This window comes from Catenulispora sp. MAP12-49, assembly GCF_041262705.1.
Classification (GTDB): Bacteria; Actinomycetota; Actinomycetes; order Streptomycetales; family Catenulisporaceae; genus Catenulispora.
Genome location: NZ_JBGCCP010000044.1, coordinates 1 through 57,094, shown reverse-complemented (window position 1 = coordinate 57,094; position 57,094 = coordinate 1). Strand labels below are relative to the sequence as shown.

The 57,094-nt window shown below is 70.3% G+C and carries 51 protein-coding genes, 1 tRNA gene and 5 pseudogenes (1 of these 57 cut by a window edge); 16 read left to right on the top strand and 41 right to left on the bottom strand.

What is annotated here, in order from left to right:
• Positions 1–1,204, top strand: partial view of an MDR family MFS transporter gene (locus ABIA35_RS43440; RefSeq protein WP_370361904.1) — the 3' portion only. Its footprint begins 494 nt before the window's first position; 1,204 of the gene's 1,698 nt are visible here — the last part of the coding sequence; its start codon lies off the left edge, out of view; it ends in the stop codon at positions 1,202–1,204.
• Between the two features lie 68 nt (positions 1,205–1,272).
• On the opposite strand, the gene ABIA35_RS43435 is transcribed toward ABIA35_RS43440, so the two are convergent.
• The 9 genes and pseudogenes from ABIA35_RS43435 to ABIA35_RS43395 form a co-directional block, all read right to left on the bottom strand.
• Positions 1,273–1,539 carry a DUF6059 family protein gene (locus ABIA35_RS43435; protein WP_370361903.1) on the bottom strand — a complete coding sequence of 89 codons (267 nt, stop codon included), beginning with the start codon at positions 1,537–1,539 and terminating at the stop codon, positions 1,273–1,275.
• Positions 1,536–1,727 carry a hypothetical protein gene (locus ABIA35_RS43430; RefSeq protein ID WP_370361902.1) on the bottom strand — a complete coding sequence of 64 codons (192 nt, stop codon included), beginning with the start codon at positions 1,725–1,727 and terminating at the stop codon, positions 1,536–1,538. Before ABIA35_RS43430 ends, ABIA35_RS43435 begins: the two co-directional genes overlap by 4 nt.
• Before the next feature lie 159 nt (positions 1,728–1,886).
• Positions 1,887–2,612, bottom strand: a complete 726-nt coding sequence (locus tag ABIA35_RS43425; RefSeq protein WP_370361901.1) for an FmdE family protein — start codon at positions 2,610–2,612, stop codon at positions 1,887–1,889.
• Positions 2,613–2,619: 7 nt separating this feature from the next.
• Positions 2,620–3,210: a hypothetical protein gene (locus tag ABIA35_RS43420; RefSeq protein WP_370343357.1), complete on the bottom strand. Its 591-nt coding sequence runs from the start codon at positions 3,208–3,210 to the stop codon at positions 2,620–2,622.
• A 143-nt stretch (positions 3,211–3,353) separates the two neighbouring features.
• Positions 3,354–4,733: pseudogene (locus ABIA35_RS43415) on the bottom strand (adenylosuccinate lyase family protein); the annotation flags it as partial.
• Positions 4,734–4,919: 186 nt separating this feature from the next.
• Positions 4,920–6,002, bottom strand: a pseudogene (locus tag ABIA35_RS43410) (Glu/Leu/Phe/Val dehydrogenase dimerization domain-containing protein); the annotation flags it as partial.
• A 135-nt stretch (positions 6,003–6,137) separates the two neighbouring features.
• Entirely contained in the window at positions 6,138–6,884 is a 747-nt protein-coding gene (locus ABIA35_RS43405) for an SDR family NAD(P)-dependent oxidoreductase (RefSeq protein WP_370343355.1), read from the bottom strand.
• A 35-nt stretch (positions 6,885–6,919) separates the two neighbouring features.
• A complete protein-coding gene (locus ABIA35_RS43400; RefSeq protein WP_370361900.1) occupies positions 6,920–8,311 on the bottom strand; it encodes an aldehyde dehydrogenase family protein in 1,392 nt (463 codons plus the stop codon).
• Positions 8,311–9,393, bottom strand: coding sequence for a phenazine biosynthesis protein (locus tag ABIA35_RS43395; protein ID WP_370361899.1), 1,083 nt, complete (start codon positions 9,391–9,393; stop codon positions 8,311–8,313). The genes ABIA35_RS43400 and ABIA35_RS43395 overlap by 1 nt, the downstream gene beginning before the upstream one ends.
• Positions 9,394–9,495: 102 nt before the next feature.
• Here ABIA35_RS43395 and ABIA35_RS43390 point away from each other — a divergent pair, with 102 nt between their 5' ends.
• Complete coding sequence (locus tag ABIA35_RS43390; RefSeq protein WP_370343351.1) at positions 9,496–9,957, top strand: MarR family winged helix-turn-helix transcriptional regulator; 462 nt, start codon at positions 9,496–9,498, stop codon at positions 9,955–9,957.
• Between the two features lie 60 nt (positions 9,958–10,017).
• Here the strand turns inward: ABIA35_RS43390 and tsaA are convergent, their stop codons facing one another.
• Complete coding sequence (gene tsaA / locus ABIA35_RS43385; RefSeq protein ID WP_370343350.1) at positions 10,018–10,500, bottom strand: tRNA (N6-threonylcarbamoyladenosine(37)-N6)-methyltransferase TrmO; 483 nt, start codon at positions 10,498–10,500, stop codon at positions 10,018–10,020.
• Positions 10,501–10,578: 78 nt separating this feature from the next.
• On the opposite strand from tsaA, the gene ABIA35_RS43380 reads away from it, so the two are divergent.
• The 4 genes from ABIA35_RS43380 to ABIA35_RS43365 are packed head-to-tail and all read left to right on the top strand — an operon-like array spanning position 10,579 to position 13,745.
• Complete coding sequence (locus ABIA35_RS43380; RefSeq protein WP_370361898.1) at positions 10,579–11,619, top strand: ketoacyl-ACP synthase III family protein; 1,041 nt, start codon at positions 10,579–10,581, stop codon at positions 11,617–11,619.
• A gap of 40 nt (positions 11,620–11,659) precedes the next feature.
• A complete protein-coding gene (locus ABIA35_RS43375) occupies positions 11,660–12,646 on the top strand; it encodes an FAD-dependent oxidoreductase (RefSeq protein WP_370343348.1) in 987 nt (328 codons plus the stop codon).
• Complete coding sequence (locus tag ABIA35_RS43370) at positions 12,643–13,494, top strand: hypothetical protein (protein ID WP_370343347.1); 852 nt, start codon at positions 12,643–12,645, stop codon at positions 13,492–13,494. Before ABIA35_RS43375 ends, ABIA35_RS43370 begins: the two co-directional genes overlap by 4 nt.
• Entirely contained in the window at positions 13,494–13,745 is a 252-nt protein-coding gene (locus ABIA35_RS43365; protein WP_370343346.1) for an acyl carrier protein, read from the top strand. The genes ABIA35_RS43370 and ABIA35_RS43365 overlap by 1 nt, the downstream gene beginning before the upstream one ends.
• On the opposite strand, the gene ABIA35_RS43360 is transcribed toward ABIA35_RS43365, so the two are convergent.
• From ABIA35_RS43360 to ABIA35_RS43345, 4 genes are read right to left on the bottom strand one after another with little or no spacing between them, the layout of a single operon-like run.
• Entirely contained in the window at positions 13,723–14,019 is a 297-nt protein-coding gene (locus tag ABIA35_RS43360; RefSeq protein ID WP_370343345.1) for a muconolactone Delta-isomerase family protein, read from the bottom strand. The two genes, ABIA35_RS43365 and ABIA35_RS43360, sit on opposite strands and share 23 nt — an antisense overlap.
• A gap of 37 nt (positions 14,020–14,056) precedes the next feature.
• Positions 14,057–15,250: an MFS transporter gene (locus ABIA35_RS43355; protein ID WP_370361897.1), complete on the bottom strand. Its 1,194-nt coding sequence runs from the start codon at positions 15,248–15,250 to the stop codon at positions 14,057–14,059.
• The gene (locus ABIA35_RS43350; RefSeq protein ID WP_370343342.1) at positions 15,250–16,299 is read right to left on the bottom strand and encodes a 3-oxoacyl-[acyl-carrier-protein] synthase III C-terminal domain-containing protein; all 1,050 of its coding nucleotides are present in this window, start codon (positions 16,297–16,299) and stop codon (positions 15,250–15,252) included. The genes ABIA35_RS43355 and ABIA35_RS43350 overlap by 1 nt, the downstream gene beginning before the upstream one ends.
• 27 nt (positions 16,300–16,326) lie before the next feature.
• A complete protein-coding gene (locus ABIA35_RS43345; protein WP_370343340.1) occupies positions 16,327–17,508 on the bottom strand; it encodes a HoxN/HupN/NixA family nickel/cobalt transporter in 1,182 nt (393 codons plus the stop codon).
• A gap of 322 nt (positions 17,509–17,830) precedes the next feature.
• Between ABIA35_RS43345 and ABIA35_RS43340 the strand changes: the two genes are divergently transcribed.
• From ABIA35_RS43340 to ABIA35_RS43330, 3 genes are all read left to right on the top strand, one after another.
• Positions 17,831–19,018: a sensor histidine kinase gene (locus ABIA35_RS43340; RefSeq protein ID WP_370361896.1), complete on the top strand. Its 1,188-nt coding sequence runs from the start codon at positions 17,831–17,833 to the stop codon at positions 19,016–19,018.
• Positions 19,019–19,047: 29 nt separating this feature from the next.
• Positions 19,048–19,692, top strand: a complete 645-nt coding sequence (locus ABIA35_RS43335; RefSeq protein WP_370343433.1) for a response regulator — start codon at positions 19,048–19,050, stop codon at positions 19,690–19,692.
• 126 nt (positions 19,693–19,818) lie between these two features.
• The gene (locus ABIA35_RS43330; protein WP_370361895.1) at positions 19,819–20,598 is read left to right on the top strand and encodes a hypothetical protein; all 780 of its coding nucleotides are present in this window, start codon (positions 19,819–19,821) and stop codon (positions 20,596–20,598) included.
• Positions 20,599–20,607: 9 nt separating this feature from the next.
• Here the strand turns inward: ABIA35_RS43330 and ABIA35_RS43325 are convergent, their stop codons facing one another.
• The 9 genes from ABIA35_RS43325 to ABIA35_RS43285 all read right to left on the bottom strand — a co-directional run bounded on the left by ABIA35_RS43325 (position 20,608) and on the right by ABIA35_RS43285 (position 34,350).
• Positions 20,608–21,873 (bottom strand): sensor histidine kinase, encoded by a 1,266-nt coding sequence (locus ABIA35_RS43325; protein ID WP_370361894.1) that lies wholly within the window; start codon positions 21,871–21,873, stop codon positions 20,608–20,610.
• Positions 21,873–22,520, bottom strand: a complete 648-nt coding sequence (locus ABIA35_RS43320; protein WP_370343431.1) for a response regulator transcription factor — start codon at positions 22,518–22,520, stop codon at positions 21,873–21,875. Before ABIA35_RS43320 ends, ABIA35_RS43325 begins: the two co-directional genes overlap by 1 nt.
• A gap of 127 nt (positions 22,521–22,647) precedes the next feature.
• Positions 22,648–23,925 carry a cation:proton antiporter gene (locus ABIA35_RS43315; RefSeq protein ID WP_370361893.1) on the bottom strand — a complete coding sequence of 426 codons (1,278 nt, stop codon included), beginning with the start codon at positions 23,923–23,925 and terminating at the stop codon, positions 22,648–22,650.
• A complete protein-coding gene (locus ABIA35_RS43310; RefSeq protein WP_370361892.1) occupies positions 23,922–25,424 on the bottom strand; it encodes a cytochrome P450 in 1,503 nt (500 codons plus the stop codon). The genes ABIA35_RS43315 and ABIA35_RS43310 overlap by 4 nt, the downstream gene beginning before the upstream one ends.
• Positions 25,421–26,527 (bottom strand): alpha-hydroxy acid oxidase, encoded by a 1,107-nt coding sequence (locus ABIA35_RS43305; RefSeq protein WP_370361920.1) that lies wholly within the window; start codon positions 26,525–26,527, stop codon positions 25,421–25,423. The genes ABIA35_RS43310 and ABIA35_RS43305 overlap by 4 nt, the downstream gene beginning before the upstream one ends.
• A 47-nt stretch (positions 26,528–26,574) precedes the next feature.
• Positions 26,575–28,161 (bottom strand): NAD(P)-binding domain-containing protein, encoded by a 1,587-nt coding sequence (locus ABIA35_RS43300; RefSeq protein WP_370343334.1) that lies wholly within the window; start codon positions 28,159–28,161, stop codon positions 26,575–26,577.
• 158 nt (positions 28,162–28,319) lie between these two features.
• Entirely contained in the window at positions 28,320–29,879 is a 1,560-nt protein-coding gene (locus tag ABIA35_RS43295; protein WP_370361891.1) for a hypothetical protein, read from the bottom strand.
• Positions 29,876–30,391: a SigE family RNA polymerase sigma factor gene (locus ABIA35_RS43290; RefSeq protein WP_370361890.1), complete on the bottom strand. Its 516-nt coding sequence runs from the start codon at positions 30,389–30,391 to the stop codon at positions 29,876–29,878. Before ABIA35_RS43290 ends, ABIA35_RS43295 begins: the two co-directional genes overlap by 4 nt.
• A 749-nt stretch (positions 30,392–31,140) precedes the next feature.
• The gene (locus tag ABIA35_RS43285) at positions 31,141–34,350 is read right to left on the bottom strand and encodes a glycoside hydrolase family 3 C-terminal domain-containing protein (RefSeq protein ID WP_370361889.1); all 3,210 of its coding nucleotides are present in this window, start codon (positions 34,348–34,350) and stop codon (positions 31,141–31,143) included.
• Positions 34,351–34,484: 134 nt separating this feature from the next.
• Between ABIA35_RS43285 and ABIA35_RS43280 the strand changes: the two genes are divergently transcribed.
• The 3 genes from ABIA35_RS43280 to ABIA35_RS43270 all read left to right on the top strand — a co-directional run bounded on the left by ABIA35_RS43280 (position 34,485) and on the right by ABIA35_RS43270 (position 35,989).
• Complete coding sequence (locus ABIA35_RS43280) at positions 34,485–34,955, top strand: GNAT family N-acetyltransferase (protein WP_370361888.1); 471 nt, start codon at positions 34,485–34,487, stop codon at positions 34,953–34,955.
• A gap of 114 nt (positions 34,956–35,069) precedes the next feature.
• Complete coding sequence (locus ABIA35_RS43275) at positions 35,070–35,291, top strand: sigma factor-like helix-turn-helix DNA-binding protein (protein ID WP_370343327.1); 222 nt, start codon at positions 35,070–35,072, stop codon at positions 35,289–35,291.
• Between the two features lie 8 nt (positions 35,292–35,299).
• The gene (locus ABIA35_RS43270) at positions 35,300–35,989 is read left to right on the top strand and encodes a Clp protease N-terminal domain-containing protein (RefSeq protein ID WP_370343326.1); all 690 of its coding nucleotides are present in this window, start codon (positions 35,300–35,302) and stop codon (positions 35,987–35,989) included.
• An 11-nt stretch (positions 35,990–36,000) separates the two neighbouring features.
• Here ABIA35_RS43270 and ABIA35_RS43265 read toward each other — a convergent pair whose 3' ends face one another.
• Complete coding sequence (locus tag ABIA35_RS43265; RefSeq protein ID WP_370361887.1) at positions 36,001–38,988, bottom strand: SpoIIE family protein phosphatase; 2,988 nt, start codon at positions 38,986–38,988, stop codon at positions 36,001–36,003.
• 562 nt (positions 38,989–39,550) lie between these two features.
• On the opposite strand from ABIA35_RS43265, the gene ABIA35_RS43260 reads away from it, so the two are divergent.
• Positions 39,551–39,634, top strand: a tRNA-Leu gene (locus ABIA35_RS43260).
• A 7-nt stretch (positions 39,635–39,641) separates the two neighbouring features.
• On the opposite strand, the gene ABIA35_RS43255 is transcribed toward ABIA35_RS43260, so the two are convergent.
• From ABIA35_RS43255 to ABIA35_RS43220, 8 genes and pseudogenes are all read right to left on the bottom strand, one after another.
• On the bottom strand, positions 39,642–41,102 hold the full coding sequence (locus ABIA35_RS43255; protein ID WP_370361886.1) for a recombinase family protein: 1,461 nt from the start codon (positions 41,100–41,102) through the stop codon (positions 39,642–39,644).
• Positions 41,103–41,240: 138 nt separating this feature from the next.
• Complete coding sequence (locus tag ABIA35_RS43250; protein ID WP_370343323.1) at positions 41,241–41,441, bottom strand: transposase; 201 nt, start codon at positions 41,439–41,441, stop codon at positions 41,241–41,243.
• Between the two features lie 162 nt (positions 41,442–41,603).
• Complete coding sequence (locus ABIA35_RS43245; RefSeq protein ID WP_370361885.1) at positions 41,604–44,135, bottom strand: ABC transporter permease; 2,532 nt, start codon at positions 44,133–44,135, stop codon at positions 41,604–41,606.
• 13 nt (positions 44,136–44,148) lie between these two features.
• Complete coding sequence (locus ABIA35_RS43240; protein ID WP_370361884.1) at positions 44,149–44,919, bottom strand: ABC transporter ATP-binding protein; 771 nt, start codon at positions 44,917–44,919, stop codon at positions 44,149–44,151.
• A gap of 41 nt (positions 44,920–44,960) precedes the next feature.
• Positions 44,961–45,212: pseudogene (locus tag ABIA35_RS43235) on the bottom strand (transposase); the annotation flags it as partial.
• A 70-nt stretch (positions 45,213–45,282) separates the two neighbouring features.
• Positions 45,283–45,894 (bottom strand): class I SAM-dependent methyltransferase, encoded by a 612-nt coding sequence (locus ABIA35_RS43230; RefSeq protein WP_370361883.1) that lies wholly within the window; start codon positions 45,892–45,894, stop codon positions 45,283–45,285.
• Between the two features lie 41 nt (positions 45,895–45,935).
• Positions 45,936–46,445, bottom strand: a complete 510-nt coding sequence (locus ABIA35_RS43225) for a hypothetical protein (RefSeq protein ID WP_370343318.1) — start codon at positions 46,443–46,445, stop codon at positions 45,936–45,938.
• Positions 46,446–46,526: 81 nt separating this feature from the next.
• Positions 46,527–46,742, bottom strand: a pseudogene (locus ABIA35_RS43220) (ATP-binding cassette domain-containing protein); the annotation flags it as partial.
• A 141-nt stretch (positions 46,743–46,883) separates the two neighbouring features.
• Between ABIA35_RS43220 and ABIA35_RS43215 the strand changes: the two are divergent.
• On the top strand, positions 46,884–48,092 hold the full coding sequence (locus ABIA35_RS43215; protein ID WP_370361882.1) for a sensor histidine kinase: 1,209 nt from the start codon (positions 46,884–46,886) through the stop codon (positions 48,090–48,092).
• Positions 48,089–48,781: a response regulator gene (locus ABIA35_RS43210; protein WP_370361881.1), complete on the top strand. Its 693-nt coding sequence runs from the start codon at positions 48,089–48,091 to the stop codon at positions 48,779–48,781. Before ABIA35_RS43215 ends, ABIA35_RS43210 begins: the two co-directional genes overlap by 4 nt.
• A gap of 692 nt (positions 48,782–49,473) precedes the next feature.
• Here ABIA35_RS43210 and ABIA35_RS43205 read toward each other — a convergent pair.
• The 3 genes from ABIA35_RS43205 to ABIA35_RS43195 form a co-directional block, all read right to left on the bottom strand.
• Positions 49,474–50,838 (bottom strand): recombinase family protein, encoded by a 1,365-nt coding sequence (locus ABIA35_RS43205; RefSeq protein WP_370361880.1) that lies wholly within the window; start codon positions 50,836–50,838, stop codon positions 49,474–49,476.
• Between the two features lie 399 nt (positions 50,839–51,237).
• Entirely contained in the window at positions 51,238–52,248 is a 1,011-nt protein-coding gene (locus tag ABIA35_RS43200; protein ID WP_370361879.1) for a hypothetical protein, read from the bottom strand.
• A 36-nt stretch (positions 52,249–52,284) separates the two neighbouring features.
• Positions 52,285–52,989, bottom strand: coding sequence for a hypothetical protein (locus tag ABIA35_RS43195; RefSeq protein ID WP_370361878.1), 705 nt, complete (start codon positions 52,987–52,989; stop codon positions 52,285–52,287).
• 70 nt (positions 52,990–53,059) lie between these two features.
• Between ABIA35_RS43195 and ABIA35_RS43190 the strand changes: the two genes are divergently transcribed.
• Positions 53,060–54,712: a hypothetical protein gene (locus ABIA35_RS43190; protein WP_370361877.1), complete on the top strand. Its 1,653-nt coding sequence runs from the start codon at positions 53,060–53,062 to the stop codon at positions 54,710–54,712.
• Positions 54,713–54,753: 41 nt separating this feature from the next.
• Here the strand turns inward: ABIA35_RS43190 and ABIA35_RS43185 are convergent, their stop codons facing one another.
• The 6 genes and pseudogenes from ABIA35_RS43185 to ABIA35_RS43160 form a co-directional block, all read right to left on the bottom strand.
• On the bottom strand, positions 54,754–55,296 hold the full coding sequence (locus ABIA35_RS43185) for a hypothetical protein (protein WP_370361876.1): 543 nt from the start codon (positions 55,294–55,296) through the stop codon (positions 54,754–54,756).
• Positions 55,289–55,456, bottom strand: coding sequence for a hypothetical protein (locus ABIA35_RS43180; RefSeq protein WP_370343308.1), 168 nt, complete (start codon positions 55,454–55,456; stop codon positions 55,289–55,291). Before ABIA35_RS43180 ends, ABIA35_RS43185 begins: the two co-directional genes overlap by 8 nt.
• Positions 55,449–55,913 carry a DUF6228 family protein gene (locus ABIA35_RS43175; protein WP_370343307.1) on the bottom strand — a complete coding sequence of 155 codons (465 nt, stop codon included), beginning with the start codon at positions 55,911–55,913 and terminating at the stop codon, positions 55,449–55,451. The genes ABIA35_RS43180 and ABIA35_RS43175 overlap by 8 nt, the downstream gene beginning before the upstream one ends.
• Before the next feature lie 101 nt (positions 55,914–56,014).
• Positions 56,015–56,317, bottom strand: a complete 303-nt coding sequence (locus ABIA35_RS43170; protein WP_370343305.1) for a hypothetical protein — start codon at positions 56,315–56,317, stop codon at positions 56,015–56,017.
• A gap of 339 nt (positions 56,318–56,656) precedes the next feature.
• Positions 56,657–56,785 carry a hypothetical protein gene (locus ABIA35_RS43165; RefSeq protein WP_370343304.1) on the bottom strand — a complete coding sequence of 43 codons (129 nt, stop codon included), beginning with the start codon at positions 56,783–56,785 and terminating at the stop codon, positions 56,657–56,659.
• Positions 56,786–56,845: 60 nt separating this feature from the next.
• Positions 56,846–57,094 (bottom strand): annotated as a pseudogene (locus tag ABIA35_RS43160) (hypothetical protein); the annotation flags it as partial.

Sequence of the window (57,094 nt, the reverse complement as noted above, 5' to 3'; positions counted from 1 at the left end):
CGGGTTCTTCGCCGGGGCGCACCACATTCTGGGCGTGTCCGGCTGGCGCTGGATCTTCTATGTGAACGTCCCGATCGCCGCCGCGGCCTTCATCCTGGTCGCCAAGAACCTGCACCTGCCGGCGCACCACACGCGCCGCCGCATCGACTGGCCGGGAGCCGCCGCCCTGGCCGCCGGCATGGTGCCGCTGCTGATCGTCGCCACCAACGGCCGCACCTGGGGCTGGGGCTCCGGGAGCGCGCTGGCGTGCTACGTCATCGGCGGGCTGGGCCTGGCGGCGTTCCTGTATTCCGAGAAGCGGTACGGCGACGACGCGCTCATCCCGCTGCGCCTGTTCGGCACGCGCACGTACTCGATCGCCACGACCAGCACGTTCGTCCTGGGCATGGCGATGTACGGCGGGCTGCTCGTGGTGCCGCTGTACCTGCAGATCGTGAAAGGCGGCTCCCCCACCAAGGCCGGCTTGGAGATGCTGCCGCTGGTGGCCGGCCTGATGGTCAGCTCAGTGGTCTGCGGCCAGGCCATCATGCGCACCGGCCGCTACCGCATCTTCCCGGTCACCGGCACGGCCCTGATCCTGGCGGCGCTGCTGCTGTTCGCCACGATCGGCGCGGACACCCCGGTCTGGCAGACCATGCTGGTGATGCTGCTGATGGGCCTGGGCGTGGGCGGCAGCATGCAGCCGCTGATCGTCGCGGTCCAGAACTCGGCCCGCCCTGCGGAGATCGGCGTGGCGACGTCCTCGATGACCTTCTTCCAGTCGATGGGCGGCACCCTCGGCGCGGCGGTGTTCCTGTCGATCCTGTTCAGCACCCTCGGCGACCACATCAACAGTGCCCTGAACACGGCATCGCAGACCCCTGGCTTCGCCGCCGCGGCCGCCACCCACCAGCAGCAACTGGCCGGCGGCGCGGTACGCGTGCTGAACGACACGGCGTTCGTGGGAACGCTGCCGCCGGTGCTGGCGCACCCGTACAAGACCGGCTTCTCCGGCGCGATGAGCGTGGTGTTCCTGTCGGTCGCGGCGATCATGGCGGTCAGCATGATCGTGATCTGCTTCCTGCCGGAGCTGCCGCTGCGAACGATGTCGGGTGCACAGGCTCGGGTCGAGGCGGATGCGGCGGGTGCTGATACATCAGACAGTGCTGCAGAGGACTCGAACCTGTCCCCGGCCACCCCGCCGCGGACTGCGCCATCGAGCTAGCCAACCCAAGAGTCACCACGAGAGCGGCGCGAAGGGTGACCTTCGCGCCGCTCTGGTCGTAGCCGCCGTCAGCCGTCCCGGCCGGTGCGCTCCAACTGCCTGAACAAAGCCCGCTCGACCCGGCTGAGGCGCGTCCGACGCGGCATCCGCTCGGGATGTCCGGGCGGCGGTCCGGCCGACGGTTCGGCCACCGGCTCAGGCCGCTTCTCAGGGGTCTGCTGCGGCTCGCGACGCCGCGTCCGGGTGGCCGGCGACCAGTACCACGCGTACGCCGTCAGCCCGGCCAGCATCGCCTTCCCGACGGCCTCCAGGCGGCGCCGCACCACGGGCCTCATCGGCGCGTCACGCCCTCGTGGCTCGTCCGCTGACGCGGGATCGGCGCCACGCGCGGCTCCGGCCGCCGGCGTGTCATCCGCAGGCAGACCGCCAGGCCGGCGAGCGCTGCCAGGAGCGCGGCCGCGCCGAAGATTGGCATGAACGCCGCGCTCAGGTAGTTCAGGGCGGCGTCCCAGGGGTAAGCCACGGTTCCGACTCCTTTTGTCTGAAAGGACCGGTTGTACCTGCTCGTGCCGCCGCCATCGTGGCAGCGTGGCCGCGGGGCGTCGACGTGCTCGAATAGCGCGAGGCGCGGCCGTCGGCACCGTGGGTTCGGTGCCGGCGGCCGCGCCGTGGGGAAGCTGTATCAGTGCTGGTGCTCGTGCTGATGCCCGTGGCCGTGGCTGTGCCCGTGGCCGTGCCCCTGTCCCTGCCCCTGTCCCGCCTGGCTCAGCGGGTGGTGCCCGTGGTCGCCGTGCCCGTCCGGCAGCACGCCGCCGTGCGCTGCCAGGTGGCACGCCGGGCACACCATGCGCCCGCGGTGGTCGTGCAGCGTCTCCACGCTGGTCGGCTCGCCGCAGTCCACGCACGGCTCCACCGGGGCCACCAGCTTGCGGGTCGGGATCGGGCCCTTCACCTCGTCCACCGCGAGGATGTCCTCCTCCGGCATCTCCAGGATCCGGGCGGTCCGGTCGGCCTGGATCGCGGCGAAGCGCGCCGCTTCCTCTGCGGTGGCCTGGCCCTGCTCGATGTGTTCGGCCAGTTCCTGGACCTCGGCGTCGCGGAAGGCGATGCTGCCGGCCTTGGCGCGGATGCGCAGGCCCAGGTCGCGGCCGGGGGCCCAGAACGTGAAGACGCGGCGGCCGGTGTCCTGGAGCACGAGGTTGCGCTTGCCGACCGTGCAGCCGGTCAGCACCTGCAGCGCGTCCACGGCGCAGGTGTCGGTCTCGGCGACGACCAGCAGGGCCGGGTCGCCGGCGGCGACGCCGACGCGGGCCAGCGCGGCCTCGGCGACGCGCAGGCCGAGCGCGGCGCCCGGGCATTCGTGGCGGTGGAACGCGACCACCTGGCGGTAGGACTCCGTGCGATCCATGGGCGGGTCATCCTCTCGATGCGTTGTCGTGGGGCACGAGCCGGATGGGCGCCTCGTGGGCGTTGTCGCCCTCGAAGAACGCGCGCAGCCGGGGACGGTGCAGGTCGACGGCGGAATAGACGAAGGTCCACTGGCCGGACTCGGCGGCCAGCGCGCGGTCCAGGCCGGTGCAGGTGTCGCGCAGCGGATCGTGGTCCCAGGCCACGCGGTGGGTGTGGTAGTTCCCGAACACCACCCAGCCGGTGTCGTCGCAGGCCTGCTCCACCGCCATCAGCTCGCGCGGGTCGGCGATCCAGCCGCGCTGCTCGTTCGGGGTCTGCGAGGGGATGGCGAAGGCGTCGACCACCTCGTCCATCTCCTGACGGCGCGCCCGGTCGTGCCGCATGTTCGCGAGCAGCGGGAACACCGCGCGCACCGCGAGGGCGCCGCCGGCCGGCGCCCCGGCGAGCATCCCGAACGCCTTCGTCTCGGGCGTCTCGCCGTCGATGTAGTGGCCGGTGAGCTTGCGCACGACGTGGGAGGCCACACAGGCGAACAGCGAGCGGGGCAGCACGATCTCCTCGACCTGGGACAGGTCCCCGGCGGCCAGGACGGTCACGATGGACCGCCAAGAACAACGGGATCAGTCGAACCAGCAGCACCGCCCGGCTCGACGGGGCCTGCCGGACCCCGCGAACCGTCCGCCGCCGGTGCCGCCGAAGCCACCGATGACACCGAAGCCGCCGGCACCGCCAGCACCGCCCGCGCCCGCGCCACCACCCGCCCGGTCAGCGCCGCCGACTGCCCGAGATACCCGGCCGGGTCGAAGATCCGGTCCAGCTCGTCCTCGGCCAGCTCGGTCCTGCTGCGCAGCGACTCGCGCAGCGACCCGCCCTCCTGCCGCGCCGTCTGGGCGAGTTCGTACACGAAGTGGTGCGCGCTCTGCTTGCCCATCGTCTGGCCGAGCACCAGCATCAGCCGCTCGGTGGCGACCTGTTCGGCGACGTCCCCGACGTTCTCCCGCAGCCGCTCGGCCCGCACCGCCAGGCCGTCCAGCACCCGGGTCACCAGCTCGCAGGCCGACAGCGTGAAGTGCGAGACGTCCGGGACGCAGGCCCATTCGATGCGCAGCGTCCGCGAGTCCCGCTCGTTGTCCCCGCCCAGGCACGCCATGGCGTTGGCCACCTGCGAGGCGGCCAGCCGGGCCATCACCACCGCGTGCTCGCAGGCCTCGGGGTTGCGCTTGTGCGGCATCGTGCTGCTGCCGACCTGGCCGTAGCGCCAACCCAGCTCCACCTCGCCGAACTCCGGGCGGGACAGGAGCCTGATCTCGTCGGCGATGCGGCCCAGGGTCCCGGCGACCATCGCCAGCCCGGTCACGTACTCGGCGACCCGGTCCCGGGACACGTGCCAGCCGATGGCCGGCGCGGCCAGCCCCAGGCGCAGCGCGAAGGCCTCCAGCAGCGGCAGCGCCTGCTCGCCGAACCCGGCCATGGTCCCCACGCCGCCGAACAGCTGGGCCACCAGGACCCGCGGCCGCATCTGCTCGATCCGCTCCAGGTGCCGCAGCAGCTCGTCGATCCAGCCGCTGATCTTCAGCCCGAAGCCCATCGGCAGCGCGGGCTGCGCGTGGGTGCGGCCCAGGCAGACGCTCTCGGCGTTCTCCTCGGCCAGCTCGGCCAGCCGGCCGAGCATATGCCGCACCAGGACGGTCAGCTCGTCCAGGACGTCGCGCATCTCCAGGGACTGCGCGGTGTCCTGGATGTCCTGGGTGGTCGCGCCGTAGTGCACGAACTCGCCGGCCCCGTCCTCGCACACCGCCTGGAACGCCCGCAGGAACGCCACCAGCGAGTGCGAGGTGCGCCGGATCTCGGCCCGGACCCCGTCCAGGTCCAGCAGCTCCGCCCGGGCCGCGCGGGCGATCGCCTCGGCCGCGGGCTTGGGGATGATGCCGAGGTCGGCCTCGCTCAGCGCCAGCGCCGCCTCGACGTCCAGCCAGCGCTGGAAGCGGCAGCGGTCGCAGAAGACGCGCCGGCTCGACTCGGTCCCGTAGTTGTGGCCGTAGAAACGCGAGTCGGTGATGTGGCCGCGGGTGTGGCCGCAGTCGCCGGACAGGTCGGACGCGCCGGACGGGCCGGGCAGGTCCGGGCCGGCCGAGGAGTCACGGCCGGCGGCGGTGCTGGTGGTCGTCATGGTGCTCACGCTCCCTGGGTGTGCGCTGGTGGTCCGGCCGCGCCGGCCGCTGGGGGCCGGCACGGTGACGCGGTACGGGCAGGACCCGTAGGGCCGCTCGTCGGGGTCGACCATCGAGGCCTGCGCCATGTCGAGGGCGACCTGGCGGGTCGGCAGCCGGCGCTCGCGCGCGCCGGCCAGCACGTCGCCGACCAGCTCGCGCATGATGCCGGCGACGCCGTCGAGCACCTCGCGCGGCTCGGGCGTGGCGCGCGGGCCGAACAGCGCCTCCATCGACGCCGATCCGCCGACGCCGCCGATGAAGTCCGGGACGACGGTCACGCCGCGCCGGGTCAGCGCCGTCTCGGCCTGCTCGCTCAGCCCGCAGTTGGCGCCGACCGCGACCACCGCGGCCGACAGCTCGCCGGCGCGCGCCGCGGGCACGGCGTCGGCGCAGCCGGCCAGGATCAGCACGTCGGCGGGCAGGTCCAGCACGGCCTCGCGCGGCAGCACCCGGCCGCCGCCGGGCAGCTCGGGCACCGGACAGGAGATGTCCCGCGCGAGCATGGCGGCCACGTCGAGCCCGGCCCCGGCGACCCGGCAGCCGTGCTCGTCGGCGATGGCGGTGATCCGCACCCCGGCCTCGGCCAGGGCGAGCGCGGCGGGCCGGCCGAGGTTGCCGAAGCCCTGGATGGAGACGGTCATGCGGTCCCGGCGCAGCCCTTCGAGGTCCGCGGCGGTCAACGCGGCGAAGGCCAGGGCGTGCCCGGCCCGGCGGTCGCCCACGCTCAGCGGCCCGACCGGGGCCGCCAGGACCGCCATCCGGGCCCGGAAGTCCTCTTCGGTCAGGTGCTGCGCGGTCCGCACGGCCGACTTGGCCGAGCCCGCGCCGACCGCGGCGGCCAGCCGGTCGAGGGTCTCGAAGCGGGTGCCCATGTCGGCGCCCATGCTGAACCGGGTGCGCAGCTCCTCGGCCAGGAAGGTCAGGAACCTGCGAAGCACGGCGTCGCGCCGCGGCCCGGCGGGATCGTAGGCGAGCCCGCACTTGGCCCCGTCGACGTTGAGGCCGAGCACCCGCTGTTTGAGCGTCATGCGCGCGGCGAGCTCGCGCAGCGTGTCCACGGACAGGCCCGGGCTGAGCCGGCAGCCGCCGGCGGCCAACCGGCAGTCGGTCCGGTCATAGACCAGAAAGCCCGGGCAGTTCTCGACCGGATCTCGGTACTCCAGGATTCGGACCATCGTCGCGGCGCCCCCTGACGAAGTCATCGAGCAGTGGTCCTGATTATCAGGACCCGGCTCTATTCGGTTCACGACGCATCCGGTTGTACGCCCCCGCCCCGGGCCGCGGACAATGGGGCAAATGAGCCCGGTACGTCAGCGGCTGTGGACGACTCCGCCGTCCACGCGCAGCACCTGGCAGGTGATGTGCCGCGCGGCCGGGGAGGCCAGGAAGCGCACGGCCTCTGCGATGTCGGCCGGCTTGCCGGCGCGCTGGATGAGCGTCTCGGTGACCCGCTCGGCGTGGAACTCGGGGGTCTTCCTGCCGTGGAAGAACTCTGTCTCGTCGATGTATCCGGGTGCCACGACGTTGCAGGTGATGCCGCGCGCGCCGAGCTGCTTGGCCAGGAAGATGTTCCAGGTGTTCATCCCGGCCTTGGCCGCGCCGTAGGAGCCGGCGCCGCGGTCGGCCGCGAAGGAGCCGATGTTGACCACGGCCGAGCCGGGACCCAGCCGGTCGTCGACGACGGCGGTGGTCAGGACGGCGGCAAGCAGGTTCGCCTCCAGGTTGGCCCGCCAGCGCGCGGCCAGCTCGTGCAGTCCGGCCGGGGGCGGGCCCTCCATGTCGCGGTTGCCGCCGGCGTTGTTGACCAGGACGTCCAGGGCGGGCGGGAGCTGCGCGGCCAGCGCGATCAGCTGGTCGGGGTCGGTGTGGTCGCAGACGATCGCGGTGACGTCGCCGGGGATCTCCTCGGCCGCCGCCTCCAGCAGGTCTTTGCGCCGGCCGGTGATGAAGACGTGGTCGCCGTCGGCGGCGAACAGCGTCGCGACCGCTTTGCCGATGCCGCTGCCGCCGCCGGTCACCAGGATGGTCCGGGGCTGTATCGGTGTAGCCGCCTTCATGGGGACTCCTTTGCTTCGCTCGTGTTGCAGGTATCTCAGGAGGTTCCGTACGCACGCGCTTCCATCAGCTCGTGGCTGAGGAATCCGTCGTGCGGGCTGGTGTCGCCGGCGGCCCAGGTCGGGACCGGCCCGGCCAGGACCTTGCGGATCGCCGGGCGCCGCAGCGCCTCGCGGGCCAGTGCGGGGTCGTCGGCCAGGACGGTCAGGGCCAACGTCTCCCCCAGCGGCGCCAACCCGTCCGAGCGCCGCCACGGCAGGACCCACAGGCACGGGAACGGCATCTCGATCCGCGAGCCGGGGTGATCCACGCGGTCGCACAGCAGGACCGCGGGCCGCAGCGCGGCCGACCCGTCGCCGAGCTCTGCGACCGGTCCGTCGGGATACCGCGCGGCGGCGACGTCTTCGGCCCCTGCCAGGCGGGCGGCCAGCGATCCGCGCATGGCGTGCGCCTCGGCCGTCGGGAGCACCGGCAGCTGAGCCCGGTCGGACTGCGGGGGCGCGGCAGTGAGCGGCGCCATCCGGTCGGCGAGCGCCTCGGCCAGCTCGCGCGGGTCGGAGTCGGTGAACACGGCGGTGGCGCAGGTGCACCGCAGTCCGGCGTCGTGGGTCGCCGAGGCGACGACGGTGTCGAGCACCGCCTCGGTGAGTTCCCCGCTGTGCAGGAGCTTGGAGCGGCCGGGCCCGCGCAGGATGACCCGGCGGTCGTGGGCGTAGCGGCGCGCGGCCTGGTCGCCGCCGAAGACCATGCTCAGGTCGGCGGCCTCGACGAGCGCGTCGCCGAGCTCGTGGCCGCCGGGCAGCAGCGACAGGGCCGAGGGCTCGATCCCGGCTTCCAGCAGGGCGGCGACCATGCGGGCCGGGGTCAGCGGGTCGCGGCTGCCGGGACGGATCACCAGACGGTAGCCGCAGGCCAGCGCGACCAGCCACTGGGTGTGGGTGCCGGGGTTGTTGCTGGGCGCCACGACCGCGAGCACGTCGCCGCGCCGCGTCCACAGCGGCAGGACCTCGCCGGGGCCGCAGGCCTCAGCTCCCGGAGCGGCGCCGGCCGGCCGTTCGGCGGCGGCGCGCGGGGCGGCGTTGGCGAAGTTGTGGACCATGTCGTCCAGGGAGTGCCGGGCCACGGTGATCGGGACGCCGGCCGCGCGGGACTGAAGGTCGCAATACTCTTTCGGGCCCAGCCCGTTCAGCTCGGCGGTGGCGAACAGCTCACCCGCGCGGCGGAAGATCGCGGGATCGAGAAGGGTATCGGCACTCTCGGCGGCGTCGCGGGCTCCGGCGACGGTGAGCCGGCCGAGCAGCGGGGGCGCCTGGTGGACCGTGGCCAGCGGCGTGCCGTCGACCCCGGCCAGCACCGACGTCGACGCCGACCGCGCGGGCCGGCCCGCGCGGATGACCGGTATCTGCGCCAGAGAGTCGTTCGGGCTCATCAGTACACGCCCTCGATGACCTTCGTCCCGGCCGGCTCGTAAGGACGCACCTGGGACAGTTCCAGCCCTGCCCAGCCGGGCGCCGATGCCCGCCGGATCGCCAGGTCACGCTCCAGCGTCGGCGGCGCGAAGAAGTCGCGGGACAGCACCGTGACCCGCACGCGTCCCTCCTCGTCGACGTCCACGGCACGGTCCGGGTTCTCCGGATCGACGAGCTCGACGATGCTGTAGGGGTGGAAGGGCCGGAAGACGCACCCGGCCTTGTCGTCGGGCAGCGGGCTGCGCTGCGGCGCGATCCCCATCATGGTGTTGCCGTAGACGCCGCGCACCGTGGCCTCGGGGAACACCTCCTCCTGCAGCAGCCGCAGGGTCTCGCCGTCGGCGCTGGTGCCGCCCCAGATGACGCCGCGCACCGTCTGGCGCAGCAGCGGCAGCACGTCGGTGCGGGCGGTGAGCAGCTCCAGCATGCGCGGCGTGCTGGAGATCGCCCGGACCGGCTGGCTGGCGACCACGTCGCGGACCTGGTCGAAGATGTGGTCGACGTAGCGCTGGAAGTCCTCGCGGCGGCCCTCGGCCAGGCAGCGGCGGACCCAGCGCGGGTCGAGGTCGACGTAGTTGCACAGGAAGCCGCGCCGGTGGGCCAGGTTCCTGACGTTCTTGGCCATGATGTGCGGCCCGGTCGGGCCGATGTGCAGCCAGCTGCCCTCGCCGGCCGGGAAGCCCTGCTCGTCGAGCATCCGGCTCTGCCAGCGCACGGCGCCGGCCCGCGAGGTCGCGTCCACGATGCGCTTGGGGGCGCCGGTCGCGCCGCCGGATTCGTAGACCCCGAACTCGTCGCCGCGCTCCAGACAGCCGCGCGGGATCAGCTGCCCGGCCGGCACCGCGCTGAAGTCGACGCCGACCTTCGCGAACAGCCGCAGGTCGCCGACGGTGGCCACGTCCGCGCGCGGATCGAAGTCGAACTCCTTGGCCCGCCCGACCCAGTACGGACTGCCGGTCTCCGGCGAGAAATGCCATTCCATCGCGGCCCGCAGGAGCTCGTGGGCCTGCGGCACGCCCTCGGCGGGCGGATCGAGAAGCATGGAAGGTGTCCCTTCGCCAGTTCAACAGTAAACTGATCGTCAGCCACACTGACAGATCAGAATATGTAGGATGCCCCAGAAGAGCGTCAAGGGGAGGCCGAAGTGCGGGAACCAGCGTCGGACGACGACGATCCGCTGTTCTTCGTGTCCCTCCCGGCCTCGGTCCGGGAGTCGTACGTGTTCCTGGCGCGCAAAGCGGCCCAGCGCGTCACGGCCCTGGCGCACGAGGCCCTGGGCCCGTTCGGCCTGACCCTGCGCCATTTCGGGGTGCTGAACCTGGTGGAGCTCGAACCGGGCCAGAACCAGCGGGTCGTGGGCGCGCGCCTGGGAATAGACCGCACCACGGTGGTCGCGGTCACCGACGATCTGGAGCGCGCCGGCTTGCTGGAACGGCGCCGAGGCAAGGACCGCCGCTCGTTCGCGCTGTACCTGACGCCGGTCGGCGTCGCGCAGCTGAAGCAACTGCGGAAGCTGGTGGATCTGGCGCAGGAGGACTTCCTGGCGCCGCTCGCCGCCGACGAGCGGGACACGTTGCGGGAGTTGTTGGGCCGACTGGTGGCTTAGCGGGCCCGCCGGCGTGGCCGCCGCAGTGTTCTGCGACCCGGCCCTGGGCTCGTCCGGCGCCTAACGCCCCAGCTCCTGCGGCGGCGTGTCCGACTCCGTCGAGTAGGGCTTGATGTCCAGCACCGGCGTCCCGTGCACCAGGTCCACGCCCTCGAACAGCAGCGCCCCCTCGTCGATCCCGCCGAGCCGCACCAGGCTCATGCCGATCCGGTTGTGCCGGTTCGGCGTGCGCGTGGCGTACACCCCGGTCGTCCGCCCGCTCTCCGACCAGCCGCGCGGCACGCAGCGCAGCGGCGCGGCCTCTTCATCCGTCTGGTCGTGCAGCCAGGTCAGGAGCCAGACGTACTGTCCGGCGCGCAGACCGTCCAAGCCCGCCACGAACTCCTCGAACACCACGATCCGCCCGCGCTCCTCGTAGGCCATCGTGGCCTGCGGCGGCGCGTCCTGAACGCGCAGGTAGCGGGTCTGCACGTAGCCGATCGGCGTCATGGCGATCTCGGTGTCCGGCCCCGGCGCAGGCTCTGCGTTCGCTTCGCGGCTCATGCGATCCCCTTGATAGACAATGCCCTGACGATCAATGATACTGACGATGTTGATTCCCCGTGGCACCTGGAGGCGTCTGTGAGGCTTTCCCCACCGCTGGCCGAGCCGCCGGGGATCGCCGCGGCCGTCCTGTGGCTTCCGCCGGGGCGCTCCACCGCCGCCGACGCCGTCGCGGCCGGGCGCATCGACGAGCCGACCCGCGACCGCCTGGGCTACACCGCCCTGGCCGAGAGCACCGAGCACGCCGCCCCGCAGATGGCCGTGCTGGCCGGCCGCAAAGCGCTGGCCGAGGCCGGCTGGAGCGGCGCCGAGGTCGGGATGGTCGCGCACGCCTGGATCCACCACCAGGGCCACGACTTCTGGTCCCCGCCGCACTTCGTCGCCGACGGCATCGGCGCGGACAAGGCCACTCCGGTGGGCCTCCAGCAGACCTCGAACGGCGGCGTCGCCGCGCTGGAGGCCTGCGTGGCCCGGATGGCGCTGGACCCGACGCTGGAGCGCGCCGCCGTCACCACCGCCGACCGCTTCGCCGAGCCCGGCTTCGACCGCTGGTTCGGCGATATCGACGTGGCCTACGGCGACTGCGGCACCGCACTGCTGCTGGACCGCTCCGGCGGCCCCTACCGCGTGCTGTCCATCGCCTCGGAGAGCGCCTCGGAGTACGAGATCCTCTATCGCGGCGAGGACGCGTGGACGCCGGCGCCGCGCATGCTCAACCCGACCATCAGCGCGCGCCGCACCAAGATGTACTTCCGCGAGAGCGGCGGCTGGCCGCGCTTCGTCGGCGTCCTGCGGCACTGCGTGCAGCGCGCCGTGCTGGGCGCGATCGACGACGCCGGCCTGGCCCCGGACGACCCGTGCCTGCGGCAGCTGGTCATGCCGCGCCTGAGCGCCGGCGCGCTGAACCAGTTCTACATCCCGGTGGTCACCGAGCTCGCGCTCCCCCACACCGAGATCGTCGACCTGGGCCGAGACACCGGCCACCTGGGCGCCGGCGACCTCGCCGCGAACCTCGCCGACCTGCACGGACAGGGCGGCCCGACGCCCGGGTCCGTGACCTTGTTCCTCAGCGCCGGCAACGGCTACACGTGGTCGTGTGTGGCGATCCGCAGGGAATGACCCCGCGACGCCGATCGATGAGTCAACTAGGGAGCAAGGGATGCCACAGAACACAGACGCACTCGTGATCGGGGCCGGCGTGTCCGGCCTGACCACGGCGGTGTGCCTGGCCGAACAGGGTTTGTCGGTCCGGGTGCTCGCCGAGCGGCCGCCGACGCTGACCACGTCCGCGGTGGCCGGCGCCATCCTCGGCGGCCCGGCGATCGCCGACGCCGCCGAGGCGGCGGCGAAGTTCTCGCCGCTGGAGCGCACCACGCCCTGGCACGAGGCCTCGCTCGCGGAGTTCGGCGCTCTGGCCGACCAGGACGGGACCGGCGTACACACCCAGCGCGGCCGGCTGGTGAACCGCCAGGGCGACGGCGGCCAGAGCTGGGCCGAGCGGCTGCCCGGTTACCAGGCGTGCGGCCCGGGGGAAAGCGCCGGCTACCCGGTGGCGTTCTGGACCACCCTGCCGATCGTCGACATGCCGGTGTACCTGGACTACCTCGTCGGCCGCCTGGCCGCCGCGGGCGGGGTCCTGGAGACCGGGAACTGCGCCTCGCCGGCCGAGGCGGCGAGCGAGGCCGGGGTCGTGGTGAACTGCACCGGCGTCGGCGCCGCGGACTTCGCCGGGGACGAAGGGGTCTTCCCGGTGCGGGGCCAGCACGTGGTCGTCGAGAACCCGGGTATCGAAGGGTTCTTCTTCGAGCAGAACCCCGGGCCGGTCTCCACCGGCTTCTTCGTCCACGGCGAAAGGGTGCTGCTGGGCAGCACGGCCGAGCGCGGGAACTGGAGCCTGGAGCCGGACGCGCGGCAGGCCGAGGAGATCATCGCCCGCTGCGTGGCCGTCGAGCCCCGGCTGGAGGGGGCCCGGGTCATGCGGATCGACGTCGGGCTGCGCGCCGCCCGGCGCGAGCCGCGGGTGGAGCTGGAGAAGACCGGTGATGCGCTGATCGTGCACAACTACGGGCACGGCGGCGTCGCGGTCGGGCTGTCCTGGGGCTGTGCCCAGGAGGCGGCGGGCCTGGCCGTCGGAGTGCTGGCGTGACCGAGCCGGCCGCCGACCCGCACGGCCTGGTGGCCCTGCCGCCGCAGGCCGCCGCGCTGCTGCACGTCCTGGACTCGGTCTTCGAACGCTGGGGCGTCCAGGACGGCGCGAACCCGATGATCATGCCGCCGCTGCTGCCGGTCGCGGCGCTGGCCCGGCTCGACGTCTACGAGAACTTCCCGCACCAGGCTCTGGTGGCCGGCGCCCTGGACCTGGAGCGGCACCGGCCCGGCGGCCGGCCCGAGACGTTCGCGCCCACGGAGGTCGAGCCGCTGGCCCTGGCGCTGCCCTCGGCGGCCTGTTTCGCCGTGTACCTGCACCACCAGGGCGCCGTGCTCGGCGGCGACACCATGGTGACGGTGATGAGCCGCTGCTTCCGTCGCGAGGAGCGCTGGGAAGGGCTGCGCCGGATGCTCGGCTTCCACATGCGGGAGGTCGTGGCCCTGGGTTCGGCGGAGTTCGCCGCCGAGCACCTGCGGCGGTTCGAGGAACGGATCGTGCCCTTCGCCGCCGCACTGGGCCTGGACGTGCGCAAGATACCGGCGGCCGACCCCTTCTACGACCGCGGCGGCCAGCGCGCGCTGCTGGCCCGGCTGGCCCCGGTCAAGCACGAGTTCGTGGTCGGCGACCTGGCGATCGCCTCGGTGAACGTGCACCGGAACTTCTTCGGCGAGCGCTGCGCCATCACCTACGGCCCGACCGGCCACGCGGCCTTCAGCAGCTGCGCGGCGTTCGGCTTGGAGCGCTGGCTGGCGGTGCTGCACGAGCGGCACGGCGGCTGGGAGGCCGCGGCCGCTGCGGTCGATGCCGCTGCCGCTGCCGCGGTGGTCGCGGCCGGGTGCGCCTGATGCCCGGCACGCCGGCCCGCCCCGAGCTCGTCGCCTGGCTGCGCGAGCGCCATCCCGAAGCCCCGGACTTCGGGCCCGAGGACGACCTGATCGAGATGCGCCTGGTGGACTCCCTGGGCTTCCTGGAGTTCCTGCAGCTCATCGAACGGCTCAGCGGCCGGGCTGTCGACGTCGAGACGCTGGACGTGGACACCTTCCGGACGCTGAGCCGGATCGAGCAGGTCTACTTCACTCCTGTCCGGACGCCGTAGGGTCGTAGGACGGCGGCTCTATCAGGGGCCAGACCTGGTAGTCCAAGTGGAGCCCCGCCGGGCTGTTGTAGAGCAGCTGCATCAGCTGCTCGTGGGAGTCCACTTCCCAGATGTTCAGCCCGGCGGAGGCCCCGACCAGGATCCAGCGGTGCTTGATGATCCCCTTGTCCTCCAGCTCCTGGGTGTAGGCGAAGCCCTCGGCCAGCTTGGCCTGGAACTCCTCGATACCGATGCCGATCGGCGCACGCTTGGCGATCACGGCGAACAGAGCCATCGTTCCTCCTGACGGTGTTGAGGGGATGGAGCGCGGATCAGGACTTCGACTGCTCCCGGGCGAACCGGGCGCGCATGAGCGTGCCGACCACCGACACCGGCACCGTGACCCCGGCGGCCAGCGCGAACAGCACCCCGAACCGGTCGGCGCCGACCAGGCCGCTCACCGCGGCCGTGCTGACCGCCGCGCCGGTGAACACCGCGCACGCCACGAGCGCCACCGCGCTGCCGCGGATCCGCGGCGCGGCCGCCTGCAGCACCCAGGCTTGCAGGGCGGACTGCCCGATGGCCAGGGCCAGACCCGCGCACGCGCTGGCGACCAGGATCGCCGGGATCGCCTGGCTGAACGCCGCGACCACGTACCCGGCGAACAACGCCGCCGTGCCGAACCCGAACATCGCCGCGCCGCCGGCCCGCGCGCCCAGGCGGCCGACGGCCAGCCGGCCGGCGATGGCCGCGACGCCGTAGGCGCTGGTGACCGCCCCGGAGATCAGGACGCTGTGTCCCTGCTTCTGCAACGCGGCGTTGAAGAAGTTGAACAACCCGACCATCGCCATCCCCTCCACGAACGTGAAGGGGATGAAGAAGCGGAACCAGGGGTCTGCCAGGACCACGGCGAAGCGTTCCCGGGCCGAGCGGCCGTCCGGGGCCGGGCGTCCGGGCTCGGGCAGCCGCGAGTACAGCCCGAACAGCACCGCCGCGATCAGCGCGGGCATCACCAGCGGGGCCCGCCAGTTCACCAGGTCGGTCAGGACGCCGACCACCAGCGTCGCCGAGGCCGCGCCGACCGCGCTGGCCGACAGCAGCGTGGCCATCGTGCGCTGGAACCGTTCGGGCGGCACGCGGTCGCCGACGTAGGCGACGGTCACCGGGATGATCGCGGCCGCCGAGGCGCCGGCGAGGGCGCGCGCCGCGATGAACACCCAGATGTCGGGCGCCAAGGCCGCGGCGAGGTCGGCCACGGCCAGGCCGGCCATCGCGGCGCGCAGGACCCGCACCCGGCCGACGGAGTCCGAGACGGTCCCGTGCACCAGCTGCATGGCGCCGAAGGTCAGCAGGTAGCCGGTCAGGGCGAACGTGGCCACGCCCAGGCTGGACCCGAAGTCCTTGGAGATGGGGACCAGCAGCGGGTTGACCACCACGAGGTCGACGTCCAGGAGGAAGAAGCCGATGGCCAGGACGGCGACGATGTGCCCGTCGGAGACGTCCCGGCCTTCTGGGGACTTCGCCACTACGCGTTCACTCCCAGCGCTCGCACCGCGATACAGGACCAGCTGAACCCGCCGCCCAAGGTGAGCAGCAGGGCGATGTCGCCGTCGGACAGCTGTTTGCGCTCGTGCAGATCGGCCAGGTTGGCCGCGGAGTCGCCGGCGCCGAGGTGGCCGGTGCCGGTCCCCAGGTAGGCGATCTCGGCGTGGCTGAGCCCGAGGCGGTCGACCGCGGGCTGGAAGAACTTTTCCAGGGTGCCGGCGCCCAGGCGCGGCAGAGCCAGGACCCTGACTCGCGGGTCGTCCGGCGCGGCCTGCGCTTCGGCCAGCGCGGTCCCGACCACCTCGACCACGGCGGCGATCAGCGTCTCGGCGAAGCCGTCCTCGGCGCCGCTGGCCAGGAACGCGCGCTTGGTGCGGCGGACGTCGACCCGCGGGCGCAGGTGCGGGGCCAGGCCGAAGGCGTCCTCGTCGCGGTGCATGTTCTCGTAGCGGGAGTAGGCCGTGGTGGCCACGGAGAGCAGTTCGTAGGGGCCCTCGTCGCGGTCCAGCAGCAGCGCGGTGCCCGAGTCGCCGTACGCGACCTCGTAGTCGCCGATCCAGCGGTCGAAGCCCGGCGGCACGAACCGGTCGGCGGTGGTGACCACGCAGCGCCGCACCGCCGGATCGGCGGCCATCCGGGTCGCGGCGATCTCCAGCGCCGCCGCGCCGCCGTTGCACATCTGCTGCACGCCGACCGCCGGGGCGCGCAGCGCGCCGATGCGGCGGGCGACGTAGTTGGCCGGCGACCAGAAATCGTGGCCCTGGTAGTAGGTCCAGGCGTGGGCGACCAGATCGACGTCCTCGGCCTCCCAGCCGGCCGCCTCCATCGCCTCGGCCGCGGCCAGCGCGGCCATCTCAGGGGCCGAATGCTCCCGGCTCTCGGTGACCTCGCGGTAGCCCAGACGCTCCGCGGTCTCCTCGTCGACCCGGCCGGCCGCCAGGGCGCCTTCCCGGGTGTCGCGGTGCGGGGGCAGCCACAGGGCCGCGGCCGCGATGCGCGGGGGCGCCGCCAGGGGTGGGGAGAGTCGCACAGGGCTCTCCTCTCCTGATAGTCAGGATCACGGATTGTCAGTGTTCAGTCTGTCTTCGCCCCACCGCTCGGTCAAGGCGGCCGGGCGCTCGGACTTCATCCCGGCCGTCCACTTCTCCTCGATGCGGCCGAATTTCCACACCGTCACGGCCCCGAGCCACACCAGCACGAACATCCCGACGATCGCGAAGCCGATGGAGTTCAGGTCGACGCCGGCGATCCAGTTCCAGAACCCGCCGTGCAGACTCAGCTTGTCCTGCAGGATGCTGAGCAGCTCGATGGTGCCGATGATCAGCGCCACGGCCACCGACAGGCCGGTCACGGCGATGTTGTAGAAGACCTTGCGCACCGGCTTGGAGAACGCCCAGCCGTAGGCGAAGTTCATGAAGGACCCGTCGATGGTGTCCAGCAGCGACATGCCGGCGGCGAACAGGATCGGCAGGCACATCACGGCGTACCACGGCAGACCCGCCGCGACCGACGTCCCGGCCAGGACCAGCAGCCCGATCTCGGTGACGGTGTCGAAGCCCAGGCCGAACAGCACGCCGACCGGGTAGATCTGCCAGGCCTTGGTGATCGTCCTCATCAGCCGGCCCAGGAACCGGTTCATCAGGCCCCGGTTGTTCAGGTGGTCCTCCAGGGTCGCCTCGTCGAACTCCCCGCGGCGCATCTGCCGGAACACCTTCAGGATCCCGACCAGCACCACCAGGTTGATGATCGCGATCAGGTAGAGGAAGGATCCTGACACCGCGGTGCCCACGAGGCCGCCGAACTTGTGCAGCCCCGACTTGTCATCGCTGAGCTGCACCCCCAGCCCTTTGAGACCCAGTCCGAGCCCCAGTGTCAACACGACCACGATCGTCGAGTGCCCGAGGGAGAACCAGAAGCCGACCGACAGCGGGCGCTTGCCCTCGGCCATCAGCTTGCGGGTGGTGTTGTCGATGGCCGCGATGTGGTCGGCGTCGAAGGCGTGCCGCATGCCCAGCGTGTAGGCGGTGACGCCGGTCCCCAGCCCGAACACGCCGGTGTCGACCTTGTAGTGCGACGGCACGATCAACAGGACCAACAGGCCCCAGCCCACGACGTGCAGGAGCAGGATGAAGGCGAACATGCTGCCGAAGCGGAACCACTCCCGGGGCGTCATCGACGCCTTGATCCTGGCGATCCGCCCCGCCGGCGACCGCTCGCCGACCTCTGCGGTGACTGTCATTGGCCCACAGCTCCTCGAAAGCGTCGAATGCCGGTCCGGGTGCTCGGGCCGATCCGGTGCCCGTGCCGGTCCGGGTGCGGCTCGATACGGGGCGATGTTATTGCGAGTCCTTCGCAACAACTAGTGGGTGGCAATTGTGCGCGCGGCGCCGGCGTGGCGGAGGGCGAAACGAGCCCGGGGTGCGGGTGACATGGCTTTTGGCATGGCCCTTGACATGGGGTTGCTATCCAGCCTTTGCTAAGTCCTATTTGATTACTTCACTGCTCACGGCTATCACTCGGACACAGCTGAGCAGTCCCGCCCGGCTCATTACCCTGGACCCATGACCATCCCGTCGCCTTCCGCGATCCCCGGGCGTTCGTGGCCGGGCGTCGGCGGCGTCGCGCGCGTCGTCCGGCGGACCGTGGTGGATTCCCTGTATCTGCTGGTGGCCCCGGTCGCGGCGCTGTTCGGGCTGCTCACGACCATTGCCGGGCTGTGCGTGGAAGCGCTGGGCCAGCGTTTGGAGGCGAGACCATGGCGGGGCGCGGCGGCCGCGGTGGCGCTGGTGCCGGTCGCCGTGGTCACTTCGGTGGCGACGTTCACGTGGTGGTTCGTCGCTCTGGGCGCCTCCACCTCCACACTCCGTGGCGGCTTCTCCTCCGGCGGGCCGCTGCCGCCGATCACGCTGAGCGCCGGCGGGAGCTCGCAGTCCCACATCGACCTGAGCCTCGGACTGACGTCGCCGACCGAGCGGCTCACCATCGGGACCATCGTCGGCCTGATGTTCCTGATCACGCTGCCACTGATGACCCGGGCGTGCGTCTCGGTGCACGCCGGCCTGTGGAAGGCGCTGCCGTCCGGCACGTTCGCACTGCGCCGGCGGATCAGGGGCCTGGAACAGGAACGGGACGCCGCGCAGGCCCGCACGGTCGCGGCGGTGTCGGCCGAGGCCACCGCACTGCGCCGCCTGGAGCGGGACATCCACGACGGCCCCCAGCAGCGCCTGGTCCGCCTGGCGCTGGAACTCGGCCGCGCAGAGCGCCACTTCGACGACCGGCCGGAAACCGTGCGCGAGGCACTGGCCGACGCGATCGTCCAGGCCCGGGAGGCGCTGGAGGAACTGCGGACCCTGTCCCGCGGCATCGCACCGCCGATCCTCGTCGACCGGGGCCTGCCCGCGGCGGTCACCGCCCTGGCCGCGCGCTCGACGATCCCGGTCAGCCTCGATCTCGGCAGCCTCGAACGTCGACCGGACGCGGCCGTGGAGACCGCCGCCTACTTCACCGTCGCCGAGGCCCTGACCAACGCGGCCAAGCACAGCGGCGCGCGCCGGTGTGAGATCGGGCTGCGACGGGAGGACAGGACGCTGCGGGTCTGGGTGACCGACGACGGCGCGGGAGGCGCGGCTCTGGACAAGGGCCACGGCCTGCGCGGGCTCGACGAGCGGGTCCGGGCAGCCGGCGGGCGGCTGCTCGTGAGCAGTCCCGTGGGCGGCCCGACGACAGTCAGCGCGGAGCTGCCGTGGTGACGCCGGCCGATCGTACCGATCGGCGCGCGTTGCGCATCGTCGTGGCCGACGACGCCGTCCTCCTGCGCGAGGGCCTGATCCGGCTGCTGGCCGAGGAGGGCCACAAGGTGGTGGCGTCCGTCGGCGACGCACCGGCCCTGGTCGAGGCCGTCTTGAAGCACCGGCCCGATGTCTCGGTGGTCGACGTGCGCATGCCGCCGACGCACACCGACGAGGGCCTGCGCGCGGCGATCACCATCCGGTCGCTGCTTCCCGGGGCGCCGGTGCTCGTCCTGAGCCAGTACGTGGAGGCCTCCTACGCCTCCGAACTGCTCGCCGACGGCCACGGCGCGGTGGGCTACCTGCTGAAGGACCGGGTCTCCAAGGTCGCCGAGTTCCTGGACGCGCTGGACCGCGTGGCCGAGGGCGGAACCGTGTTCGATCCGCAGGTCGTCGCGCAACTGCTGACCGGGCGGCGCCGCGGCGACCCGCTGGCCGAGCTGACCTCGCGCGAGCGCGAACTGCTGGCCCTGATGGCCGAGGGCCACTCCAACACGGCCATCGCCCGGCGCCTCGTGGTGTCCGCGAGCACGGTCGAGAAGCACATCGGCAACGTCTTCACCAAGCTCGGCCTGCCGCCGGACGACTCGGTGCACCGGCGGGTCCGCGCCGTACTGGCGTTCCTCAACGCATAGGACGCCAAGGAGCGAAGGACCGCAGCTCACGGCAGCCGCCCGGCGGGAAGGGTAGGGCCTGCCACACCACCAAGTGTCCGGCGTACCCCGCTGACCCGGCCGCGCCGCTGCGGAAGCGTGGTCGGCATGACAACCGCGCCCAACACACCCGTCCGGACCTCGGCACTCCTCGGCGCAGCCGCCGTCGCCCTCATCGCCGCCTTCGTCCTGGCACCGTCCCCGCTGGCGGCGATAGGCGGCCCGCACGGCGGCTTCTCCAGCGAGCAGGCGCTGCGCGACGCATTCAGCAAAGCGTTCATCGACTACTGGAAGTCCGGCGACCGGACCTTCCCAGCCGGCATGCAGGACATCGTCGACTACTGGTTCCGCTTCCACGTGGCCAAGGCCGCGATAGCCGCGGCCCTGCTCGCCGTTTTCATCGCACTCGCCATCCGCCTGTGGCGCATCACCGCCGGCCTCGGCGTCCTCATGGCGATCCTCGCCCTGTTCTCCGCAGCGATGCTGGCGGCCAACATCCAAGGCGCGGCAGCCCCGTTCTCCTCGCTCCTGTCGATGCTGCCCACCGGCAACTCCCACGGAGACCTCGGCACCACCATCACCCAGATCGACCAGCACCTGGCCCACTACCCCCACCAGACCACCGCCGCCACCCCCGCGGTGAAGGTCATGGTGGACGACTTCGGCCTCTACCACGCCGTCCTTGCCGTCGTCGGCGCCATCACGGCGCTCGTCCTCATCACGCTCAGCGTCATGGCCTGGAGGCGCCGGGCGAATCGCAGCATGCTGTGGTGCGCGATCCTGACGGCCCTGACCGCCCTCGCCGTCCTGGTCGTCACCGCGGCGAACATCGGCACCGCGGCGGACCCGGCCCCTGCGCTGCTGGGGTTCTTCCAGGGCGGTTGGTGAGCGCTCACCTCAACCGGCCACCGGCAGCCGCACCGTGAAAGCAGCCCCCTCCCCCACCCGTCCCGCAGCGCGGATCGTCCCTCCGTGGTCCGTGGCGATCTCGCGGGCCAGCGCCAGTCCCAGGCCGAAGTGGTGCGGTCCGGGGCTGCCGCTCTGGGCGAAGCGCTCGAAGATGCGGTCGCGGTCGACGGGGTCGAAGCCGTCGCCGTCGTCGGCGACTTCGAGTTCGGCGATGCCCCGGTCAGCGCGGCGCACGGCGATCTCGATGCGGCCGGTCGGAGCGGTGTGGCTGACGGCGTTGTCGAGCAGGGTGAAGATCATGCGGCGGACGGAGGAGCGCGCGCCTTTGACGATCAGGTCGTCGCCGACCGTGGTCAGGACGAGGGCCCGACCGGCCAGGCGCGGGCGTTCGGCGTCGATCACCTCGGCGGCCAGGGTCGCCAGGTCGAAGTACTCGCCGCGGTGCGGGGCGGCGCGCAGGCCGGCCGACATCAGCAGGTCCTCGACCACCTCGTTCAGTTCGCCCGCGGACTGGACCATCGCGCGCAGCTCGGTGGCGAGCCGTTCGGACTGCTCGGCGGCGAGCCGTTCGGACTGTTCGGCGGACAGGCCGTCGGCCGACGGCTGGTCCTGCTGCCAGCGCACCAGCATCTGCGCGCGGGTGTGCAGACGGGTCAGCGGCGTGCGCAGCTCGTGGCTGGCGTCGGCCACGAACCGCCGCTGCCGCTCCAGCGCGTCGCTCAGCGGCGCGATCGAGCGGCGGCCCAGCACGGCGCCCACGACCGTGGCCAGCACCACGCCGAGCAGCCCGGCCAACAGCAGCGCGCGGACCAGGTGGTCCAGGTCAGCCTGCTGATACCAGGTGTCGAACACGGCCTGCCGGACCACCGGGCCGCGCCGTACGGTCAGCACCTCGAAGTCGGTCTTGCCGATCGTGACGTGGGTCTGCGACGGCGCCGCACCAGCCTGCGCGCTCGCGACCGCCGACTGGAGCGGGAACCCGGGCGGCACCTGCGGCGCGTGGCGCACACTCGCGCCATCGACCTCGAACAGCCACAGGCACGGGATCGCCTGGTCCGGATTGTCGAGGTCCAGCGCCATGGCCAGCTCCTGCCGGGCCTGCGTGCGCTGCTCGTCCAGCACCACCCGGTACGCGCAGAAGCCGAGCAGTGCCAAGGCCACCAGGAATCCCGAGGCGATGCGGCAGGCGAGCACCGCGGCGGCCCGCGCGAGCATGCGCCGCTCGGGCGCGGGCGGTGCGGACCGTCGCAGCATCACAGCATGCCTATCCGGTAGCCGAGGCCGTAGACGGTCCGCACGATCTGCCGGCCGAGCTTACGGCGCAGGTAGTACACATAGGTGTCGACGACCGACTCGGCGGCCGTGTCCGGGAACACCTGGGAGCGCAACTGGGAGCGGGAATGGATGGCGCGGGGCCGCGCGGCCAGGGTGTTCAACAGGTCGAACTCGCGCGGCGAGAGCGGGACGCGGGTGCCGTCCGGCAGGGCGACCTCGCGCGCCTGCCGGTCCAGGAAGCCCTCGCCCAGGCGCAGCAGGTCCGACTCGTCGGCGAACCGGCGGTCCAGCGCGCGGACCCGGGCCAGCAGCTCCTCGACGTCGAAGGGCTTGGTCAGGTAGTCGTCGGCACCGCCGTCGAGCCCGCGCACCCGCTCGGCGTAGGCGCCGAGCGCGGTGAGGATCAGCACCCGGGCGGTGACCGCGCGGCGGCGCAGCCCCGCCACCAGCTCCAGGCCGTCCATCCCGGGCAGCCGCCGGTCGATCACCATGACCCGGTAGTCGTTGGCCAGGCCCAGGTGCAGGCCGCGCTGCGCGTCGTGGGCGGTGTCCACGTGGTAGCCCTCGCCTTCGATCAGGCTGGTGAGCAGCGCGGCGAGATCGGTGTCGTCCTCGACGACCAGCAGTCTGCTCTTGGGCGGGCCCTCTTGCGAGTCCCGGTTCGAGCTCGCCTGCGGGCTCTCCCGCCCCTCCTGCGGCGCCTGGGGTGCCATAGCGCCGCATTATGTCAGACATTGATCTCAGGCCCCTGTTTCATCCGGCGGCCGCCGCGAGCTCGGCCTCGGGCTCGGGGCTCCCCGCGTCCTCCCGGACCGGCATCTTGCGGTCCAAGATGGTGAGCACCGGCGAGGCCATCAGGGTCGTGACAAGGGCGACCAACACCAGCGCGGTGAACAGCTCGCTGTTGATGATGCCGGCCTGAAGCCCCACGTTCAGCGCGATGAGCTGCATCAGCCCTCTGGCGTTCATCAGGGCGCCGAGCCGGACGGCGGTGGCCTGGTCCTGGCCGCTGGCCCGGGCGGCCAGCCAGCAGGCACCGAACTTGCCGACCACGGCCACGACGATCGCCAGCAGCGAGAACAGCAGCAGCGGCCGGTTGCCCAGGAGCGCGAACCGGGTGTTCAGGCCGGAGTAGATGAAGAACATCGGCAGGAAGATGATCCGGTTGCTGGTGCTGATGGTCCCGACCGCGCGCTCCGCGGCGCCGCTGCTGGGCATCGCCATGCCCACACAGAACGCGCCGAAGACCGAGTAGAGACCGATCTCGTCGGTGAACCACGCCGCCGCGAACAGCACCGCGGCCACGACCAGCACCTGGCCGTCGCTCACCGAGCCGCCGTTCTTCAGGGTCCTGGCCAGCAGCGGACGGACACCGTAGAGGATCGCCAGGGCGAACACCACGATCCCGCCCAGGGCGACCAGGATCGGCTTGGGCCGCCCCGAGGCCGCGGCCAGCACCCCGGCCAGCAGGCACCAGGCCACCACGTCGTCGATCGCGCCGCTGGCCAGGGCCAGCGATCCGTAGCGGGTGCCGGACAGGCCCCGTTCGGTGATGATGCGCGCCAGCATCGGGAACGCGGTGATGGCCAGCGCGACGCCTACGAAGGACTCCGTCACCGTCGGCGAGACCCCGGATACGAAGATCCCGACGCGTCCGTGCGCCGCGATCGCCAGCAGCCCGCCGAGCACCAGCGGCGCGGCGATGCCCGCACTCGACACGGCCAGGGCCGCCCGCGCGATGTGCCGGTCCAGATGCGACCGGAACTCGTGACCGGCCTGGAACATGAAGGCCACCAGGCCGATCTGGCCGGCGACGTAGAGCACCGGTTTGAGCGCGGCCGGGAACAGCTCGTGCTCGACCCGCGGGGCCACGGCGCCGAGCAGCGACGGGCCCAGCAGCACGCCGGCGACCATCTCGCCGACCACCGGGGGCTGCCCGGCGCGGCCGATCGACCAGGACACCAGGCGGCAGAACAACAGGATCACGACGACGGCGATGAAGAAGCGGGGCGAAAGGGCGGTGACGCTCATTGCTCGGCCTCCTGGGCGGCGAAGTAGTTCCGGCACAAGCGAAGGCGGCGCGCGTCCCAGACCATGTACGTGCCGAGCACGAGCTGGACCAGGCTGCGCCACACGTCTTCCCAGCGGTCGCGCACGCGCAACAGGGCCAGCCGCACGGCCGGCGGGCGCGGCTCGGCCGGCCCGTCGGCCGCAAGCGGCGTCAGCAGACACGGACCGCGGTTCGGCAGCGAGCGCGTGTGGCCCGCCGAGGTGGACAGGGCATAGCGCCGCAGCATTTCGGCCGCCGCGACCCGCATGGTCAGCGACGCGATGCCGCGCGCCGGGCACGGACGGTTCGCGCTGATCCCGAACGGGATGTTGTTCACCCGCTCCACGTGCTCGCGCAGCCAGCGGTCCGGATCGAACTCGGCCGCGTCGGCGGCGCCGGCGTGGTGGTACTCGGCGTAGTTGAACAGCAGCACCGATCCGGCCGGGATCGCCGTCTCGCCGAGCGCGATCTGCGCCGAGGTGATCCGGTGCGCCACACCGAACAGGGGATAGACGCGCAGGGTCTCGTCGATCACCCGGTCCAGGAACTCAGGATCCTGTTTCTCCCGCAGCTGACGCTGCAACTCCGGACGCGCCGCGATCGCCAGCAGCAGATGCGCCATCCCCTCGGACATCTGCACCACGGCGGTGTTGAAGTACGTGCCCTGAAGGTAGTACGCCTGCTCCTGTTCGCTGAGGGTGGTCGGCAGGCCGTGGGGCACGGCGCCGTCGGCGATCCTGCCGCGCAGGTAGCGCGTGAGCCGCTCGCGGCGCCGCATGTGCCGCAGCCGGGTGCATTTCAGGGCGCTGACGACGTCGTTCGCGTTGGCCACGATCAGATCGCGGGCCTGCGGCGGACACGGCTCGTCGAACACGACCTCGTAGTAGACCGAGGCCCACAGCGGCATCATCGCGTCGCGCAGGCGGACGACGCGGGCCCGGCGGGCGGTGCGGGCTCTGGCGCCGGTTCCAGCTCCAGCTCCGGCCCCGACTCCAGCTGCGGCTGCGGCTCCGGCTGCGGCTCCGGCTGCGGCTGCGGCTGCGGCTCCGCCCTCGCCACCGCCGACGCCGTCCAACCGGTCGAACTCGCGCACCGCACACCGGGCGACCAGTTCCTCCCAGTCGTCCTTGCGCAGCCGCGCGATCGTGCGCCGCGTGGTGCGCGCGACGTCGTCATACCGGGGCCCGGGCTCCAGATGTTCCTGATGCACCTCCGGCCCCGGCGCCAGCCAGTACCAGAACAGGTCCGACAGCGCGGCTCCCCGGCTGCGTCCGTCGGCGGCCGGATCGGCGTACACGCGCTTGAAATCGTCGGTACCGACCAGCTTGCCCGGCACCGGGATGCCCTCGGTGCCGTTGACGAGGGCGAATATCCGGACCCGAAGATTCACCACGATGCCCGGCAGCCAGTAGGGCAGGCTCGCCACGACCGCCACGGCCAGCGCGGCGGCCACCCACCAGCTCCAGGCCGTCTGGCTCACCGGCGGCTCCCGGCAGCCGGCCGGACCAGGTCGGGCGTGAGGTCGGCCAGGCCGCGCGCTCCGCACAGCGCGACCGTGTGGTCAACCTCCTCGTGCAGCAGTTCCAGCACTCGCGTGGCGCCCTGCTCCCCCGCGGCGGCCAGGCCCCAGACGATCGGGCGGCCGACACCGACCGCCGCGGCCCCCAGCGCCAGCGCCTTGACCACGTCGGTGCCACGCCGCACGCCGCCGTCCAGCAACACCGGAACGCTCCCGTCCACCGCCGCGACGAACTCCGGCAGCAGGTCGATCGTGGCCGGCACGGTGTCGAGCTGGCGGCCGCCGTGGTTGGACAGCAGCAGGCCGTCGACGCCGTGATCGACCGCGATCCGCGCGTCCAGGGGATGCAGGACCCCCTTGAGCAGAATCGGCAGCGCGGTGTGCTCGCGCAGCCAGTCGATGTGCTCCCACGACAGTTCCGGCGACATCGCGATCTGCCGCACGTTCCCCGGCTCGTCGCCGCGCAGGTTGCGCAGGTTCTCGCAGGCCATGCCGGGCGGCAGGTCGTGGAAGCGGTTGCGCTGGTTGCGCTCGTTCGCCCCGAGCACCGGCGAGTCGACGGTGACCACGAGCGCCCGGCATCCGGCGGCGGTGGCGCGGGCGATCAGCGCGATGGTGTCGTCCAGATCAGGCTGCAGATACAGCTGGAACCACAGCGCCGGGTCGCCGTCGGAATCACCGTCGGATTCACCGTCGAGGGCGGCGGCGCGCGCGGCGGCGGCCACCTCCCCGACCGCGACGGTGCTCGCCATGCTCGCGATCATGATGGTGCCCGCGCGGGCGGCGGCGCGGGCCGTGGCGATCTCGCCCTCGGCGCAGACCAGGCGGTGGAACGCGGTCGGCGACATCAGCACGGGCATCGAGGCACGCGCGCCGAACAAGGTGACGGACAAGTCGCGCTGTGCGCTGCCGCGCAGAACGCGCGGCAGAAGGCTGAGGCGCGCGAAGCCGTCCTCGTTGGCCCGCACGGTGACCTCGTCGCGCGCGCCGCCGGCCACGTAGTCGTAGTGGACGGGGTCCATGTGCAGGGCGGCCACGGCCTCGAACTCGCGGACGGTGAGCAGGTCGTCGAGCTCGACGGCGGGAGCGGGGGCTTGCGTGGCGGTGACGCTCACAGCGTCGCCACCTTTTCGAAGAAGGCCACCAGCGGCGTGCGGTGCGAGGCCTCGCCGTCCCAGTGGTTCTCCAGGTTCTCGGCGAGGTGGTGCTCGGCCAGGACCTTGCCGTCGCGATGGACGCGGATGACAGGGTGCAGATAAGCGGCGTCGTGTGCCGCTTCCGCGTCGTCCTGCGCGACCCGCTTCACGCTCGCGTCGAAGCGGTCGACCTTGTCGTGGTCGGGCCCGTACTCCAGGGTCGCCGCGATCAGCAGGCCGTCGTTGGCGAGCCCGCCGTCGAGCGCGTAGCCGACCGGCACCTCCTCGAAATACTGCGCCTGCCCGCCGGCCGGGAGCAGGATGACGTCGGCCATGACGCTGAACTGCTGCCACAGCGCCGAGCTCCGGTTGACGCGCTCGATGGTCGCCTCGGCCAGCGCCTCGGGCGTCGCCGCGATCTCCCGGTGCGGCCAGGCCTTCCGGTCCGCGCCGCGCTGGTCGAGGATCCGACTCAGGGCCTTGACGGTGTAGCGGAAGCCGTGGATGAAGCCGCTGGTCGCCTTCTTGAAATCGCGTTGCTGCATCAGGGTTCCGGCGAAGTACAGGCCCGGGACGTCGACCGACTCGAAGGCCGAGGTGAGCTCGGCGAAACGGTCCTTGTACATCAGGGCCGGCGAGCACTCGGGGGCGAAGGGCTCGGTGTCCAGCCGGAAGCCGGTGCAGCACAGGATCCGGTCGTAGTACAGCTCCTTGACGACCTCGTCGGCCCGGACGAAGGAGAAGCGCACGATGTACCCGCCGCCGGGCTGCGGGGCGATGTCCAGCACCTCGCCGTCCAGGATCGCGTTCTGGGACTTGAGCTGGTAGGTGTCGAGGAAGTTGTTGTTCACCGCGCGCAGGTGGCCGACGTAGTGCGTCTTCCACGCCAGCCGCACCCCGTCGGGGCCCGCGACGTGGATCACGGCGGCCTTCTCGATCAGGTTGTCGGCGGTCTCGAAGGCCGAGTTCCCCTTGCCCAGGATGAGCACCCGCTGGTCGGTGAAGTCCGCGGGGTCGACGGTCATCGTCGCGTACTGCTCGGCGTGCTCGATGCCGGGGATCGGCGGGATGTAGGGCTTCGAGACGCCGGTGGCCACGACCACCACCGCCGCGCGCCGAACGCTGCCGTCCTGCGCGGTGACGGTGAAGGGACCGCCGGCCTCGGGCCGCTCGACGCGCACGACGCGGGCGTCGTAGTGGATGTCCAGGCCGGACGCGGCCGCGAAGTCGGCGAGGTACTGGACGAACACGTCGGCCGGCGGGAAGTAGCGCTCGGTGTAGCGGGTGAACAGCAGCTTCGGATCGTCGGACAGGATCGAGTTCCAGTCCATCCGGAGGTTCAGCTCAGGGTCGTCGGTTCCGGTATGCGGCTTGTTCGACGAGATCAGAGTCCGGTGCCGCGGGAAGGTGGTGAAGAACGTCCCGGGGGCCTCCCCCGCTTCCAGCACCGTATAGCGGCTCCCGGACTCGTGCAGATGCCGGGCCAGTTGCAGACCGGCGGGCCCGGCCCCGATGACGAGGTGGTCGTAGAGTTCGGCGTCGATCGTCGTGGACTCAGTCACGCTGCTGTCCTTCCGAATGCTCCGTGTGGCGCGGTTGCACCCTCGTACGGGGTGGAGCATGCCGACGGAAATTCAGAGGATTTTCAGAGCTTCTTGCGCTGTGAGATCCCGCGGACGGCGGAGCGCGGAGCGCGGTGGTCGTCAGTCCTTCGCGGTCGTCAGTCCTTCGCGGTCCAGTGCGCGGCCGCTGCCCGGACGGCGTTCTGGAGCCACGCTTGATCGGCCGGTGATGACAGGTCGGGTATGGCGGTCTGGCCAGTGGTGACATCGATCCTCAGGATCGTGTCCCCGAAACGCATCCAGACGGTGATTGCGTTGGTCCCGACACCGTTCTCGATGAAGGCCTCGTCGGCGATGCCCGCTGGGAGGTCGGTGAGGCTGTCCTTGGAGTACAGCTGGCCGCCGTTGTCGCAGCCGCCCTTGGCCTGGCTGCGCGCCGTGGCCATGGTGGCCGGTCCGGTGCCGTGCGGCAGCGGATATTCGAGCTCTGCGATCTTCAGCTTCTTCCCGCCGGGCGCGGTCGCGGTGTAGAGGGCCATCCGGCCGGACTTGGCCAGCGGGTTGACGTCCTTGTAGTCGCATCCGTTGTCCATCGGCAGGTCTCCGGTGCTGCCGCTGGATGAGGTCTCGTCGTAGGTCGCGTCGGCGCCGAGGTCGCTGAGGTCGCTGAGGTCGCCGGTCTTCAGGAACTGTTTCGGACCCTTGCCGGCCGGCTGGGGCTTGCCGGTCGGGCCGTACCGCGGGGCCGCCAGGATCGCGGCCAATTGCTGCTCGGTGTACGGGTTCGACTTCAGCACCGCCGATGGATTTGGCGCCTGGTCGGTCGGGGCCGGGTCGGTGGCCGTGGTGCGCCCGGCGGCGTAGTCGGTCCAGACCGCGGCCATCCCGCCGCCGTTGTTCGGGTACTCCCGGATCGCGGCCGTGACCGTGACCGTGCCCTGGCTGTCCGGCGTCGTGGTGCTGTCGACCTTCGAGCCGTCGGGCAGCGGTGTGGAGACACACGTCGACCAGTGCGCGTCGTACTGAGGCAGCGGTATGGCGTGGAAGGCGTTCGCGAGCTTGTAGCCACATGGGAGGTTCTCGATGCTGACGTCCGGCTTGGTGTACACCGACCCTCCCAGCAGAGCGGTGTTCGCGACGAGGTTGATCACCAGGCTGCCATTCGGTCCGTTCCCGCCACGGGCCGGGATCGTGCCGTCGGCCGTGTAGACGGAGACGGCGGTGATAGAGGCGATGCCCTTGGCCGCCGAACTGCCGTCGCCGACGGTGCGGTACGCGGGCACCCCCACGCCGGTGCCCTCCACGTTCCGCAGGTGGGCGTGCGCGGGGTCCAGCGCGTCGATCAGTCCCGACATCTTGTCCACCGCCGACACTTGCACGACGTTCGACGTCTTGGCATCGGAGCGGTCCACCGTCAGGGACGCGTAGTCGAAGACACTCGTCGAGCGCGGACCCGCCGGCGCCGGCGCGGACGAGACGCCGAAACCGATGCCCCCGAGCCCGATCACCACGGCGGCCGTCACGGCCAGCGCCCCGAGCGCGCCCCCGCCGACCGAGACGGCCCGCAGGCGTCGCCGACGCCGTCCGCCGACCGCGATCGCCGCGGTGTTCGGCGTCCACCCGGGCTCGGCCTCGCGGCGCGAGCGGGCGAACATGTCCTGCATCCAGTTCTGGTCGTTCGAGTCGTTCAAGTCGTTCGAGTCGTTCAGGTCGTTCACGCGAGTTCCTCCGTCCGGGCGAGATGGGTCGGGTCGACAATGGTGCGCAGGGTGGTCAGGCCCTTGGACGTCTGGCTCTTCACGGTCCCGGTCGAGCAGCCCAGGGCTCGAGCGGTCTCCTCCACACTCAGGTCCTCGAAGTAGCGCAGCACCAGCGTCGCCCGCTGTCTGGGCGGCAGCTGCCGCAATCCGGCGACCAGCACATCGCGCACCCCGTCCGGCTCCGGCGCCGGATCGGCCACCTCCGGCAGCACGTCCGTGGGCGCCTCCCGCCGCCAGCGCGCGCGGCGCTTCTCGTCGATGCAGGAGCGCAGCAGCGTCTTGCGCAGGTAGGCGTCGAACGCCTCGTGGCGCTGGATGCGGTGCCAGGAGGCGTGCAGCTTCATGAAGGTGACCTGCACCAGGTCCTCCGCCTGGTGCCAGTCGCCGCACATCAGATAGGCGGTCCGCCGCAACGCGTGCGCCCGCCCGGCGACGAGTTCGTCGAACTCCGCCTCGTCCGGTCCCCGCATCCACCCCTGCCCTTCATGGAATCCCGTTCGGCGTCTTGCATGCCGTCGTATCGACGAGGGTGGGATTCCGCTGGGTTGCCTGGAGGATAGATCGTCTCCGCGGCGGCCGTGCGATGGGGCCTGATATCTCGAGGGTCGATGGCAGCTCGGTTCTGGTTCTCGTCTTGGTTCTTGGTTCTTGTTGCCGACTCATACAAAAGGCACGTCTGTTTGTGCCTTTAAGGCTATTTCTACGGCTTCGCGCACGATTTGCGGGATCCGCTGGTGGCGCAGTTCGGCTGAGCCGCTCGTTTCGCGTTGGCGGCTGGCGGCCGGCGGTTCGCGTGTTCACGACCGCGCGCCGGTCCGAGTCACTGCGCATGCGTCATGCGGGCGGGTGTCTGCCGCGTTTGGTGGGTGCCTAAGATCAAAGGCAGGTGCCTCCGGCGGGCGCTCTACAGCGGGGGGCGCCCCCTGCGGACCTCCTGAATGCGACGGCCCGCGACTGTTCGGCTTTGTCTTCGTGCGTGGGCGCGTTGCGTTGTTCGGTGGCGGTGCTGCTTGTGGTCGCCGTGTTCCGGGTCCCCCGAACAAAGAGCCCTCTATGGGATGCGGGATCCACGTGTCACACCGTGGTCAGTCCTCGATCGTCGACCTCTGTCGCCGCGTTGGCGCCAACCGCTTTGCAACCGCCGCAACAAGCCCGCGCCGGGGACCGATGTTCGGTCCCCGGCGCGGGCTGGCAGTGCTCAGCGAACTCCCCTACCGCGTTACGGCAGTGTCCACTTCTGGTTCGCGGCGCCCGAGCAGTCCCAGATCTGCAACTGGGTGCCCGATCCGCCGGAGCCGGTGTCGTCCAGGCAGCGGCCGGAGTGTGGGTTCACCAGGGTGCCGTTGGTCTGGGGCTGCCAGACCTGGGCGACGGTTCCGTTGCAGGTGTACAGCTGGACCAGGGTTCCGTTTGCGGTGCCGGCGGCGTTCACGTCCAGGCACTTGCCCAGGGCCTGCAGGGTGTTGTTCGATTCCACGGTCCACTGCTGGGCGTTGGTGCCGTTGCAGGTGTAGACCTGGACCGGGGTGCCGTCCGCGTTGTTCGCGCTGCGTACGTCCACGCACAGGCCCTGGTAGCCGGTGATCTGGCCGGTGCCGGTGGTCGAGGAGGAGCCTGCGGGCGACTTCCAGATCTGGTTCGCTGCGGCGGAGCAGTCGTAGATCTCCGCCTTCGTGCCGGAGCCGCCGGAGCCGGTGTCGTCCAGGCAGCGGCCGGAGGCCGGGTTGCGCAGGGTTCCGTCGGACTGGGGCTGCCACTGCTGTGCGCCGGTTCCGTTGCAGGTGTACAGGTCCACCGCTGTGCCGTTCGCGGTGCCGGCGGCGGTGATGTCCAGGCACTTGCCCAGCGAGTGGACCGTGCCGTCCGCCTCCTCGGTCCACTGCTGGGAGTTGGTGCCGTTGCAGGTGTAGACCTGGACGGCGGTGCCGTCGGCGTTGTTCGCCGAGGCCACGTCCAAGCACAGGCCCTGATAGCCCACCAGCGGCGTCGTCGGGACTCCGGCCGAGGTGGCGGCGACGGTCCAGACGAAGCTGGTCGTGGCTTGTGCACCGTTGGCGTCGGTTGCGGTCACGTCGGCGGTGGTCGTGCCGGCGGTCGTCGGTGTGCCGGTGATCTGGCCGGAGGACGAGATCGACACGCCGGCCGGCAGGCCGGTCGCGCTGAACGTCGGCGTCTGGCCTGAGGTGGTGTCGGCTGCCGTGACCTGCACCGAGACGGCGGTGCCGGCCACGCCCTCCTGCGGGCCCGGGGTGGTGACGCTCACCGGCTGGCCGAGCTGGTTCGCCGCGACCGACAGGGTGCCGGACAGCGTCAGGGCACTGGTGGAGTCGGCGTCGCCGACCGCGATGCCGTAGGTGCCGGTGCTGGTGGCCCAGTTGTCAGTGCTCGTATTCCAGTAGCGCAGGTTCTGCTCGGTCAGGGGGAAGGAGACGGTCTGGCTCTGGCCGGGCTGCAGGTTCACCTTCGCGAAGCCCTCCAGCTGCCGCGGCGGCTGGCCGGAGGCGGCCGGGTCGCTCACGTACAGCTGCGCGACGTCCGCGCCGGCCCGGGAGCCGGTGTTGGTCACCGTCGCGGTCACGGTGGCGGTGCCGCCCTGTGGCAGGGCGCTGATGTGCAGGTTCGAGTAGGAGAAGCTGGTGTAGGACAGGCCGTAGCCGAACGGGAACAGCGGCGTCAGGTTGTGGCTGTCGTACCAGCGGTAGCCGACGTCCACGCCCTCGGAGTACTGCACCTGGCCGTTGACGCCCGGCCACTGCGCGCTGGTGCTCGCCGGGACCTGGGACAGCGAGGTCGGGAACGTCACCGGCAGGTGGCCGGAGGGGTTGGTCGTCCCGTACAGGATGTTCGCGATCGCGGTGCCGTCGCTCTGGCCCGGGTACCAGGCCTCGAGGACGCCCTTGACCGAGGAGAGCCACGGCATGGTGACCGCCGAGCCGGTGTTCAGCACCACGATGGTGTTGGGGTTGGCGGCCGCCACCGCGGAGATCAGCGAGTTGTCGGCGCTGGACAGGTCGATGCTCGACAGGTCGCTGCCCTCGGATTCCGAGGTGCTGACGAAGACCACTGCGACGCTGGACTTCGCCGCGAGCGCCGCCGCCGAGCTGGACGAGGACCCGCTGTCGTAGGCCACTGTGGTCCCGGACGGGGCCGCGCTGGTGATGCCCTGCAAGGGCGTGACCGTGCCGCTGGAGTTCACCGAGGCGCTGCCGCCGCCGGCGGACTGCACGCTGGTCGAGGCGTCGGCGCCGATGACGGCGATGGAGGTGTCGCCGGATCCGAACGGCAGCACGTTGCCGGAGTTCTTCAGGAGCACGGTGCCCTGCTCCGCCAGGTGTTCGCCGGCCGCCTGGTTGGCGGTGCCGGTCGCGGTGGCGGCCGGGGAGCCCGTCGGGGGCTTGTCGAACAGGCCGAAGGCGAAGTCCTGGGTGAGGATCCGGGTGACCGAGGTGTTGATCGCCGCCTGGGACACCTGGCCGGAGTTGACCGCCGATATCAGGGCGCTGCCGAAGTAGGTGCTGTCCCCCGGCATGTCCTGGTCCAGGCCCGCGTTGACCGAGGCCGCGCCGGCGTGGGTGGCGCCCCAGTCGGAGGTGACGAAGCCGTTGAAGCCGAACTCCTGGCGCAGCACGGTGTTCAGGATCGTCGGGTTCTGACAGGCGTAGGTGCCGTTGATGGTGCTGTAGGAGCACATCACCGACGACGCGGCGCCCTTCTGCACCGAGGTCTGGAACGCGGGCTCGTAGATCTCCTGCAGCGTCTGGTCGCTGGCGATCACGTTGTCCGACGGCGTGTTCCGGTTGGTCTCCTGGTTGTACGCGGCCAGGTGCTTGACCTGCGCCATCGTCCCGGTCGACTGCACGCCCCGGATGTCGGCGGCGCCCATCTGGCCGTTGAGGTACGGGTCCTCGCCGACCGACTCGAAGGCCCGGCCCCAGCGCGGGTCGCGCACGATGTTGATGGTCGGCCCCAGGTCCACCGTGGTGCCCTTGGCCGCCTCCTCGCCGCCGATCACCTGGCCGAAGCTCTGCTCGGCGGAGGTGTCGAAGGTCGCCGCGACGTCGACCGGCGCGGGCAGCTGGGTGACGTCGTTCATGCCGTCGGCGACGCCGGCCGGGCCGTCCTCCAGGTTCATCGCCGGGATGCACAGCGCACCGATGGACGGTGTGAACCCGACGTAACTCGAACCGTTGGATCCGGTCATCAGCTGGACCTTCTGCGCCAGCGTCATGTGCGACAGCAACTGGCTCACGCGCTGCGGGATCGGCGCACTGGAGCCCACCCACGGACACGCGGTGGACGCCGCCGAGGCGGCCGGGGCGGCCTGCGCCCCCTGCGTGGCCGAATAGGTCGCGATCACGGACGCGGACAACGCGGCCAGCGAAATCGCCACACGGACCCGGCCGAGCCGGGGTTTCGCCGTACTGGACATCGTGCCTCCCAGGGCATGCGAGAGCGGGGCAGCTGTGCAGGAGGTTTTGTTATCGGCATCAACAAAACAGGGCGGTAACCCGGATGAAACACCCGTGACGAGACGCTGTCAATGCATCGCTACGCTTCCGATCCATGACGGACATCGCGATCCACCGCGTCGATCTCGCCGACGCCGGTGAGCTCCTGACCTTGCAACGGGCCTGCTACGTCAGCGAAGCGCAGCTGTACAAGGACTGCTTCCTGCCGCCACTGACGCAGACCTTTGATGAACTTCGGGCCGAGCTGAATCAGAGCTTTGCGTTGAAGGCCGTCGGCGGCGGTCGGATCATCGGCAGCGCCCGCGCCGGCCGCGACGGAACGGTATGGCGCATCGGGCGTGTGGCGGTCGCACCTGACGCGCAGGGGCGTGGGATCGGTACGCAACTGCTCGCGGAGCTGGAACGGCAGGCGCCGGCCGGTATCGAGCGCTTCGCGTTGTTCACCGGGCATCTGAGCGTCGCGAACATCCGGCTGTACGAGCGGTTGGGCTATCGCGAGAGTCGGCGGGAGCCGTTGGCGGACGGTGTCGAGCTGGTGCATCTGGAGAAGGCCGCCGGGGTCTGAGGCTGCCGGGGTCTGAGGCGATCGGGGTCTGAGACGATCGGGGTCTGAGGCGGTCGCGGCCTTCGCCGTCAGCATATGTTGACGCTCTCGCGCGCGTCAGCCTATGCTGACGCCATGCCCGATGCCGTCACAGACCTCGAACAAGCCACCCGGGGCGACGATCTCGACGCCGCCCTGCGCGCCGTGGCCCGCCTGCGCCGCCTGGCCGAGCAGGTGGAGGCCGACCGGGTCGCCGCCGCCAGGGAGGCCGGGTGGTCGTGGCAGGACATCGCCGAGCGGCTCGGGGTGACCAAGCAGACCGTCCACCGCAAATACCACCGGTCTTTGAAGGGTTAGGTGCCCCCGTGTTCCGTGGAGATGATCCGTCCGTACGCGCCGTCTTTGCCGATGCGTTCCGGGAGGCGCGCAGCCTCGGCCATCCGCGCGTCGGCAGTGAGCATCTGCTGTTGGCGCTGGCGAAGACCGACGGCGCCATCGCGTCCGTCCTGGCCCGCCACGGCGCCACCGCGGAGGCGGCACGCGAGGCCGTGCGCACCGCCGCACCGCACGGCGCCGGCATGGCAGCCGACCGGGAGGCGCTGGCACCGCTGGGCATCGAGCTGGCGCCGACTCTGGCGCCGAGCGAGCAGCCGGTCGGGCGTCCGCCGTTGTTCCCGCTCGGTGCGGCACGCGCCCAGCGGCGCATGACGTGGCCGGACCCGCCGCTCGGCGCAGACGCGCAGGCGGCCTATGAGAGTTCGTTGCGATTGGCGCTGGCACGGCGAGAACGCTCGCACCGCGCTGAGCACTTGGCGCTGGCGCTGGTCTGCCTCGACCCGGGTGTCGCTTGGACGCTGGCCGCTGTCGGCGCGGATCGGGCGGCGGCGCTGGCCGGACTGGCCGAAGCGTTCCCCGGCCCGGGGCGCCGGCTTGTTCTCGAGACTCGTATCCGGCGACAGCAACGACAGCTTGTGCGGCGCTACCAGCAGCGGACGGGACGGGCCGTCGTGGACCGCGCGGCGCTGGCGGACCTGATCAGCTGGCCACCGTTCTAGCGATCGCCGTTCTAGTAATCACCGTTCGCCGGCAGCGGCTGCTCGGACCAGATCACCTTGCCGCGTGCGGTGTACCGCGTCCCCCACTTCTGGGAGAGCTGCGCCACCAGGAACAGGCCCCGGCCGCCCTCGTCGAGGGTCTGCGCGCGGCGCAGGCGCGGGGAGACGCTGCTGCCGTCGGCGACCTCGCAGATCAGGGCCCTGTCGCGGAGCAGGCGCAGCTCGACCGGGCCGGTCGCGTGCCGGATGGCGTTCGTCACCAGTTCGCTGACCACGAGCTCGGTGGTGAAGACCAGCTCGGACAGGCGCCAGGCGCGCAGTTGCCGGGACACCTCGGCGCGCAGGAAGGCCACCGATTCCGGGGTCATCGGCACGTCCCAGGTGGCCACGCGGTCCGGCAACGTGCGGCGGGCCCGGGCGGCCAGCAGCGCGACGTCGTCGGAGGGCCGCTCCGGCAGCAGGTCGCCGATCGCCGAGGCGCACAGCTCCTCCGGGTCGCGTCCCGGGCCGCCCAGGGCCGCGCGCAGGCGCTCCAGCCCGGTCCCGATGTCCTGCTCCCGGCTCTCCACCAGGCCGTCGGTGTACAGGACCAGGGTGCTGCCCTCGTCGATCGGCAGCTCGACGGCCTCGTAGGCCGAGCCCCCGAGGCCCAGCGGCGGACCGGTCGGCAGCTCCAGGTACTCCACCGAGCCGTCGCGGGCCACCACGGCCGGCGAGGGATGGCCGGCCGCCGCGACCGTGCACAGGCCGGTCACCGGGTCGTAGACCACGTACAGGCAGGTCGCGCCGATGATGCCGACGCCGCGCTGGTCCTCGGCCTCGTCGGCGTCCATCGACTCCACCAGCGCGTCCAGCTGGCTGAGCAGGTCCTCCGCCGGCAGGTCCAGCGCGCAGAAGTTGCGCACGGCGGTGCGCAGCCGGCCCATCGTGGCCGCCGCGTGGATGCCGTGCCCGACGACGTCGCCGACGACCAGCGCGACCCGGCCCCCGGACAACGGGATCACGTCGTACCAGTCGCCGCCGACGCCCTCCTGCGCGGGCTGGTAGCGGTGCGCCACCTCCACCGCGCACTGATTCGGGAAGGCACGCGGCAGAAGGCTGCGTTGCAGCGCCAGCGCCATGGCCCGCTCCCGCTCGAACCGGCGCGCGTTGTCCAGGCACACGGCGGCACGCGAGGCGAGGTCGCCGGCCAGCTGGATGTCGTCCTCGTCGAAGGGATCGGCGTTGCCGAGCCGGTAGAAGGACGCCACGCCGAGCACGACGCCCTGCACCATGATCGGTGCGGCGATCACGGAGCTGTCCGGATCCTCGGCGACCCACCGCTTGCCCGCGGTCGCCGCGGTGAGCTGCGCGTCCAGCACCGGATGCCGCTCGACCATGCAGCGAGCCTGCGCGGTGACGACGCTGTAGGCGACGTGCGCCCCGGCGACCCGGTGCATCTTGCCCCGCCGGATGGTCCGCACGGCCACCCGCCGCAGCTTCACCTCACTGCCGGGCGGAAGGCTCTCCTCGCCGTCCAGGACCCAGCTCGCCAGATCCACCGCGACGTGCTGCGCGAAGTCCGGCAACGCGATCTCGGCCAGCTCACCGCCGGTGAGCTCCATGTCCAGCGTGGTGCCGATCCGGCCGCTGGCGTCGAGCAGGAGCGCCAGGCGCTGGCGGGCCGCGACCGCGATGCGGCCGACGGTCGGCTCGCCGACCATGACCAGGGCGGAGTGCGGGGGCTGGGGGTCTGTGCTCGATGGACGGTCTGTGCTCGATGGACGGTCTGTGCTCGATGGACGGTCTGTGCTCGATGGACGGTCTGTGCTCGGAGGCTTGTTGTTGCTCGGCGGGCCGTCTGCGTCTGTACTCGGGGCCTGGGTTTTGGATGGCTGCGACCCAGCAGGTTGAGAGGCCTCCACCGGTCCCGCAGTAGCCTGATCCGCCTGCGTTCCGCCCGAGGCTCCGGCCGCCATCCGCCTGTGCCCCGCCGCGCTCTCCGGCTGCCTGAGCTCGTCCTCTAATCGCCCCGCCACGCTCTCCGACCGCCTCAGCCCATCCGCCAACCGCTTCGACTCGCCCTCTAATCGCCGGGCTACGTCTTCCGGCGTCCGGGCGGCCGGCAGCCTTGCTGGTGCACTCACCGGGGCACCCGCACCCACACCCCCGCCCGTCGTCCTGCCGCTCGTCATCTCCGCTTCCACCGTGACCACCTCCGTGCCGGCCGCGGTGCGACCGGTGCGGGCCGTGAGCTTGGCGTGGCGGCCGCCGGGCAACGGGATGGTCACCACGTCGCGCTTGGCCGACGCGACCAGCTCGGCCGCCTTGCCCCGTACGAGGTGCCGGTCGCGGCGTTCGCCGTGACCGGCCTCGGCACCGGCGCCGGGCCGGGCCCGGGAGGCGAGCACGAGCTCGCCCCGGGTCCGCCGCGCGCCGCCGGCCTCGTCGTTCCGTTCGCCGCCGTCGGCGGCCGAAGCGTCGGCCCGGCCCACCACGAGCCCGCCGGCCCGCCGTGCCTGCGCCAACAGCCTGCGCTCCTTCACCGAGTACTGCTCCAGCAACCGCAGCTCGATGTTCTCCGCGGCCTCCGCCGCCAACGCCGCCATCAGCGGACTGGCATCCCGCCGCCACGACGTGAGATCCACCACTCCCCGGATCCGCCCGCTGAACGGATCCCGGATCGGCACACCGGCACAGACAAAGGCCAGGAACCGATCGGCGAAGTGCTCGCCCGCCAGCACCACGGCCGGACGCCCCTCGGCCAAAGCCGTCCCGATCCCGTTGGTCCCGGCATCGGTCTCGTGATAGCTGAACCCCTCCGCCAACTGCACGGCGTCCAGATGCCGGTTCAATCCCGGCTCCCCTGCCCGCCGCACCAGGATCCGCGCGGCCGCATCACTCAGAACCACGCACACCGGCATATCGACCAACAGGGCGTGCAACCGCTCCAACACCGGCGCCGAAGCCCGCAGGAGCAACTCCTCAGCACCAAGGTCCGGCGCATAAGGCAGATCCACATCCTCCGGATCCAACCCGCCGGCCCGACACCGCCGCCACGAGGCAAGGATCCCGGAACGCACCGGCCCACCAGCGCCACTCGGAACGGCACCCGAGGCAGCACTCGCAACACCAGCAGCGCCGCCCGCATCACCGACACCACAAGCACCACCGGACGCCCCAAACAGCGCCCCACCAAACACCGCACCGGCGCCGGCCACGACACCGAACCCGCCGCCACCAGCACCGACACCACCACCAGCGACCCCCGCACCGAAACCCTCACCGGCGAAGAACCGCTCCCGGGCCCGCGCGGGCCCCCACTCCGACTCCCAGACACTCCCGATGACGCACCATCCCTGCACAGAAAGTAGGCGGCACCCACCAGAAGCTAACCCCGCACCAGCCCCCACACCCCCAACCCCCGCCCCAAAGGTCCGAACAATCACCCGTCAGGGTGAGCCCACCCGCCCCACACACCGCCACATGAAGCGTGTTGAAACAGCACCCCCAACTTTTGATATGGTTGACCCAACGCGAGCGGATCAAGGCGGCAACGCCCCAGATCAGCCCGTGACACTCGTCCGAGTGGCGGAATGGCAGACGCGCTAGCTTGAGGTGCTAGTGCCCGTTAAGGGTGTGGGGGTTCAAGTCCCCCCTCGGACACGTACGACTACAAGATCTCTTCGATCTTGTAGTCGTTTTTCTTTGGCGTCTCCGTAGCGACGGCAATCGTGCCGTAGGTGCTGTCGATCGAGAAAGTGTGACCGGCGGCGTCGTAGGAGATGCGCAGCCCGAGTTCTCGTAGCAGGCGCGCCTGGCCTGTCAGCGTCGGCAGGATGGCTAGCGCCTCGCTGTCGGTTTGCTGCTCGGGGCCGAGGAGCGCGGCCGTGATCAGTTGTGCGAGGTGGGTGGCTATGAGGGCCTCACGGACGTACACCGTGCGCGGAAGGCCGTCGGCAGTATGCTCGGCGGCTCGCCGGCAGCGGTAGTACAGCAGGCCGTTGTTGCTGCTGCCCTCCATCCGATGGCCACATGCTGCGCAGACGATCAGTCCGCGCAGCCGGTACTCGGCGACGGCGTCCGACCGGGTGCCTCTGATGGCCTGCACGCGCAGGTAGTCGGCCGTGCTGATGATCGGCGGGTGGGCGTCGGACTCGGAGTAGATCCATTCCTCGGTGGGGTTGGGGCGGAATGCGGTGCGGTGGCCGAGCCCGGGATTGGTCACGTCCAGGAGTACCTCCGTCTTGGAGGACTTGTTCCAGACTTGGATGCCGGTGTAGCGCTCGTTGGTCAGGATCTGCAGGACAGTGGTCTTCTGCCAGTGCAGGGCGTCGCGGTGCTGGTTGCGATTCTGATCGTGGGCGGACGGGCAGGCGACGCCCTCTTGGTCGAGGATGGCGCAGATGCGCTCCAGGCTGTTTCCGTCCAGGCGCAGCGCGAAGATGCGTCGGACGACCGGTGCGGCGACCGGGTCGACCTCGAGTCGGTGCAGGCGGGCTCCGAGGCTGCGTTGGTGCGGATGTGGGTGTGGGCCGGCGTCGGCGAGAAGGTATCCGTAGGGCGGCCGACCGCCCATGTATCGGCCCTGGATCCAGGTCAGGGCTCCCATCGAGACCCGCACGCGGCGGCGGGTGCGGGTGATTTCGGCTTTGGCCAGGATGCCGAACATCGCCATGGTCATCGCGTGTGCTTCGTTCTCTGCGTCGAACAGGCCGCCGACCTCGGGCACCCACAGCTCGACGCCGTAGTGCCGGAAGACCGGGTACGTATTGGCGAACTGGGCGTCATAGAACGCCCGCTGCGGCTCGCCGATCACGATCGCGTCGAACCGACGGTCAGGCTTAGCGACCTCTGCGAGCAGCGCGGCAGACATCGGACGCTGACCCCAGGGGAGCGTGCGGGAATGGTCGACATCGAAGTACTCCGCGACAATCAACCCATGACCCGCAGTGGCCATGCTGGCCTGATCCCATTGCCAGGCACGCGAGGTCACCGGGTCCTGATGATCCTCGGTGGAGCAACGGCCGTAGAAGGCGAAGCGGGACCCCAGGGCTGTCAGCGCCTTCCCGGTGACCACCATAGGCGTGCCTGCCAGTCCATGCCGCGGCGAGCCGGGGTCCATCGCTCTCATCGCGGTCGCCTTCCGTCACGTGCCGGAACCCTCGGCGCAATGGGGTTCTGCGGGCTTCTCCTTCTGACGTCTCAGATCCGGTGTCTGATGACAAGCCGCCGCTTCTGTGGCGCTGGGCAGCGGCACAGAAGCGGTTGGTCAGGCCGCCTCAGACTCGCCCAGCCCCGACGTCGACCGCGCCCGCGTCGCCGCCCGCTCCCGGCTCACCCAGGTCGCCAGGGTCGTCTCGTTGATCCCCAGATCGCGCGCGACCTCCGCGCACGACTTCCCGGTCTCCGTGACGATCCTGATCGCACCGGCCCGGAAGTCTGGATCGTACTTGCGCCTCGTCTCAGCCATCTGACTCTCCCTGTCAGTTATGGTCTCCACGATACGAGGGGAAGCTCAAGATCGATGTGAGCCGCGCGGCGATCCGTCGTGCGAGGAGCGCAGAAGCCCCCTCGACGATCCAGTCGTCGTCGTTCAGGCAGAGCCGGGCGAGCAATCGGTCGTCAGTGGCGTTCAGTCCGTCGCGATGGCGGCGAGGACGTTCTGCCGGGAGGCCCGCCAGGCGGGCATCAGGGCGGCGAGCAGGCCGACGACGGCGGAGCCGATGAAGACGACCACGATCGTGGCCCACGGGATGGACAGGATGCCGAGTCCGGCCGAACTGAGCAGCTTCTGGGCCGCGATGCCCCAGCCCATGCCCAGCCCGACGCCGAGGACGGCGCCGAACAGGGCGATCACGACGGACTCCAGGCGGATCATGCGGCGCAGCCTGCGGCGGGACAGGCCGATCGCGCGCAGCAGGCCGATCTCGCGGGTCCGCTCGACCACCGAGAGAGCCAGGGTGTTGACGACGCCGAGGATGGCCACGATGATCGCCAGGCCGAGCAGACCGTAGACCAGGCCGAGCAGCTGGCCGACCTGGTCGTGGAGCAGCTTCTTGTAGTCGGCCTGGTTCTTCACCTGGATCTGCGGGAACGGCTTGAGGTTGTCCTGCAGGGCCTTGTATGCCGCGTCGGCCTGACCCGGCTCGGCCTTGGCGAAGAGCATGAAGTCCAGCGGCATCTTGGCGGCGGGCACCGACTTGGCCACCGTGTCGCTGCTCACGTAGGACCTGCCGTTGTTGAAGCTGGTGTCCTTGCTGGTGATCGCCACGATCGACAGGTTCGTCGGCGAGCCGCCGTCGAAGGTGACCGGCGTGGTGTCGCCGAGCTTGAGGTGGTGGGAGGAGGCGAAGTCCTCTTGCACCGCGATGCCGTCGCCGCTGAACACCTTGCTCATGTCGCCGGAGACGGTCTTGACCGAGAAGTCGTCGAGCATCGTCGAACTTGAGACGAAGAAGTCGCTCCTGGCTCCCGCGTCACCGATCTTGCCGCTGATGTCCTTGTTCTCGGTGACGTGGGCGATGCCCCGCGTCGACTTCGCTGCGGCGAGCGCCTCAGGCGTGACGCCCAGACGGCCCTGGGTCTGCATGACGAAGTCCGCGCCGACCGACTTGTCCAGCTGGCTCGAGGCCGAGGCGACCATGGACGAGCTGACCACCGACAGCCCCGCGACCAGCGCGAGGCCGATCATCAGCGCGGCGGCGGTGGCGCCGGTACGCCTCGGGTTGCGCAGCGCGTTGCGCTTGGCGAGACGACCGACTGTGCCCGGAATCAGCGCTCCCAGAGCCCTGACGACACCGCCGGCGAGCATCGGGCCGATGACCACGGCTCCGATCAGTGTCAACAACACGCCGAGAGCGAGCAGCGAACCACCGGCGTTGCCGGACGAACTCCCCGCGGCGAACAGGGCCAGCGCGCCTGCTCCGGTCACGATCAGGCCGACCGTGTTGCGAACGACCGAGGACTTGCGGTCGCCCGGGTTGCCGGCGTCGCGCAGCGCCGCCATCGGTGTGATCTTGGCGGCACGGCGGGCCGGAAGCCACGCGGCGACCAGCGTCACGATGACGCCGACTGCGTATCCCGCGATAGGCGTGGTCGCCTTGATGGTCATGTCGCCGGTCGACACGTTCACTCCGGCGGAGTCCAGCAGCTTGATGAGGCCGAAGGCGATTCCGACGCCCGCGCCGATGCCCAGGGTCGAGCCGATGATGCCCAGAAGCAGCGCTTCGAAGCGCACCGAGCGGTTGATCTGCTTGCGGCTCGCGCCGAGCGCGCGGAGCAGTCCCAGTTCACGAGTCCGCTGGGCGACCAGCATCTGGAAGGTGTTGACGATCAGGAACGCGCCGACCAGCACCGCGATCCCGGCGAAGCCGAGCAGCGCGATGCGCATCACCGAGATGAAGCTGAGGTTGTCAATCGTCGACTTCGTCTGCTCGGCCGCGGTCTTGACGTCGTAGCCGCCGCCGATTGCCGAGACGACGTTCTTCTTCAGCTGGTCGTTCGACACGCCGGCGGCGGCCGTGACCGCGACGTCGTTGTAGATGTTCGGCGCGCCGAGCAGCTTCGTGGTAGCGGTGGCATCGTCGAAGAAGACCATCATCAGGCCCGCGTTGACCGTCTTGAAGTGCGCGATACCGACGATGTTCGTGGTGAAGTTGCCGGGTAGGGCCGTCACCTTGAGCTCGTCGCCGATCTTGAGGTGCTCGTTGTTCGCGGTGTCCTCGTCGATGACGACCTGGTCGGCGCCGCTGGGCGTGTGACCGGACTTCAACGCGACGGACTTGCTCTGGTCGTCCCAGTTGATGCCGACCGCCGGAGCGCCGCCGTCGCCGGTGATCTGGTTGTCGGCCATGTCCGTAACGGCGATCTGCATGGTCGACACGTCACCGCGCGCCGAGGCGACGCCGGGGACCGACGAGACCTGTGAGACCAGCGATCCGGGAACCGTCTGGTCCTTGGCGCCTTCGGCTGCGTCCTTGTCCTTGACGGGGAGCACGGTCACGTTGGCCGCGGTGTCGCCGAACATCCGGTCGAACGTCTTGTCGATGGTGTCGGTGAACATCAGCGTGCCGGCGACGAACGCCACCGAGAGCACGACCGCGATCAGCGAGAGCGCCAAACGTCCCTTGTGGGCGAAGAAATTCCGCCATGATGCCTTCAGCACGGTCCTGATCCCCTCAGCTGTCGCGGCGGCCGTCGAAGCCGCGCATCCGGTCGAGGACGGTTTCCGCGGTCGGGTCGGCCATGTCGTCGACGATCCGACCGTCGGCCAGATAGAGCGCGCGGTCCGCGTAGCCGGCCGCGACCGGGTCGTGGGTCACCATGACGATGGTCTGACCCAGTTCGTCGACCGAGCGGCGCAGGAAGCCGAGGATCTCGGCGCCGGCGCGCGAGTCGAGGTTCCCGGTGGGTTCGTCACCGAAGATGATCTCCGGCTTCGAGGCGAGCGCGCGGGCGACGGCCACCCGCTGCTGCTGGCCGCCGGAGAGCTGGTTCGGCCGGTGCTTGAGCCGATCGGACAGGCCGACCGTCTCGATCACCTGGTCCAGCCACTGCTTCTCGGGCTTGCGGCCCGCGATGTCCATCGGCAGCGTGATGTTCTCCAGCGCGTTCAGCGTCGGCAGCAGGTTGAAGGACTGGAAGATGAAGCCGACCCGGTCGCGCCGGAGGTTGGTCAGTTGCTTGTCCTTCATCGCGGTGACCTCGGCGTCGCCGATGAAGACCTGACCCGTCGTCACCTTGTCGAGCCCGGCGAGGCAGTGCATCAGCGTCGACTTGCCGGAGCCGGACGGGCCCATGATCGCCGTGAGCCGGCCGCGCGCGATCTCGACGTCGACGCTGTCGAGCGCGGTGACGCGCGTTTCGTCCGAACCGTAGGTCTTGACGACCTGCCGTGCGCGGGCCGCGAACGCGGTCTGTGTCTTCAATGGCGGAGTTGCCGTGGACATATCTGAGCCCCTCGTAGTTTGGTAGGTGACTGGTCAAGGGTTCAGGCTGCCGAGAGCAGCCAGGGGCTGCCCTCGGCAGCCTGAACGAGAGCGTCGATGACGCGTACGCCGTGTTTGACGGCGGTGGCCAGGTAGCTTCGGATGGTGGCGAAGTGTTGCGCGCCGGTCAGTGTGCGTAAGGATCCGGATACCTTCTGTCGGACCTTGACCATCCGGATCTCGCGTTCCGCGGCGTTGTTGTCCCAGGGAATTGACAAGTCGTCGAGGAAGCGGAGGTAGTCGTCTTGGCGGAAGCGCGTTCGGGAGAACCGGTGGGCTCCACCAACGGCCGTCGCCGTCGTCGGTGGTGGGTGCCGGCAGCTGTCAGCGGCCCCCTGACCCGCCCGGTCGGCATGGCGCCAGCTGGGCGTAGTAGGAGAACGGCGGGCCGATCAGCCGGTTCACGTGGAGCCCCACAGCATTGGCATGGCGAGCCAGGGTGGCGCGCCGCACCTGGTGCCTGTCGAAGAACTCGCCCACCACGATCCTCCCGGTCGGCTTGACCACCCGCTTCAGCTCCGTCAGCGTCACCTCCGGCTGCGGGATCTCGCCCAGGGCCGTCACCAGGTAGGCGGCGTCGAACACGGAGTTCTCGAACGGCAGGTGCTGGGCGTCCGCCTGGGTCGGCACGATGTTGGTGAGGCCGCGCCGTTCGGCCCGGCTCATCACGTGGTCGAGCATCTCCTGCTGGATATCGACGATGTCCAGTCGACCGTCAGGGCCCAGTTGCGGGGCGGTCTGCAGAGCCTGCAGGCCCGTACCCGGTCCGACCTCCAGGACCCGCTCGCCATGGCGCAACTCCAGCATCGAATCGAGCCGCCCCTGGCTGAGCAGCGGCAAGGGCAGACTGAGCAGCCAGCGCTGCGCGTACGGATAGGGGGCGGAGTCCAACATCCAAAAGGACAAAGCCGCGGTGCCAGCCGCCGCCGCGGTCAACCCCCGTCGCGCTCCGGGCCGACCGAGCGCAGTACGAAGATTCATGATCGAGGGTCCTCTGTTTTCTCATGATCGACGGTTGGTGTCGGAACTCGGAACGGTCGCAAGGCGACGACCGCACAGACCACCGCAAGCGGCAGTTCGCCGAAGCACGCCATGGCCGGCGCCACGGCGAAATCGCGGCCAGACCCCGCTGTCACCATGTCGAACCAGGAGTCGACCAGCAACAGCGCCGACGTGGCCGCGGCAGACAGGACCCGTCGGAGATCGCCACGAGCTGCCAGGACCCCGGTGCCGATGAAGCCGAGCGCCTCCATGACGTCCAACCCGGCCCAGGCGGCCGACCAATGCGCGGCAGTCGCCGTGGACGGCAGGGCGATGCAGAGCACGAACGCCCAGGCGAGTACTGCGACTCCGCAGCCGATGAGCGCCAACCCAGGCCACCGGCAAGGAAAACAGCGCCGACGCTGCGCGGGCTGCCTGCCCGCAACGGCGCTGTCGTGACTCGAATCGGACTGCGCCTTCGCCGCTGACCGGTCGATGACGCTCATGGTTTCTCCTCGCCGTACTGGTGGCCCTTCGCGTCCTCCAGCCCGCGAGCGGTACTTCGCCGAACCGGCCTCACCGAGTTAGTCGACGCGCGTGCCGTCGACGGTGACACTGCCGCTGGAGGGCCGGTTCAGGCCGACGATCAGATTCAGCAGCGTGGACTTCCCGCTGCCGGAATGGCCGAGGATCGCCACGCACTCACCGGACTCCACGGACAAGGTCACACCGGCCAGCGACGGCGGGCCGTCATCGCATTTCTTCGTCGCATCGCGAAGATCGATCATCGGTGCAGTCGTCATGACCACGAACCTACGAACGGACCATGATCCGTCGCGTCGGCCGGCGGATGTCACCTCTCCCCAGGCCGTCGCCCCGGGGGTGTACGCCGCGTACACCCCCGGGGCGACGCGTGGAGCCGACCCGCCGAATATGTTTTCCCTATGGAAGAGCTTCTCCAGCGTCCCACGACATCGGAGCGCATGACCTGGCTGAGGTCGCAGGCCGTGGTGTTCGGCTGCTTCTGCGCGCTGGGACTCTGGTTGACGATGCCGATCCCCGAGGCTGGGCACTTCGACGGCATGTTCCGGTTCGCCGGCCTCGGGCCCTTCCTGACGACGGGTCTCTACGTAGTGCTCGCCCTTCCGCTTCTGCTGGTGCGCCGTCTGCCGGCGGCGGCCTTCGCGGCGATCCTGGGCGAATCGGTCCTCGGCGGCCTTCTCGGCATGCGGCCTTTGATCTTGTTTCTCCTGCTCGTCGCCTTGGGCGGGCACCTCGCCGCCCGGCAGCCGAAGGCCGCCGCCGTCGGCTCCGTCACGGCCGTCGCGGCCGTGTTCGTCAACTCCACCCACGTCAACCCCGAAGGCTCCATCCGCGACGCGGCCGGGTGGGCCGCGCAGTACGCGGCGTGGTCCGCGGTCGCGTGGGCCTTCGGGGCGGTGTATCTCAAACGACGTGAATACCTCGAAGCCCTCCGCGAGCAGATCGCGGCGCGCGTTGTCATGGCCGAGCGGCTGCGGATCGCCCGCGAACTGCACGACAGCGTCGCGCACAGCATCGGGATCATCACGGTGCTGTCGGGAGCGGCGGCGCGGGTCGTGGACGCCAAGCCCGAGCAGGCGCGGCAGGCGCTGGCCGGCATCGAGACCACGAGCCGGGAGACGCTGCTCGAGCTGCAGCGCATGCTCGGGGCGCTGCGCCGCGCCGAGCCGGACGACGCCATGCCGCAGGCCGCTCCGCTGGCGCCGGCCAGCAGCCTGGCCGACGTCCCGCAGCTCGCCGAGCGCACGGCCGGCGCCGGGGTGCGGGTCCAGGTGACCTGGCAGGGCGAGCGGCGGCCGCTGCCGCCGGAGATCGAACTGTCGGCGTTCCGGATCATTCAGGAGTCGCTGACGAACGTGGTACGCCACTCCGGGGCGCGGACGTGCCGAGTCGCGGTCGGCTACGAGCCGAAGGCAGTGACGATCGAGGTGGTGGACGACGGGGACGACGGCCTCGGCGGCCGGGGCCGCCCGAGACCCCCGACGACGGCCGGCGGGAGCGGCTTCGGCCTGCTCGGCATGCGCGAGCGGGTGACACTGCTGTCCGGCCAGTTCAGCGCCGGCCGCCGTCCGGAGGGCGGCTTCCGGGTGACGGCCAGGCTCCCGGCATGAGCGTGCGGGTGCTGCTGGCCGACGACCAGCCCCTGATGCTGGTCGGCCTCGGGATCCTGATCGGGGACACCGACGACCTGGAGGTGGTCGGCGAGGCCGGCGACGGCCGCGAGGCCGTGCGCCTGGTCCGCGAGCTGCGGCCGGACGTCGTGGTGATGGACATCCGCATGCCCGGCATGAACGGGATCGAGGCGACCCGGCAGGCGACCGCCGAGCCGGACCCACCCAAGGTGCTGGTGCTGACAACCTTCGACGACGACGAGTACGTCTACGGCGCACTGCGCGCCGGAGCCAGCGGATTCCTGCTCAAGAGCATGGCCCTGAACGCGATCCTGGACGCGATCCGCGTGGTCGCCGCGGGCGACGCGCTGATCGCGCCGAGCGTGACCCGGCGGCTGATCGCGGACTTCGCCGGAACGTCCGGCCCCGCCGCCCCCGCGGCCCCCGAACCGAACGCCGGGCCCGCCGCGGATCCGAGTCCCCTCGCGGGGATCACCGACCGGGAGCGCGAGGTGCTGGCCCTGGTCGGACAGGGACTGTCGAACGGTGAGATCGCCGAGCGGCTGGTGATCAGCGCGGCGACGGCGAAGACCCATGTCGGGCGGCTGTTCACCAAGCTCGAGGCCCGGGACCGGGTCCATCTGGCGATCATCGCCTTCGAGACCGGACTCGTGCCCCGGAGACGGTAGGACGGCATGATGCTCCGAGCCCCGAACGACCCGGCGAACGTCATCCCGTTCCCCACGCCAACCGACCGAATACGGCGCCGACAACGCCTCGGAGGCCTCCTCAACGAGTACTCACCCGCAGCATGAAACCGCAGCTTGCGCCTCGATGCGAATGTGACTCCGCCGACCGCCGCGCTTTCACGTTCCATCCCAGCCTTCATAAATACACCAGAAAACTTGCGGAGCATGCTGGCGACAGCGGTATCGTGATTTCTTTCCGAACCATCGCGAGCTGGTCGCGGCCCTGAAAAAATCTCTCGTCAAAATCGCGCTTCGCTTGACACTGAGACTCGGAAGCGCGATGCTCTAAGTGTCCCAAGCGTGACCGATCGACCTGAACCTGTAACGCCCTCACCAGGAGTGTCACGGTGAGGAATATGTCAGGTGCAGATCGTCACAGAATACCCAGGGATTTCGTGGGGTTATGGAATCAAACCCCCCTCGGACACACAATTACCCCATATCGGACTGTCTTCGGGCAGCCCTTTTTGGCACCCAGGCTTCTTTTCCTGCTATCCCGGGCGCTGGTCGTGCTTCGTATCACCTCCCAGCGAATGCGTTCCTTGACGACGGCCATCGTGTGACGGCGGGTCGTACTGCTCCGGCTCCTCCTTCCTGGTCGTGTTTCTGACTGTCCGAAGTGTGCGTTCCATTCAGATGGTGATGCGCACGGGGTGCTCGCCGCCCGTTTCCAGCGTCCGAGTTCTGGGGTCGTAGCGAAGCACGAGTGCGCTCGCGCGCAGGTGGTTGATCACCTCCTCAGGACTCGGTGCGACGGGGCGGGCGGCGCTGGCAGATGCGCCGGTGATGACCGCGGCCAGTTCGGCGGCGGTGAGCACGTGGTGAAGCAGCGGCAGCTTGGCCAGGACGCGGTCTTCGCGTAGGTAGGCGTTCTTCGGCCGAGGAGCGGCCGGGTTCTTGGCGCTGGCGTGTCCGTGGCGGCAGCGGTAGCCAGGCACACGATTGACCCAGTGTCCTTCGAACGCGCGGTCACAGATCCCGCAGCGCAACAGGCCTTTAGGCGGTAGTAAATCGGCCTCGCTCACCAGGGCCGCGTGAGTCACTTCCGTGGAGATGACCCACTGGTCGGGGTCGGCGCGGTGCCGGGTGCGGCGGTGCCCGAGGCCGGTGTTGTCGGGGTCGACCAGTTCGTAGTCGGCGCGGGAGCGGCCCCAGACCATCCGTCCGGTGTACACCGGGTTCGACAGGACCTCACGTACCGTGCCCAGGGTCCACTCCCGTCCTGAGCGGTGCGGGTTGGCCTCGGGGTCCTCTCCGGACGGGCACGGGATCTGCTGCTCGTTCAACGCGCGGGTGATCAGGGAGAGGCTGGCCCCGGCCAGGCGCGCGGCAAACATCCAGCGCACCGTCGGGGCGGTGTCCGGGTCGGCGTCCAAGCGCAGCAGCCGCCGTCCCCGGCGGGCGTCGGCACAGTTCGGGTGCGGGTCGGCATCGACGAGCTGCAAGCCGTAGGGCACACGCCCGCCCTGCCACCGGCCCTGGTCGCGGACCTGCACGGTCATCGCGTGGGTGACGCGCTGCCGGGCTCGGATGATCTCTCGTTTGGCGATGATTCCCAGCAGGGTGAGCAGTTCCTCCACGGATCCGATCGATGGGTCGACCTCGCCGGCGAGCTCCGGCATCCACAACGGCACGCCATGCAGGTGGAACAGCGGGGCGATCAGCGAGAACTGGTTTCCGTAGAAGGCGCGCTCGTGCGAGCCGATCACCACCGCGTCGAAGCCGCGAGCCGGGTCGGCCAGCGCCGCCAGCAGCGCCGCAGCGCCTGGACGTCGCTGCCAGGACGTCGAGCGGGACTGGCCGACGTCGAAGAACTCCACCACGATCCGGCCCTCACCGAAGATCGTGGCCAGCGCCCGCTCCAACTGCCAGGTGCGGGATGTCACCGGATCCTGGTGGTCCTCGGTGGACACCCGCCAGTAGAACGCGAACCGCAGCCCGCCGCCAGCGACCGGTCGGGCCGACGGTTTCCGTAGACGCGCAGCCCAGTCAGCCAAGTCACCAGGCTGGCATGCCGGCGCCGGAAGCGTTGAGTAATCGCGCGGAGCGCTTCCAGGCAACAGATCGGTCAACGGGAACAGGGGCGGTGAAGCGCCCGGAGTCCGCTGTCGGTCCGGCATCGGGCACCACCAATCACCGCTGGTCAGGCTGATATTCTCTCTTGTTCGTGGTGTCTCAGAGCCCAGATCCGTCGGCAATTCGGGCGCACGATGGCGTCGGCTGGCGGCATCGAAGCGAATCGCCCGGTCGACCCTTTCAGCGGCATGGACGAGCGTCGTCACGAGTGCTGTCAGGGCCTACCTCGGTGGTACGCGCGTGGGTTTGAAGATGTCGTTCGTTGTTCTGCGGGCCGCCCAGCCCAACGCGGGTTTCGCGACGGTGGATCGTCGTCCTGTTCAGAGTTGGAGAAGGTACCAAACGCGCGGGTCGTCGAATTGGACCCAGATCCTGCCGCCGCGTGCCACCTTGCGCCTGAACCAACACGGCGGGTTCGTTCCGTCGGGCATGGCCAGCGGGCCTGCAACGACCGGCTCTACTGCTCCGTCGCCGAGGTGGCACTCGGTCACTACGTAGCGGCCCGGGATCCGGTCGGCGGTCGCTCCGACGAAGGCGGCCCGACTCCCGTCGACCGCGATCGCGCCGGAGGAGCGGATGGGGTTGCGACGGACGAGTCGTATGCCCGCTTCATCGATGTCGACGAGCGGGAAGCCTGTGTACGGGCATGCCCAGGTTCTATGGGTTCCGACGTTGAGCGCGTAGCAGTCGCACCAGTCGACCTTCATCGGATCATGGACGGCCGCCCAGAGGATCTCGCCGTGCCGATTCCACCGAATCAGCCCTGGCATGTGGACCAGGACACGGTCCTTGCCGAACTCGAAGGTTTCGCTTCGGCCCCGACGCTGTCGTACCGGCAGCCATGCCGAGGCCTCGTCGAAGTAGCTGGTCCAGATCGTGCCTCCCACGTCGAAGGAGAGGACTTCGATTCCGTCGCCGGCGTAGAACGAGCCGTCTTGTGCGCCGGCGAGATCGAAGGTGGCGATGTTGTGCGGCAGGAGGCCGGCGTCGCCTTTGACCGGATCGTAGTTCCTCTGGGCGAGGTTGCGAGCCTTGGCGACGGCGAATCCGCCGCTCCACGCATCGAGATGCGGGAACCGAAAAAGCAGCCCGGACACGGGGATCTCGGTCCTGTCGTCGCCTTGGCCGATGACGAGGAGCGCGTCGTAGGGCTGCTCCGGCGGGAATGGGATTCCGCGCGGTTCGGGGCGGGCGATGGCCGCGTTCGCGGTGTCGGCCAGCAGCGTTACCGGTGTGCCAGCCGGGTTCACCGTGGTGGCCAGCACCTCGAGCTGGTCGTAACGGGTGTCGAGCGCCGACCAGGGACGCAGGGTAAAAGTTCGGCTCAGCACAGTAACATCACCTCGGGATCAGGGGTTGGGAAACGGCTACCAGGTGCGCCAGAACTGCATCTGGTCGTCGGCGTCAGCGTCCGGAAGCCGGCCGCGGGGGTCGCTTGCGGTCAACACCGCAACGATGCGAGCAGCGCGCGCCTCGGGAGGTTTCGCGTCGTCAGCGAAGATGAAGTGGCAGCTCCGCCATGGCGGAATTGTTTGCGGGTCTTCGGTCGGGAAGTAGAGGCGGACGTCGACGGTGTCGCTACGGATGGACGCCGACGCCTCGTACCGTTCGCAGCCGATCGCCCCGAGTGGATTGTGTGCCCTGAGTTGCTCGACCACTAGACGAGCCGTCGCGCGGGCTGGCCGCTCCCAGCTCCTGTCATCCCACGCGCTTTCCACCGCGAACAGGTACTGCTCGGCGTCGAAGTAAATGGTCTGCGGCAATAGGCGGTGGTTCCACCGGTCCCCGTGGAGCTGCCAGACGATCAGATCGCTGTCGCGGAGGACGGTCGCGGCCACGCCGCAGCATTCGGCGACGCACCAGGTAGGCGCACCGAGAGGTGCTTGGTGCGCATCGTCGCCGGGCAGCAGGAGACCGGCCGGGCCGAGGAGTACCTCGGGGTCGCCGCCGTGGATGTGCTCGAGATCCTTGTCCAGGAACTGAACGCCATTGACTTCGACGACGACCTGGTTGTCGAACCCGTTGTCCGGGTCTGGATCCGTGACTTGGACGGCCAGATCGCTGACGTGCACCGCAGACGCGGGGCAGCGGATGTCGCGGTACCCCCGAGCCGAGGGCAAATCCTTGGGGCGCCTACGCGGCATGGCCCTTTCGTGTCGTCATGCCTGGGATCATGCCGGTCGAGAACGCCGCCTGGCAAGCCCGCCGATGCCGCCACCGCGGCTGGCACCGGGCGTGACGTCTGAATCCGATCGCGCCGTAGCGCCCCGACCTGGCACGATCGCGGGTGTGCCCGAACAGATCGAACACACCCCCGTGCTGTGCGGCCTTGCGACGAACCCATCGCTACCGCCCGAACTTGTTGACGTCCTGATCCGGGACGGTGACGACGAGATCCTCACCGACTTGGTCGAGCGCACCGACCTGACCAGGGCGCAGACCATGTCGCTCGTGGTCCGCTGCGACCCGAGGATGATCGCGCTCCTTGTTCGGCACGGGCTTGCCGAAGCCGAACCCCGGCACTTCGACGATCCTGCCATCGCGATCCAGCTGATCAGCGGCGGGCTGGGCCCTCCCGAAATCCTGGCTCGGCTGGCACACGATTCGGACCCGGCGATCAGGCGACTGGTCGCAGACGAGGTCAGGCCCCTGCCCTATGAGATCACCCGAATTTTTGCCGCCGGCACAGACATTCGGCTGGTTGCCGCTGTCGCGGGCTGGGGCGAGCTTCCAGCCGACGTCGCTCGCGCACTGGCCCGCCATCCCGATCGCGAAGTCCGGTCGGAACTGGCGTCGAACCCGTCGGGCACCGTTCCGCCGGACGTCTTGGCCGAGCTGCTCACCAGCGGCGGGGACGCGCCGATCACGACGTGCGGAGCATGCCGCGCGAATCCTTCACCCAACGAGCGCTGCCACACGCACTCGGCCGGCCTTGACGTCATCCGTTCCTACGCTCTGCGCAACGAATCGACCCCCCTCGCGGCGCTCCTCGACTACGCCGACGCCGACAACGCCTCTGATCGGGCAGCCGTCGCAGCCCGCGAAGACCTGCCACCGGCCCTGCTCGCCCGGCTCGCCAACGACGTCGAGGACTTCGTCCGCACCACCGTCGCCGAGAACCCCAGCACCCCGGTAGACACGCTCCGAACACTGGCCCGCGACACCTCCGCGAACGTGCGGCGCGCCGTCGGCAGCAACCCGGACATCCCCTTGGACCTGCTCTTCGACCTCTCCCAGCACACCCGCTTGCCGCTGCGCAGCCCCCGGATCGACCGTGCCACCGAGCGCGAGCTGCGCGGTATCGCCGTCTCCCGCAGCGCCCGAGTCCGCGCTCTGGCAGCCGCCCGACCGGATCTACCCGACGACCTGTCCGCGACACTCGCCGATGACCCGGACCCCGGTGTCGCCAAGCACCTCGCAGATCGTCCCCGCCTCAACGCCGACGACCTGCGGCTACTCGCGGCCCGCCACGGCCCCAGGCTCTACAGCGCGATCGCCCGGAATCCGAACTGCCCGCCGGAGCTGCTGCACACCATGGCCCGCAACAGCCAGACCGTGCAGAAGGCACTGCGCGAGATCGCCCGGCATCCGGCCGCCGAACCACGGACCCTGATTTTGTGCCTGAACGACCAGGAAGCACGTCAACAGGCCGCGGCCAACCCCGCCCTGCCGGTCGACGCGCTCATCGCCCTCGCCGAAGGCCCAGACCGTCGCGATGCCTACACCGCTGCCACGAACCCGTCGCTTCCGGTCGAGTGGATGCGAAGGACCATCACCGGTCACGCAAGCAACTGAGCGAGCCCTCAGCCGAACCGCGCATCGCCCTGAGCGCGCGGCTACTCGGCGCTGGGGCTGTCCAGATCCACGGTGAACCAGCCCGCATCTGGCGGGCTCCAGCCTGCCGGCAGACAGTCGAGTTTGATGCCGTCGACGTACTCGGCGTCGATCTGCAACGACGCGCCGATGTCGAAGGAGAGAACGAAGCACGTCACGACGTCCTGACGTGCAGGTTCGTGCTCCCATGAGCGGTGATACGCCCGAACGCAGCGGACGTTGCGTCGGCTGCCCAGGAACGGGAAGCCCATTCGGACCAGCCCGACCTCCTCCTGGACACCCTCGTCGCCGTAATCCCAGTGATGTGCCACGAGTTCCGCAGCCGTCAGATAGTGCCAGATGCGCATGTGGCCGCTCTGGCCGTCGGTCTCGATGAGGAAGTAGTCCGTGTCGCCTACCTCGAGGACTACTTCGAAGTCGCTGGTGAAGTACTCCGGGACGCCGTGCGAAGTCCACAACGTGCCACGCCACAGCACATCGGTGATGCCGCGCGCTCTGGCCTGTCGTGCGAGGAACTCCAGCGCCACGAGGTTCGCCTCAGGCATCAACGGCCGCCTCCTGCTGCGGATAGCCGATGTCGGCGACGTCCCTGGGAGCTGTGGTAACGAAGGAGGCCACTATGACTGTTCTTACGTCGAGACCGGTGACGGTGCAGTCCACCCAGCCGGTGCCGCTCAGCGTCCAGCCCAGCTGGAACTCAGACATTGACGTCCGGCTCCAGGCGCAGGAACGCTCGGACGTCGGCGGCCAAGGCCGTCATCTGCTCGCCGGCCTCCAACCAGGTCGTCACCGACGCGCTCCAGCCTCCGTGTCGTGCAGGCCACGGGCGCAGCGTCCAGGTCAGCCCGACGTCGCCGCCGGAGCGGAACACCGCGCTGACGCCGAGGTCGTTTTCGAGCGACCGCCAGCTGCGTTCGCCAGGCCAGCCGTGGAAGTCCCCAGCGAGTTCGTCCAGGAAGGCCGGAAGGTTCGGGTGCGGCTCCCAGATCGCCGCGATAGCCTCGTCCACTCGGGCGGTCATTCCCAGAGTGGACGCCTCAACGGCGTAGTGGACGCTGTCCGCGTCGAACTGCCAGCGGTCGCACAGACGCACAACCGTCTCGGTGTCCGGACAGCGGATGACCAGGGTCATCGCATCGGAGTCGAAGTGCAGAGCGTTCACCGTCGACACGGTAGATCACGGTGCCGCGGGCCGTCGCGTCTATTCCGGTGTCGACTGACAGGTGTCGGTCATCGGCGTGGTCGCCGGCCAGCGGTGCCGAATCAGTTGTGGGGAACCTTTTGGATGATCAAGTCGAGAACGGCTGCGGCCTGTTGCGGGTGTTCCTCCAGCCAGTTGCCGAGGTGGTCCGCAACGGCTTGTCGGATACTGGCACGCACTGCGGCGTTGCCCAGCACGTCGCGTGTAGAGCCCTCGAACTCGGGATGTTCCAGCTTCACCGACACGATCGCTGTCAAGCCTTCGCTGATCCGGTCGGTGCTGAGATCGGGGTCGGTCTTCGTCAGCAGCCCCCGCTTCCCTGCATAGGCGGTGACCGCGGCTGTCACCCCGTCATGGAAGCCCACTGTGCGGGGGTTCTCACCGTAGTTGTCCAGCGTGCCCTCGACCGAGTGGAAAGCGTGTCAAACTGACCCTACGGTTCTCATTCGATCAGCCAAAGCGCGATGTGGGCGATGATCCGTCTGAGTGTCACCGCTGCTGCAGCAATTCTGCCTGTGCTGCACAAGAGCGCGTGAGTTCATCCAGGACTGGGAACTCGGGTAAGAATCGATCAACAAGGCCTGGAACTGCAATTTCCTGAGTGATCCAGGTGCCAGGGTTGTCATAAGGGTTCTTCGGCAGGCGTGGCGGATTCTCACCTGGCGAGGATTCGTTGCGTGAGGTGAGGCCGCAGGCGGACCTGCTCAGCGGTGGACGCGCCCGCGGGCGGCGAGTACGGCGAGGGCGAGCAGAATGGGTTCGCCGATGCGGCTGACGATCGCGATCCAGGTGCCCGCGCCGGTGAGGGTGGCGTTGGTGGAGCGAAAGATCACAGAGTTGACCACGACCAGGCCTGTGGGGTTCAATAACCCTGCCGAGGCGCTGACCTGGGGCTATGCTGCGGCGTCGTATTCGTTGAGGAGGCCGCCGAGGGTCTTCGTTCGGGTGATCCGGTGGGTTGGGAACGGGGTGACTTTCGGGTCGTCCAGTGGCGCCCGCAGGTTCAACCCATGGCCTTGGTGCGAACGTCCGGCGTTGTGGTGCTCCGCGTAATGCTCCAGGACAACCCGCAGATGGCGGTCGCCGACGATGAGGATCCGGTCGGTGCATTCGGAGCGGAGGGTCTTCACCCAGCGTTCAGC

Bases quoted from the DNA above. Each gene is read 5' to 3' on its own strand.
- ABIA35_RS43435 (WP_370361903.1), bottom strand. From the start codon at position 1,539: ATGAGGCCCGTGGTGCGGCGCCGCCTGGAGGCCGTCGGGAAGGCGATG.
- ABIA35_RS43425 (WP_370361901.1), bottom strand. From the start codon at position 2,612: ATGGATCGCACGGAGTCCTACCGCCAGGTGGTCGCGTTCCACCGCCAC.
- ABIA35_RS43405 (WP_370343355.1), bottom strand. From the start codon at position 6,884: ATGAAGGCGGCTACACCGATACAGCCCCGGACCATCCTGGTGACCGGC.
- ABIA35_RS43400 (WP_370361900.1), bottom strand. From the start codon at position 8,311: ATGAGCCCGAACGACTCTCTGGCGCAGATACCGGTCATCCGCGCGGGC.
- ABIA35_RS43395 (WP_370361899.1), bottom strand. From the start codon at position 9,393: ATGCTTCTCGATCCGCCCGCCGAGGGCGTGCCGCAGGCCCACGAGCTC.
- tsaA (WP_370343350.1), bottom strand. From the start codon at position 10,500: ATGAGCCGCGAAGCGAACGCAGAGCCTGCGCCGGGGCCGGACACCGAG.
- ABIA35_RS43375 (WP_370343348.1), top strand. From the start codon at position 11,660: ATGCCACAGAACACAGACGCACTCGTGATCGGGGCCGGCGTGTCCGGC.
- ABIA35_RS43365 (WP_370343346.1), top strand. From the start codon at position 13,494: ATGCCCGGCACGCCGGCCCGCCCCGAGCTCGTCGCCTGGCTGCGCGAG.
- ABIA35_RS43360 (WP_370343345.1), bottom strand. From the start codon at position 14,019: ATGGCTCTGTTCGCCGTGATCGCCAAGCGTGCGCCGATCGGCATCGGT.
- ABIA35_RS43345 (WP_370343340.1), bottom strand. From the start codon at position 17,508: ATGACAGTCACCGCAGAGGTCGGCGAGCGGTCGCCGGCGGGGCGGATC.
- ABIA35_RS43340 (WP_370361896.1), top strand. From the start codon at position 17,831: ATGACCATCCCGTCGCCTTCCGCGATCCCCGGGCGTTCGTGGCCGGGC.
- ABIA35_RS43330 (WP_370361895.1), top strand. From the start codon at position 19,819: ATGACAACCGCGCCCAACACACCCGTCCGGACCTCGGCACTCCTCGGC.
- ABIA35_RS43325 (WP_370361894.1), bottom strand. From the start codon at position 21,873: ATGCTGCGACGGTCCGCACCGCCCGCGCCCGAGCGGCGCATGCTCGCG.
- ABIA35_RS43315 (WP_370361893.1), bottom strand. From the start codon at position 23,925: ATGAGCGTCACCGCCCTTTCGCCCCGCTTCTTCATCGCCGTCGTCGTG.
- ABIA35_RS43290 (WP_370361890.1), bottom strand. From the start codon at position 30,391: ATGCGGGGACCGGACGAGGCGGAGTTCGACGAACTCGTCGCCGGGCGG.
- ABIA35_RS43285 (WP_370361889.1), bottom strand. From the start codon at position 34,350: ATGTCCAGTACGGCGAAACCCCGGCTCGGCCGGGTCCGTGTGGCGATT.
- ABIA35_RS43280 (WP_370361888.1), top strand. From the start codon at position 34,485: ATGACGGACATCGCGATCCACCGCGTCGATCTCGCCGACGCCGGTGAG.
- ABIA35_RS43275 (WP_370343327.1), top strand. From the start codon at position 35,070: ATGCCCGATGCCGTCACAGACCTCGAACAAGCCACCCGGGGCGACGAT.
- ABIA35_RS43255 (WP_370361886.1), bottom strand. From the start codon at position 41,102: ATGAGAGCGATGGACCCCGGCTCGCCGCGGCATGGACTGGCAGGCACG.
- ABIA35_RS43250 (WP_370343323.1), bottom strand. From the start codon at position 41,441: ATGGCTGAGACGAGGCGCAAGTACGATCCAGACTTCCGGGCCGGTGCG.
- ABIA35_RS43240 (WP_370361884.1), bottom strand. From the start codon at position 44,919: ATGTCCACGGCAACTCCGCCATTGAAGACACAGACCGCGTTCGCGGCC.
- ABIA35_RS43225 (WP_370343318.1), bottom strand. From the start codon at position 46,445: ATGAGCGTCATCGACCGGTCAGCGGCGAAGGCGCAGTCCGATTCGAGT.
- ABIA35_RS43215 (WP_370361882.1), top strand. From the start codon at position 46,884: ATGGAAGAGCTTCTCCAGCGTCCCACGACATCGGAGCGCATGACCTGG.
- ABIA35_RS43210 (WP_370361881.1), top strand. From the start codon at position 48,089: ATGAGCGTGCGGGTGCTGCTGGCCGACGACCAGCCCCTGATGCTGGTC.
- ABIA35_RS43190 (WP_370361877.1), top strand. From the start codon at position 53,060: ATGGCCCTTTCGTGTCGTCATGCCTGGGATCATGCCGGTCGAGAACGC.
- ABIA35_RS43185 (WP_370361876.1), bottom strand. From the start codon at position 55,296: ATGCCTGAGGCGAACCTCGTGGCGCTGGAGTTCCTCGCACGACAGGCC.
- ABIA35_RS43180 (WP_370343308.1), bottom strand. From the start codon at position 55,456: ATGTCTGAGTTCCAGCTGGGCTGGACGCTGAGCGGCACCGGCTGGGTG.